Origin of the sequence: Bradyrhizobium sp. B039 (assembly GCF_038965675.1) — a bacterium.
Classification (GTDB): domain Bacteria; phylum Pseudomonadota; class Alphaproteobacteria; order Rhizobiales; family Xanthobacteraceae; genus Bradyrhizobium; species Bradyrhizobium diazoefficiens.
This window is the reverse complement of the sequence record NZ_CP152416.1, coordinates 3009159-3064469: the sequence shown is the minus strand read 5'-3', so window position 1 is coordinate 3064469 and position 55311 is coordinate 3009159. Positions and strand designations below refer to the sequence as shown.

General features: G+C 65.1%; 56 protein-coding genes and 1 pseudogene (2 of these 57 running past the window's edge). 29 read left to right on the top strand and 28 right to left on the bottom strand.

All coding sequences use genetic code 11. The features are described 5' to 3' along the window. From AAFG50_RS14350 to AAFG50_RS14330, 5 genes are all read left to right on the top strand, one after another. Positions 1 to 34: the 3' portion of a calcium-binding protein gene (locus AAFG50_RS14350; protein WP_028172249.1), read on the top strand. 2720 nt of this gene lie to the left of the window's left edge; 34 of the gene's 2754 nt are visible here — the last part of the coding sequence; its start codon lies beyond the left edge, outside the window; its stop codon occupies positions 32 to 34. Between the two features lie 234 nt (positions 35 to 268). After that, the gene (locus AAFG50_RS14345) at positions 269 to 664 is read left to right on the top strand and encodes a hypothetical protein (protein WP_028172250.1); all 396 of its coding nucleotides are present in this window, start codon (positions 269 to 271) and stop codon (positions 662 to 664) included. A gap of 178 nt (positions 665 to 842) precedes the next feature. Continuing rightward, positions 843 to 2477, top strand: a complete 1635-nt coding sequence (locus AAFG50_RS14340) for a thiamine pyrophosphate-requiring protein (RefSeq protein WP_028172251.1) — start codon at positions 843 to 845, stop codon at positions 2475 to 2477. A gap of 106 nt (positions 2478 to 2583) precedes the next feature. Continuing rightward, a complete protein-coding gene (locus AAFG50_RS14335) occupies positions 2584 to 5622 on the top strand; it encodes a GAF domain-containing protein (protein WP_039184107.1) in 3039 nt (1012 codons plus the stop codon). Between the two features lie 79 nt (positions 5623 to 5701). Then, positions 5702 to 7345, top strand: a complete 1644-nt coding sequence (locus AAFG50_RS14330; protein WP_074077125.1) for an alpha/beta-hydrolase family protein — start codon at positions 5702 to 5704, stop codon at positions 7343 to 7345. 3 nt (positions 7346 to 7348) lie between these two features. Here the strand turns inward: AAFG50_RS14330 and AAFG50_RS14325 are convergent, their stop codons facing one another. Continuing rightward, positions 7349 to 8935, bottom strand: coding sequence for an MDR family MFS transporter (locus tag AAFG50_RS14325; RefSeq protein ID WP_271555857.1), 1587 nt, complete (start codon positions 8933 to 8935; stop codon positions 7349 to 7351). Between the two features lie 151 nt (positions 8936 to 9086). Then, positions 9087 to 9602, bottom strand: a complete 516-nt coding sequence (locus AAFG50_RS14320; RefSeq protein ID WP_011085887.1) for a YcgN family cysteine cluster protein — start codon at positions 9600 to 9602, stop codon at positions 9087 to 9089. A 294-nt stretch (positions 9603 to 9896) separates the two neighbouring features. On the opposite strand from AAFG50_RS14320, the gene AAFG50_RS14315 reads away from it, so the two are divergent. The 3 genes from AAFG50_RS14315 to AAFG50_RS14305 are packed head-to-tail and all read left to right on the top strand — an operon-like array spanning position 9897 to position 13351. Continuing rightward, the gene (locus AAFG50_RS14315) at positions 9897 to 12182 is read left to right on the top strand and encodes a PBP1A family penicillin-binding protein (RefSeq protein ID WP_028172255.1); all 2286 of its coding nucleotides are present in this window, start codon (positions 9897 to 9899) and stop codon (positions 12180 to 12182) included. Between the two features lie 9 nt (positions 12183 to 12191). Further along, positions 12192 to 12770, top strand: a complete 579-nt coding sequence (locus AAFG50_RS14310) for a DUF1214 domain-containing protein (protein WP_011085885.1) — start codon at positions 12192 to 12194, stop codon at positions 12768 to 12770. Beyond that, entirely contained in the window at positions 12767 to 13351 is a 585-nt protein-coding gene (locus AAFG50_RS14305; RefSeq protein ID WP_028172256.1) for a DUF1254 domain-containing protein, read from the top strand. Before AAFG50_RS14310 ends, AAFG50_RS14305 begins: the two co-directional genes overlap by 4 nt. Before the next feature lie 326 nt (positions 13352 to 13677). Here AAFG50_RS14305 and AAFG50_RS14300 read toward each other — a convergent pair whose 3' ends face one another. The 5 genes from AAFG50_RS14300 to AAFG50_RS14280 all read right to left on the bottom strand — a co-directional run bounded on the left by AAFG50_RS14300 (position 13678) and on the right by AAFG50_RS14280 (position 18114). Then, a complete protein-coding gene (locus tag AAFG50_RS14300; protein ID WP_028172257.1) occupies positions 13678 to 14448 on the bottom strand; it encodes an amino acid ABC transporter ATP-binding protein in 771 nt (256 codons plus the stop codon). 20 nt (positions 14449 to 14468) lie between these two features. Beyond that, the gene (locus AAFG50_RS14295) at positions 14469 to 15164 is read right to left on the bottom strand and encodes an amino acid ABC transporter permease (protein ID WP_028172258.1); all 696 of its coding nucleotides are present in this window, start codon (positions 15162 to 15164) and stop codon (positions 14469 to 14471) included. Then, entirely contained in the window at positions 15161 to 15955 is a 795-nt protein-coding gene (locus AAFG50_RS14290; protein ID WP_011085881.1) for an amino acid ABC transporter permease, read from the bottom strand. Before AAFG50_RS14290 ends, AAFG50_RS14295 begins: the two co-directional genes overlap by 4 nt. A gap of 70 nt (positions 15956 to 16025) precedes the next feature. Then, positions 16026 to 16928 (bottom strand): amino acid ABC transporter substrate-binding protein, encoded by a 903-nt coding sequence (locus AAFG50_RS14285; protein ID WP_028172259.1) that lies wholly within the window; start codon positions 16926 to 16928, stop codon positions 16026 to 16028. A 25-nt stretch (positions 16929 to 16953) separates the two neighbouring features. Then, positions 16954 to 18114, bottom strand: coding sequence for an aminotransferase class V-fold PLP-dependent enzyme (locus AAFG50_RS14280; RefSeq protein WP_028172260.1), 1161 nt, complete (start codon positions 18112 to 18114; stop codon positions 16954 to 16956). A gap of 181 nt (positions 18115 to 18295) precedes the next feature. Between AAFG50_RS14280 and AAFG50_RS14275 the strand changes: the two genes are divergently transcribed. Further along, complete coding sequence (locus AAFG50_RS14275; RefSeq protein WP_028172261.1) at positions 18296 to 19096, top strand: IclR family transcriptional regulator; 801 nt, start codon at positions 18296 to 18298, stop codon at positions 19094 to 19096. Here AAFG50_RS14275 and AAFG50_RS14270 read toward each other — a convergent pair. From AAFG50_RS14270 to AAFG50_RS14255, 4 genes are all read right to left on the bottom strand, one after another. Continuing rightward, entirely contained in the window at positions 19082 to 20290 is a 1209-nt protein-coding gene (locus AAFG50_RS14270; RefSeq protein WP_038965724.1) for an MFS transporter, read from the bottom strand. The two genes, AAFG50_RS14275 and AAFG50_RS14270, sit on opposite strands and share 15 nt — an antisense overlap. A gap of 124 nt (positions 20291 to 20414) precedes the next feature. Continuing rightward, positions 20415 to 21785: an NAD(P)-binding domain-containing protein gene (locus tag AAFG50_RS14265; protein ID WP_028172263.1), complete on the bottom strand. Its 1371-nt coding sequence runs from the start codon at positions 21783 to 21785 to the stop codon at positions 20415 to 20417. Positions 21786 to 21833: 48 nt separating this feature from the next. Beyond that, positions 21834 to 22151, bottom strand: coding sequence for a helix-turn-helix domain-containing protein (locus tag AAFG50_RS14260; protein WP_028172264.1), 318 nt, complete (start codon positions 22149 to 22151; stop codon positions 21834 to 21836). 90 nt (positions 22152 to 22241) lie between these two features. Next, a complete protein-coding gene (locus tag AAFG50_RS14255; protein WP_074077126.1) occupies positions 22242 to 22442 on the bottom strand; it encodes a GDCCVxC domain-containing (seleno)protein in 201 nt (66 codons plus the stop codon). Between the two features lie 156 nt (positions 22443 to 22598). On the opposite strand from AAFG50_RS14255, the gene AAFG50_RS14250 reads away from it, so the two are divergent. The 7 genes from AAFG50_RS14250 to arsC all read left to right on the top strand — a co-directional run bounded on the left by AAFG50_RS14250 (position 22599) and on the right by arsC (position 27281). Further along, positions 22599 to 22925, top strand: coding sequence for a helix-turn-helix domain-containing protein (locus tag AAFG50_RS14250; protein ID WP_028172265.1), 327 nt, complete (start codon positions 22599 to 22601; stop codon positions 22923 to 22925). Between the two features lie 4 nt (positions 22926 to 22929). Further along, entirely contained in the window at positions 22930 to 24204 is a 1275-nt protein-coding gene (locus AAFG50_RS14245) for an MFS transporter (protein WP_039184099.1), read from the top strand. Then, positions 24201 to 24743: a hypothetical protein gene (locus AAFG50_RS14240; RefSeq protein ID WP_028172267.1), complete on the top strand. Its 543-nt coding sequence runs from the start codon at positions 24201 to 24203 to the stop codon at positions 24741 to 24743. Before AAFG50_RS14245 ends, AAFG50_RS14240 begins: the two co-directional genes overlap by 4 nt. 121 nt (positions 24744 to 24864) lie before the next feature. Beyond that, complete coding sequence (locus tag AAFG50_RS14235) at positions 24865 to 25227, top strand: metalloregulator ArsR/SmtB family transcription factor (protein WP_028172268.1); 363 nt, start codon at positions 24865 to 24867, stop codon at positions 25225 to 25227. Then, positions 25220 to 25747: an arsenate reductase ArsC gene (locus AAFG50_RS14230; protein ID WP_342714187.1), complete on the top strand. Its 528-nt coding sequence runs from the start codon at positions 25220 to 25222 to the stop codon at positions 25745 to 25747. Before AAFG50_RS14235 ends, AAFG50_RS14230 begins: the two co-directional genes overlap by 8 nt. Continuing rightward, entirely contained in the window at positions 25747 to 26802 is a 1056-nt protein-coding gene (gene arsB / locus AAFG50_RS14225; protein WP_011085869.1) for an ACR3 family arsenite efflux transporter, read from the top strand. The genes AAFG50_RS14230 and arsB overlap by 1 nt, the downstream gene beginning before the upstream one ends. A 77-nt stretch (positions 26803 to 26879) precedes the next feature. Further along, positions 26880 to 27281 (top strand): arsenate reductase (glutaredoxin), encoded by a 402-nt coding sequence (gene arsC / locus AAFG50_RS14220; RefSeq protein ID WP_028172270.1) that lies wholly within the window; start codon positions 26880 to 26882, stop codon positions 27279 to 27281. A 61-nt stretch (positions 27282 to 27342) separates the two neighbouring features. On the opposite strand, the gene AAFG50_RS14215 is transcribed toward arsC, so the two are convergent. From AAFG50_RS14215 to AAFG50_RS14205, 3 genes are read right to left on the bottom strand one after another with little or no spacing between them, the layout of a single operon-like run. Continuing rightward, positions 27343 to 28230: a DUF1259 domain-containing protein gene (locus AAFG50_RS14215; protein ID WP_028172271.1), complete on the bottom strand. Its 888-nt coding sequence runs from the start codon at positions 28228 to 28230 to the stop codon at positions 27343 to 27345. A gap of 37 nt (positions 28231 to 28267) precedes the next feature. Then, complete coding sequence (locus tag AAFG50_RS14210; RefSeq protein ID WP_028172272.1) at positions 28268 to 28501, bottom strand: hypothetical protein; 234 nt, start codon at positions 28499 to 28501, stop codon at positions 28268 to 28270. Between the two features lie 14 nt (positions 28502 to 28515). Then, on the bottom strand, positions 28516 to 28749 hold the full coding sequence (locus AAFG50_RS14205) for a hypothetical protein (RefSeq protein ID WP_028172273.1): 234 nt from the start codon (positions 28747 to 28749) through the stop codon (positions 28516 to 28518). Positions 28750 to 28982: 233 nt separating this feature from the next. Between AAFG50_RS14205 and AAFG50_RS14200 the strand changes: the two genes are divergently transcribed. Next, positions 28983 to 30062 carry a Cj0069 family protein gene (locus AAFG50_RS14200; RefSeq protein ID WP_028172274.1) on the top strand — a complete coding sequence of 360 codons (1080 nt, stop codon included), beginning with the start codon at positions 28983 to 28985 and terminating at the stop codon, positions 30060 to 30062. Positions 30063 to 30116: 54 nt separating this feature from the next. On the opposite strand, the gene AAFG50_RS14195 is transcribed toward AAFG50_RS14200, so the two are convergent. The 3 genes from AAFG50_RS14195 to AAFG50_RS14185 form a co-directional block, all read right to left on the bottom strand. Next, complete coding sequence (locus AAFG50_RS14195) at positions 30117 to 31097, bottom strand: tripartite tricarboxylate transporter substrate binding protein (protein ID WP_028172275.1); 981 nt, start codon at positions 31095 to 31097, stop codon at positions 30117 to 30119. Between the two features lie 170 nt (positions 31098 to 31267). Beyond that, positions 31268 to 32260 carry a zinc-dependent alcohol dehydrogenase family protein gene (locus tag AAFG50_RS14190; RefSeq protein ID WP_028172276.1) on the bottom strand — a complete coding sequence of 331 codons (993 nt, stop codon included), beginning with the start codon at positions 32258 to 32260 and terminating at the stop codon, positions 31268 to 31270. Between the two features lie 324 nt (positions 32261 to 32584). Then, positions 32585 to 33412 (bottom strand): MBL fold metallo-hydrolase, encoded by an 828-nt coding sequence (locus AAFG50_RS14185; protein ID WP_028172277.1) that lies wholly within the window; start codon positions 33410 to 33412, stop codon positions 32585 to 32587. A 93-nt stretch (positions 33413 to 33505) separates the two neighbouring features. Here AAFG50_RS14185 and AAFG50_RS14180 point away from each other — a divergent pair, with 93 nt between their 5' ends. Next, on the top strand, positions 33506 to 34378 hold the full coding sequence (locus AAFG50_RS14180; RefSeq protein ID WP_028172278.1) for a LysR family transcriptional regulator: 873 nt from the start codon (positions 33506 to 33508) through the stop codon (positions 34376 to 34378). Here AAFG50_RS14180 and AAFG50_RS14175 read toward each other — a convergent pair. Both AAFG50_RS14175 and AAFG50_RS14170 read right to left on the bottom strand, forming a co-directional pair. Then, entirely contained in the window at positions 34362 to 35123 is a 762-nt protein-coding gene (locus AAFG50_RS14175; RefSeq protein WP_028172279.1) for a hypothetical protein, read from the bottom strand. The genes AAFG50_RS14180 and AAFG50_RS14175 overlap by 17 nt on opposite strands. A 14-nt stretch (positions 35124 to 35137) precedes the next feature. Then, a complete protein-coding gene (locus AAFG50_RS14170) occupies positions 35138 to 35326 on the bottom strand; it encodes a hypothetical protein (protein WP_028172280.1) in 189 nt (62 codons plus the stop codon). Between the two features lie 256 nt (positions 35327 to 35582). Here AAFG50_RS14170 and AAFG50_RS14165 point away from each other — a divergent pair, with 256 nt between their 5' ends. Then, positions 35583 to 36560 carry a DUF2336 domain-containing protein gene (locus AAFG50_RS14165; protein ID WP_028172281.1) on the top strand — a complete coding sequence of 326 codons (978 nt, stop codon included), beginning with the start codon at positions 35583 to 35585 and terminating at the stop codon, positions 36558 to 36560. Here the strand turns inward: AAFG50_RS14165 and AAFG50_RS14160 are convergent, their stop codons facing one another. From AAFG50_RS14160 to AAFG50_RS14145, 4 genes are all read right to left on the bottom strand, one after another. Continuing rightward, complete coding sequence (locus tag AAFG50_RS14160; RefSeq protein ID WP_028172282.1) at positions 36561 to 36905, bottom strand: DUF1491 family protein; 345 nt, start codon at positions 36903 to 36905, stop codon at positions 36561 to 36563. It lies immediately after the preceding gene. Between the two features lie 53 nt (positions 36906 to 36958). Next, complete coding sequence (locus AAFG50_RS14155; RefSeq protein ID WP_028172283.1) at positions 36959 to 37168, bottom strand: hypothetical protein; 210 nt, start codon at positions 37166 to 37168, stop codon at positions 36959 to 36961. A 155-nt stretch (positions 37169 to 37323) separates the two neighbouring features. Beyond that, complete coding sequence (locus tag AAFG50_RS14150) at positions 37324 to 38070, bottom strand: peptidoglycan-binding domain-containing protein (RefSeq protein ID WP_028172284.1); 747 nt, start codon at positions 38068 to 38070, stop codon at positions 37324 to 37326. Continuing rightward, a complete protein-coding gene (locus AAFG50_RS14145; protein WP_074077131.1) occupies positions 38063 to 39967 on the bottom strand; it encodes an ATP-binding protein in 1905 nt (634 codons plus the stop codon). The genes AAFG50_RS14150 and AAFG50_RS14145 overlap by 8 nt, the downstream gene beginning before the upstream one ends. Before the next feature lie 389 nt (positions 39968 to 40356). On the opposite strand from AAFG50_RS14145, the gene AAFG50_RS14140 reads away from it, so the two are divergent. Then, positions 40357 to 40791 (top strand): DUF5330 domain-containing protein, encoded by a 435-nt coding sequence (locus tag AAFG50_RS14140; protein WP_028172286.1) that lies wholly within the window; start codon positions 40357 to 40359, stop codon positions 40789 to 40791. A 68-nt stretch (positions 40792 to 40859) separates the two neighbouring features. Continuing rightward, entirely contained in the window at positions 40860 to 41288 is a 429-nt protein-coding gene (locus AAFG50_RS14135) for a SufE family protein (RefSeq protein ID WP_011085853.1), read from the top strand. 134 nt (positions 41289 to 41422) lie between these two features. Here AAFG50_RS14135 and AAFG50_RS14130 read toward each other — a convergent pair whose 3' ends face one another. Together AAFG50_RS14130 and AAFG50_RS14125 are read right to left on the bottom strand one after the other, a co-directional pair. Next, entirely contained in the window at positions 41423 to 41839 is a 417-nt protein-coding gene (locus AAFG50_RS14130) for a MucR family transcriptional regulator (protein ID WP_028172287.1), read from the bottom strand. A 157-nt stretch (positions 41840 to 41996) separates the two neighbouring features. Further along, a complete protein-coding gene (locus tag AAFG50_RS14125) occupies positions 41997 to 42860 on the bottom strand; it encodes a hypothetical protein (RefSeq protein ID WP_028172288.1) in 864 nt (287 codons plus the stop codon). A gap of 307 nt (positions 42861 to 43167) precedes the next feature. Between AAFG50_RS14125 and AAFG50_RS14120 the strand changes: the two genes are divergently transcribed. Both AAFG50_RS14120 and AAFG50_RS14115 read left to right on the top strand, forming a co-directional pair. Beyond that, positions 43168 to 44817: a glycosyltransferase family 39 protein gene (locus AAFG50_RS14120; RefSeq protein WP_011085850.1), complete on the top strand. Its 1650-nt coding sequence runs from the start codon at positions 43168 to 43170 to the stop codon at positions 44815 to 44817. 183 nt (positions 44818 to 45000) lie between these two features. After that, entirely contained in the window at positions 45001 to 45780 is a 780-nt protein-coding gene (locus AAFG50_RS14115) for a class II aldolase/adducin family protein (RefSeq protein ID WP_011085849.1), read from the top strand. A gap of 302 nt (positions 45781 to 46082) precedes the next feature. Here the strand turns inward: AAFG50_RS14115 and AAFG50_RS14110 are convergent. The 3 genes and pseudogenes from AAFG50_RS14110 to AAFG50_RS14100 all read right to left on the bottom strand — a co-directional run bounded on the left by AAFG50_RS14110 (position 46083) and on the right by AAFG50_RS14100 (position 50613). Further along, a pseudogene (locus AAFG50_RS14110) lies at positions 46083 to 47478 on the bottom strand (M20/M25/M40 family metallo-hydrolase). Positions 47479 to 47532: 54 nt separating this feature from the next. Then, positions 47533 to 48861, bottom strand: coding sequence for a glycosyltransferase family 87 protein (locus AAFG50_RS14105; RefSeq protein WP_028172289.1), 1329 nt, complete (start codon positions 48859 to 48861; stop codon positions 47533 to 47535). A 132-nt stretch (positions 48862 to 48993) separates the two neighbouring features. Beyond that, entirely contained in the window at positions 48994 to 50613 is a 1620-nt protein-coding gene (locus AAFG50_RS14100) for a helicase HerA-like domain-containing protein (protein ID WP_060911172.1), read from the bottom strand. A gap of 347 nt (positions 50614 to 50960) precedes the next feature. Between AAFG50_RS14100 and AAFG50_RS14095 the strand changes: the two genes are divergently transcribed. The 6 genes from AAFG50_RS14095 to AAFG50_RS14070 all read left to right on the top strand — a co-directional run. Beyond that, the gene (locus tag AAFG50_RS14095; protein WP_011085845.1) at positions 50961 to 51326 is read left to right on the top strand and encodes a hypothetical protein; all 366 of its coding nucleotides are present in this window, start codon (positions 50961 to 50963) and stop codon (positions 51324 to 51326) included. A 24-nt stretch (positions 51327 to 51350) separates the two neighbouring features. Next, positions 51351 to 51758, top strand: a complete 408-nt coding sequence (locus AAFG50_RS14090; RefSeq protein ID WP_011085844.1) for a DUF4332 domain-containing protein — start codon at positions 51351 to 51353, stop codon at positions 51756 to 51758. A 275-nt stretch (positions 51759 to 52033) separates the two neighbouring features. Next, entirely contained in the window at positions 52034 to 52894 is an 861-nt protein-coding gene (gene folP / locus AAFG50_RS14085; protein ID WP_028172291.1) for a dihydropteroate synthase, read from the top strand. Then, positions 52891 to 53259: a dihydroneopterin aldolase gene (gene folB / locus AAFG50_RS14080; protein ID WP_027544155.1), complete on the top strand. Its 369-nt coding sequence runs from the start codon at positions 52891 to 52893 to the stop codon at positions 53257 to 53259. The genes folP and folB overlap by 4 nt, the downstream gene beginning before the upstream one ends. Position 53260: 1 nt before the next feature. Further along, positions 53261 to 53752 carry a 2-amino-4-hydroxy-6-hydroxymethyldihydropteridine diphosphokinase gene (gene folK / locus AAFG50_RS14075; RefSeq protein ID WP_028172292.1) on the top strand — a complete coding sequence of 164 codons (492 nt, stop codon included), beginning with the start codon at positions 53261 to 53263 and terminating at the stop codon, positions 53750 to 53752. A gap of 81 nt (positions 53753 to 53833) precedes the next feature. Further along, a protein-coding gene (locus AAFG50_RS14070) for a methylmalonyl-CoA mutase family protein (protein ID WP_028172293.1) crosses the window boundary here: on the top strand, positions 53834 to 55311 show its 5' portion. The gene runs 394 nt beyond the window's last position; only the first 1478 of its 1872 coding nucleotides appear in the window; the start codon lies at positions 53834 to 53836; its stop codon lies beyond the right edge, outside the window.

The window sequence follows — 55311 nt, the reverse complement described above, 5'->3', positions numbered from 1 at the left end:
CCATGCGAGCATCCACTCGGGGACGCTGATCTGAGGCCGACGATCGCGGTCGCCCGGCGATCGTGTGTTTTGCCTGTCGGGCGCAGCCCGGATGGCGCGGAAGGCAATCGCGGGCCCGCGAATCGATGCGGTCGTGTCCCGGATTGGGCCGCTCACCATCTGGGCTACGGCGCTTTGACGGCCATGTGAGTCCTGATACTCTGCACGCCGTCGTGGCTCGGCGGGCCATGCCATCGATCGTTGAACCAGAGCTGCCGAGAGGATGCGGATGAGAAGCGTGACGCTCTTGGCTCTCGGCCTCATGCTTGTCGGCGCATGGTCGTACGACAGCGCGAGAGGCCAGACTTCGCTCGCGCCGCCGGTTTCGCTTGCTCCACCCAAGGAATCGCCGCCGCGGGCGAGCGCCAAGAATTCCCCGGCAGCGTCCGACAGGGTGTCGTCGACACCAGCGACTGGCGGCCTTCCACAATCGCCGAATCCTGCCGCTGACTATGACGGCTTTAGCGCCGTCGACGACAATGACACTCCGGAGCAGGCGACGCGCCCCATGACGTCGCGCGCAGCAAAGGGCTCCAAGCCCAATCCGGATACGGCGCAGCAATCGATCGATCAAGAAGATGAGGCGTTAAAACGTAAGCTGACGATCTGCAAAAGCTGCAAGTAGAGGCCACGGCACCGAAGCGCTGATGCAATGGCCTTGCGGGTCCGTGCGGCTGGACGCCGGCGCTGCATACCTGACCTACCGCCTCCTTCGCAGTCCCGCGCTTTACCCTTCCCCAAATTCCTGATCCTCTCTCCCTCAATCGGCCGGAGCAACCGGCCTCGCCAGGGAGAGAGACGCCATGAAGCTCGGCACCGCCATTGCGGAAATCATGAGGCGCGAGGGCATCGAGATCCTCTGCGGCTATCCGGTCAACCACCTGATCGAGCATGCGGCGAAGGCCGAGATCCGTCCCGTGATGGTGCGGCAGGAGCGCGTCGGGATCCACATGGCGGACGCGATCTCGCGGGTGACGTCGGGACGCACGATCGGCGCGTTCTGCATGCAGCATGGGCCGGGCGCGGAAAATGCAATGGGCGGAGTCGCGCAGTGCTTTGGCGAATCCGTGCCCGTGCTGGTGCTGCCGATGGGCTATCCGCGCCGGCTGGCGCACGTCGAGCCGAACTTCAATTCGAGCGAGGCGATGAAGCCGTTCGCGAAGTCCTCGGAGCCGATCATCCTCGCGGCGGAAGTCGCCAACATCTTCCGCCGCGCCTTCACGAAGCTCAAGAACGGCCGCGGCGGGCCCGTCATCGTCGAAATCCCCTCCGACATGTGGAACGAGGAGGTCCCGGAGCCGCTGAACTACACGCCGGTGCTGCGCACCCGCTACGGCGCCGATCCCGTGCATGTGAAGGGAGCGGCCGCCCTGCTCGTCAACGCCAAACGGCCGGTGATCTATGCCGGCCAGGGCGTGCACTATGCGCAGGCGTGGCCGCAACTGAAACAGCTCGCCGAGCGGCTCGCCATTCCCGTAACCACCAGCTTGGGAGGCAAGTCGTCGTTTCCGGAGACACATCCGCTCTCGCTCGGCTCCGGCGGTCTTGCGGTGCCGCGCGCGGTTCCGAAGTTCCTCAGCGAGGCCGACGTCATCTTCGGCATCGGCTGCTCCTTCACCGAGACCAGTTTTGGCGTCGCGATGCCGAAGGGCAAGACCATCATCCATTCCACGCTCGATCCGAACCATCTCAACAAGGATGTCGAGGCGAAGATCGGCCTCGTCGGCGATGCCGGCCTCGTGCTCGATGCGCTGCTGGAGGAGATCGGCAAGACCGTCACGAAGGATCGCGATGCCTCGGCCGTCGCGGCGGAGATCGCCGCCTCTCACAGGGAGTGGTTGGCAAAGTGGATGCCGAAACTCACCAGCAACGACGCGCCGCTGAGCCCCTATCGCGTGCTGTGGGACCTTCAGCACACCGTCGACATCAGCAACACCATCATCACGCATGATGCCGGCAGCCCGCGCGACCAGCTCTCGCCGTTCTGGAAGGCCGTGGAGCCCCTCTCCTATCTCGGCTGGGGCAAGACGACGCAGCTCGGCTACGGCCTTGGCCTCGCGATGGGCGCCAAGCTCGCAAAGCCCGACAAGCTCTGCATCAATGTCTGGGGCGATGCCGCGATCGGTTTCACCGGCATGGATTTCGAGACCGCTGTGCGCGAGCGCATCCCGATCATGTCGATCCTGCTCAACAATTTCTCCATGGCGATCGAGTTGAAGGTGATGCCGGTCTCGACCGAGAAATATCGCTCGACCGACATTTCCGGCGACTATGCCGCGATGGCGCGCGCCTTCGGCGGCTATGGCGAGCGCGTGACCAGACCAGAGGACATCATCCCGGCGATCCAGCGCGGCATCCAGAAGACAAAGGAAGGCGTGCCGGTGCTGCTGGAGTTCATCACCAGCAAGGAGACCGAGGTGTCGCGGCCGGGCACGTGAGGCAGCCCGGTCTCAGCGGCAGGGCCGCGGGCGCTGGCTCCGGCCGCAGGAGATGTGATAATCCGGCCGGGTGCGGCGCCCGTCGCGGCACCAGGCCGGATTGCGAATGACCACCCCTTCCAACGATGTCGCCAGGATCGACGAGCTCAAACGGCAATTGCAGTCGGCCGCGGCCGAGAATGCGCGGTTGCGCGATCGGGAAAGCGCCAGCGCCGAGATCTTGCGTACCATTGCGGCATCTCCCTCGGATGCCCGGCCGGTGTTCGCCGCGATCGCGTCCAGCTCGAAGCGCCTGCTCGGCGGTTTTTCGGCGACCGTGCTCCAGTTTATCGGCGACGAGCTGCATCTCGTGGCGTTCACGCCGACCAGCCCGGACGCGGACGAAGGGTTGAAGGCATCGTTCCCGCGCCGGATCGAGGATTTTCCGACCTTTGCCCTCGTTCGCGGCGGCGAGACGATCCAGTTTCCCGACAGCGAGGCCGAGCACGTCCCGGAGCTGAACCGCAATCTGGCGCGGCTGCGCGGCTTCCGCAGCGTGCTCTTCATGCCGCTGATGAACCGGGGCGCGGCGGTCGGCATGATCAGTGTCACACGCGCTGAGCCCGGCGCGTTCGCGCCCGATCTCGTACAGCTACTCCAGACCTTCGCCGACCAGGCCGTGATCGCGATCGAGAATGCGCGGCTGTTCAACGAGACGAAGGAAACGCTGGAGCGCCAGACCGCGACCGCCGACATCTTGAAGGTGATGGCCGGCTCGCCCTCGGACGTGCAGCCGGTGTTCGACGCCATCGCCGCCAACGCCAACCGGCTGATCGGCGGCTTCTCCACGGCGGTGCTGCGCTATCTCGACGGCGCCGCGCACCTTGCGGCGTTCACGCCGACCGATCCGGCCGGCGATCTCGTGCTCCAATCCTCGTTCCCGGTGCCGTTCGCACGGTTTCCGCCCTACCCGCTTGTGGCCAATGGTGCGGCGGCGCAATTGCCCGACACCGAGCTCGAGCCGGCCGCACGCGACATCGCGCGCGCCCGCGGCTACCGCAGCATGCTGTTCGCACCCCTGATGAGCGAGGGCGAGGCGATCGGCGTCATCATCGCCACGCGCCGGGAGACCGGCGCGTTCGGCGAGCACCATGTCAGGCTGCTCCAGACCTTCGCCGACCAGGCCGTGATCGCGATCGATAACGCGCGGCTGTTCAACGAGGTGCAGCAGCGCACGAATGAGCTCACCGAAGCGCTCGAGCAACAGACAGCGACGGCCGAAGTCCTGAGCGTCATCTCCAGCTCGGGCGGTGACCTCGTTCCGGTCTTCGATGCGATGCTCGCCAAGGCGATGCAGCTTTGCGGCGCCAATTTCGGCGTGCTCAACACTTTTGACGGCAAGTCGTTCCACAGCGCTGCGACCTACGGCTTGCCGCCCGCCTACGACGAATACCGGCGCATGCAGCCGCTCGAGTACGGTCCGGGCACGGCGCCGGCTCGCCTGCTGCTGGGCGAGCCGTATGTCGAGATCGACAATCTCGACGATACGGCGGCCTATCGAAGCGGCGACGCCAATCGCCGGGCATTGGTCGATCTCGGCGGCGCGCGCTGCCTGCTGACCGTGCCTCTGATCAAGGACGACCGCGTCGTCGGCAATGTGATGATCTTCAGGCAGGAGCAGCGCCGATTCACCGACAAGCAGATCAGGCTGCTCCAGCAGTTCGCCGCGCAGGCCGTGATCGCCATCGAGAATACCCGGTTGCTCCGCGAATTGCGCGGGAGCACCGAGGAATTGACCGAGGCGCTGAGACACCAGACCGGCAGCGCCAACATCCTGAAGGTGATCGCGTCCTCGCCGACCGATGTCGGACCGGCTCTGAAAGCGATCGTCGAGAGCGCCTGCGAGCTCTGCGATGCCTATGACGCCGCCGTAGCGCTGAAGGACGGCGACAGCTTGCGCTTCAGCGCCCACCATGGGCCGATTCCGATCAACCTCGAGAAATGGCCGATCAATCGCAACTGGACCGCGGGCCGTGCCTTCGTCGACCGGCTCCCCGTGCATGTCGCCGATCTCAGCGAGAGCGATGAGTTCCCGGAAGGACGCGCACACGCGCTGCGCATGGGCCACCGCAGCATTCTGAGCGTGCCTCTGTTGCAGGAGAACGAGAGCATCGGCGCGATCGTGCTCCGCCGCAACGAGGTGCATCCGTTCACCGACAAGCAGGTCGCTCTGCTGCAGACCTTTGCCGACCAGGCCGTGATCGCGATCGGCAATGTGCGGCTGTTCGAGCAAGTGCAGGCCCGCACCCGGGAGCTTGCAAAATCGCTCGACGACCTGCGCGCCGCGCAGGATCGCCTGGTGCAGACCGAGAAGCTTGCTTCGCTGGGCCAGCTCACGGCCGGCATCGCGCACGAGATCAAGAACCCGCTGAACTTCGTCAACAATTTCGCGGCAGTTTCCGCGGAGCTGATGGACGAGCTGAACCGGTCGCTTGCGGACACAAAGCTCACCGACACGACCCGCGAGGAGGTCGACGAACTGTCCGGAATGCTCAAGGGCAACCTGCAGAAGATCGTGCAGCACGGAAGGCGCGCCGATTCCATCGTCAAGAACATGCTGCTGCATTCGCGCGAGGGCGGCGGCGAGCATCGGCTGAGCGACATCAACGCGCTGGTCGAGGAGAGCCTCAACCTCGCCTATCACGGCGCGCGTGCCGAGAAGCCGCTCTTCGACGTGACGCTGAAGAGCGAGCTCGACCCGGCGGCAGGTTCGGCAGAGGTGTTTCCGCAGGAGATTTCCCGGGTGCTTTTGAACCTGATCTCGAACGGCTTCTATGCGGTGACCAAGCGCCAGATGGGCAGCGGCGCCGCCGGTTACGAGCCGGTGGTGATCGCCACGACGCGCGATCGCGGCGATAGCATCGAGATCCGCATCCGCGACAACGGCACCGGCATCGCGGACGAGGTGAAGGAGAAGATGTTCAATCCGTTCTTCACGACCAAGCCGGCCGGCGAAGGTACCGGTCTCGGGCTGTCGATGAGCCACGACATCATCGTGAAGCAGCACGGCGGCACGATCGACGTCACGACAGAGCCCGGCAAGTTCACGGAATTCACGATCCTGCTGCCGCGCAAGAGCAGCTTTGCGGAGAACAACAAGGAATAGCATCACCCCGGAGGATGTCTTGAAGAGTCTCGCGTGGTTCATTCGGCGACAACTCCTCTCGCTATCAGGTATCGGCCTCATGCTGGGCGCGCTGTTCTTCGCGGCCGCGCTGACGCCGACGCTGATCCCGCGCAGCTATCTCACGCAAGGTGCCCTCGCCGGTGGCTGCTTTGCGATCGGCTATTTCGCTGGAATCCTGTGGCGCCGGCTGTGGCATTATCTCGAACTGCCCGAGCCTTCGGCGCGGGCGCGATCGATCGCGAATGCGCTGGCCGCAGCAATCTGCCTGCTCATCGTCATCGTCTTCCTGTGGCGCGCCGCCGAATGGCAGAACTCGATCCGCACTGTGATGAAGATGGCGCCGGTGGAGACCGCCCATCCGCTCAAGGTCTGCGTCATCGCCCTGATCACGTTCGCAGTGCTGCTGGTGCTGGGGCGGCTGTTCGCGGTTGTCGTCCGCTTCCTCGCTGCGCGCGCGAGGCTCGTGATTCCGCGGAAGGTCGCCAACGTCCTCGGCGTGCTGGTCGCAGGCCTGCTGTTCTGGTCGATCGCCAGCAATGTCCTGATCCGCACGGCGTTCAACGCGCTCGACTCCTCCTTCCGCGAGCTCGACGCCTTGCAAGAGCCCGAGCGGCCGCAACCGGCCGCCCCGGATCAAACAGGAAGTTCTGCGTCGCTGGTGAGGTGGACGGAGCTCGGGCGCATGGGGCGCAGATTCATTGCCTCGGGTCCGACCGCAGCGGAGATCAGCGCCGTTACGGGAGGGCCTGCGCATGAACCCGTGCGCGTCTATGTGGGCCTCGCTAGCCGCGACACGGCGCAGGCGCGCGCCAAGCTTGCGCTCGAGGAGCTCAAGCGCCAACACGGCTTCGAGCGAAAGATTCTGATCGTCATTACACCGACCGGCACCGGCTGGATCGATCCGTCCGCGATGGACACGGTCGAATATCTCCACCATGGCGACGTCGCGAGCGTCGCGATGCAATATTCCTATCTCAACAGCCCGCTGTCATTGATGTTTCAGCCCGAGTACGGCGCGGAGGCGGCCCGCGCCCTGTTCGCGGAGATCTACGGCTACTGGACGAGCTTGCCGAAGGACAAGCGGCCAAGACTGTATCTGCACGGGCTCAGCCTCGGCGCCATGAACTCGGAAAGATCCGCGGAACTGTTCGAGACGATCGGCGATCCCATTGCCGGCGCGCTGTGGAGCGGGGCGCCGTTCGAGAGCCGCATCTGGCGCTCGGTCACCACGAACCGCAATCCGGGTACGCCGGCCTGGCTACCTGAGTTCCGCGACAGCCGCTTCGTCCGCTTCATGAACCAGAACGGACCTACGGTGCCAGCAGATGCGCCCTGGGGTCCGATGCGCGTCGTCTATCTGCAATATGCCAGCGACGCGATCACCTTCTTCGACTACCGCGATGCCTATCAGGCTCCAGCCTGGATGAGCGCACCGCGTGGACCCGACGTGTCGCCCGAGCTGCGATGGTATCCGATCGTGACGATGCTGCAGCTCGCGCTCGACATGGCGGTCGCGACCAATACGCCGATGGGCTTCGGCCATGTCTACGCGCCCGAGCACTACGTCGATGCCTGGGTGGCGGTCACCGATGTCCGTGATTGGTCTGCCGACGCGCTGGCGCAGCTCAGGGAGCAGCTTGCTGCGAAAGCGCGGAAGACCGGCGCAGGCAATGCCGACGATGATCCCGATCGCGGCGGCTAGCCGCTACTCCGCCATCTCCACCTGCTGCGTGACGGTCGGGCCGGCCAGCGGCCGCTCCTCCATCATGATCAGGCAGAGCGAGGCGGTGGTCATCAGCGCGGTCGCGGCGCCGAAGACGTAGCGGAACGCGTGCCGCATGTCGTCGGCGGGGATCGCGGGGATGCCGCCGGCCGCGTGATGCTCGCCCGCGAGCGGAATGTCGGTGCCGAGCGCGATCAGCAGGATGGCGGCGAAGGCCGCGACCGTGAACGAGGACATCAGCGAGCGGAAGAAGTTCATCGCGCCGGTGATGGTGCCGACCTGCGGACGCGCGACCGAATTCTGCAGCGAGACCACGCAGACCGGGAAGGTCGTGCCGAGCCCGAGCGCGAACGCGGCCATCAGCGTCAGCAGGCCCCAGAGCGGCAAGGTGGTGAGCGTCAGGCCCAGCGCGCAAATCGCGGCCCAGGACGTGCCGACAATGGCGACGCGCTTGTAGTGCTTGGCGCGCGCCATGGTGCGGCCGGCGATTGCTGCGCCGCAGGTCGAGACCGCCGCGAGCGGAATCAGCGCAAGCCCCGCCTCGCTGGCGCTGAGATGGTAGACCGACTCGTAATAGAGCGGGAGCTGCACGGTGAGGCCCGTGATCGCGCCGAGACCGCAGCCGCCGGCCGTCAGCGCAAACGGCGCCACCGATCCCGTCAGCAGCTTCAGCGGCAGGAACGGCTCTTCGGCGCGGCGCGCGTGCCAGACGAAGGTGACCGCGAGCGCGACAGCGCCGCCCACCATCGCAAGCACGGTCGGCGAGAGCCACGGATAGCGCGTGCCGCCCCAGGTCAGCACCAGCATGAAGACGACCGCGGAGGCCATCAGCAGAACGCCGCCGAGCCAGTCGACCTTGCGCTTGCGATGGAACACCGGAATCTTCTTCATCTTCGGCAGCAGCATCGCGATCGCCGCGGCGGCGAGCGGCAGATTGATCCAGAAGATCATCGACCAGTGCAGATGCTCGGCGAACACGCCTCCGATGACCGGGCCGAGGATGCCGCCCACCATCCAGACGCTGGAGAAATAGGCCTGGTACTGGCCGCGCTCGCGCGGGCTCACGACGTCGGAAATCACCGTCTGCACGACAGGCATGATGCCGCCGCCACCCAGTCCCTGGAGACCGCGCGCCAGGATCAGCATCGGCATGTTCGGCGCGATCGCGCACAGCACCGAGCCGGCGACGAACAGGCTGAGCGAGATGATGATCATGACGCGGCGGCCGTAGATGTCGCTCAGCGTGCCGAACACCGGTGCGACCGCGGTCGAGGCGAGCAGATAGGCCGTGATGACCCAGGACAGATTGGAGACGTCGTTGAACTGGCGTCCGATGGTCGGCAACGCGGTCGCAACGATGGTCTGGTCGAGGGCTGCCAGGAACATCGTCAGCATCAGGCTGATCACGATGGTGCGGACCTCGTCGGAGGTCAGCGGCACCGGCGGCGCGATGGACGGCGCGTCATCGACGCTGATGACCTCGCTCGGAAGGCGGGACAGCTCTTCGGCAATGTCGTCGGGCAACGCCTGGATGTCGGCAGAACTGCTCTGCCGGTCGAACTTGTTCATCTCGATCGGAAGCCGTGAGGCGGCGCAACGCCGCGAAGGATTCGTTCTATGCAGTCCAATGTAGACAGCAAAGTTCTTCCCAGGCAGGCACCGCGGCGCATGGGTGCATCCCGCCGCCGGGTCATCCCGAACACGTGATCCGTGCGGCGGATCAGTCCTTCGGACGTCGCTTCAGGCGTGCCCGTTTCGGCAGCAGGGCCGGCCATTGCACGATGTGGTCCTCGAGGTCCGCGTCCGGGATCTCCTCCTCGCTGCCCTCGACCCGGCCGCGCACGGAGACGCCCGCCTCATGCACGGTGTTGGGATCACCCGATACCAGCGGATGCCACCAATAGAGGTCGCGGCCCTCGGCGACGAGCTTGTAGCCGCAGCTCGGCGGCAGCCAGTTCAGGGTGCGGACATTAGCCGGGGTCAGGCGGACACAGTCCGGAACCTTGTCGGAACGATTCGGGTAGTCCTTGCAGCCGCAGGTCCCGGCATCGAGCAGCTTGCAGCCGACATGGGTGAAATAGATGTCGCCGGTGTCCTCATCCTCGAGCTTGTTCAGGCAGCAGCGGCCGCAGCCGTCGCACAGGCTCTCCCATTCAGCCCCCGACATCTCTTCCAACGTCTTGGTTTTCCAGAAGAATCCTTCCTGGCCTGAAGGTCGTTTGGGAGCTGCGGTCATGCGCCTCAACAAGAGTTCGAAAGAGCTACGGTTAACCCATCTAGGCCGTGTGCCTGCGATGCTGCAAGCAACGCCCCCGGGAGGCCCGTAATGACCCGGGGTCAATTAGGCCTGTTGTTCAAAATCGCGAGCCTGACCATTGGTTTATAGGCCCTGCTCGGCTAGAAGGAACAGCAAGTCCCCGAAGGACGCGAACCGGGCGCCTTGGGTTTGCCGCAACATTCCCTCAAGACGTCCCGATGCCGCCCCGGCCGGGTGCTTGAACGGTTTCGAACCGAGCCTCAAGGGTTCTAGGTGCGCCAGATCATACCACCGCATTGGAAGCAGAAGGTCCGGAATTTCTTCCTGGATCTCGATGCGCGCATCGACTCCTCGCTGTTCTCCTCGGCCAAGGGCATCCGCGAGCTCTACGAGCGCTACTCGACCTTCATGGACCGCTTCTATGTCGGGCGGTGGAAGCGCTGGGTGTTCATCGAGCCGCTGTCGGAAGCCGCGACCCTCGGGCTCGGCGGCCTCGTCGTGATGCTCACGCTCGCCATCCCCGCCTTCCGCGAGACCGCGGACGAGGACTGGCTGAAGAAATCCGATCTCGCGGTGACCTTCCTCGACCGCTACGGCAACCCGATCGGCAGCCGCGGCATCAAGCACAACGACTCGATCCCGCTGGAAGATTTTCCTGACGTGCTGATCAAGGCGACGCTGGCGACCGAGGACCGCCGCTTCTACGAGCATTTCGGCATCGACATCGCCGGCACCGCGCGCGCGCTCGTCACCAACGCCCAGGCCGGCGGCGTCCGCCAGGGCGGCTCCTCGATCACCCAGCAGCTCGCCAAGAACCTGTTCCTGAGCAACGAGCGCACCATCGAGCGCAAGGTCAACGAAGCCTTCCTCGCGGTCTGGCTGGAATGGCGCCTGACCAAGAACGAGATCCTCAAGCTCTATCTCGACCGCGCCTATATGGGCGGCGGCACGTTCGGCGTCGACGGCGCGGCGCATTTCTACTTCAACAAATCCGCGCGCGACGTGACGCTGGCGGAGGCTGCGATGCTCGCCGGCCTGTTCAAGGCGCCGACCAAATACGCCCCCCACATCAACCTGCCTGCCGCGCGCGCCCGCGCCAACGTCGTGCTCGACAACCTCGTCGATGCCGGCTTCATGACCGAGGGCCAGGTGTTCGGCGCCCGCCGCAACCCCGCCTTCGCGGTCGACCGCCGCGACGAGGCTTCGCCGAACTACTATCTCGACTACGCCTTCGACGAGATGCGCAAGCTGGTCGACACCTTCCCGAAGTCCTACACCGAGCGCGTCTTCGTGGTGCGCCTCGCCATCGACGCCAACGTGCAGAAGGCCGCGGAAGACGCGATCGAGAACCAGCTGCGCCAGTTCGGCCGCGACTATCACGCGACCCAGGCCGCGACCGTGGTGTCCGATCTCGACGGCGGCATCCGCGCCATGGTCGGCGGCCGTGACTACGGCGCCAGCCAGTTCAACCGCGCCACCGACGCCTATCGCCAGCCCGGCTCCTCGTTCAAGCCCTACGTCTACACCACCGCGCTTCTGAACGGCTTCACGCCGAACTCGATCGTTGTCGACGGCCCGGTCTGCATCGGCAATTGGTGTCCGCAGAACTATGGCCATTCCTATTCCGGCGCGGTGACGCTGACGCAGGCGATCACGCGCTCGATCAACGTGGTGCCGGTCAAGCTCTCGATCGCGATCGGGCAGAAGGAGCAGCCGAAGGCGCCGAACCCGGCCAAGATCGGTCGCGCCAAGATCGTCGAGGTCGCCCGCCGCTTCGGCCTCAAGGCGCCGCTGCCCGACACGCCCTCGCTGCCGATCGGCTCGGACGAAGTCACCGTGCTCGAGCACGCGGTTGCCTACGCGACCTTCCCCAATCGCGGCAAGTCGGTGACGCCGCATTCGGTGCTGGAGGTGCGCACCGGCGCCGGTGATCTCGTCTGGCGCTGGGACCGCGACGGCCCGAAGCCGAAGCAGGCCATTCCGCCGAACATCGCCGCCGACATGGCCGGGATGATGAGCCACGTCGTCAGCGAAGGCACGGCGCGCCGCGCCGCGCTCGACGGCATTCCGACCGCGGGCAAAACCGGCACGACCAATGCGTATCGCGATGCCTGGTTCGTCGGCTACACCGGCAATTTCACCTGCGCGGTCTGGTACGGCAACGACGACTATTCGCCGACCAACCGCATGACCGGCGGCTCGCTGCCGGCGCAGACCTGGCACGACATCATGGTCGCGGCGCATCAAGGCGTCGAGGTCCGGGAAATCCCCGGCATCGGCATGGGCCAGAAGCTGCCGCCGCAGCCGATGGCCGCGCAAGCCAATGCAGCGCCAAAAGTGCTGGAGACCAAGCCCGGTCCGCCGCCCGTGCTGACCAAGCGCGGCGCCGACATCCTGGTGCGCGTCGAGAAGCTGCTGGATGACGCGGCCAAGACCGCGAACAAGTCGGCCGCGAGCGACGGCAAGCCCGCCAGGCCGGCCTCATCGACAAGCGCGCTCGCCTTCCCGCAGAACTATGCGGAAGAGAATGCGAACGCATCCGCCCCGCGTAAGAACTGATCGAAACCCGTGCGGCTGATCCTGACCACATTGACTGCCCTCCTGCTCGCGACCGTGGTGGGCGTCGGCGCGACCTGGATGACGACGACGCGCGGCACCGAGATCGGCGCGCTGACCATCGGCCCCTGGACCGCGCGCCCGCGCACCGGCACCGCCGACGTCGACCCCTATTCGCGCGCCACCATCGTGCGCAACGGCGAGCTGCCGATCGGCACCGGCGACGGGGTCGCCTTCACCGCCACCGCCGACGACAAGAAGAAGGCGCTCGACGGCCGCTGCGATGTGATCGTCTCCGGCGTGACGCCGCCGGCGCGGTTCTGGACGCTGACGCTGTACGACCGCAAGGGGCATCTCGTCGCCAATTCGCTGCAGCGCTACGGCTTCACCAGCCAGGAGATCGTGCGGCAGTCCGACGGCACATTCGAGATCCGCATCGCCTCGCGCTCGCGCTCCGGCAACTGGCTGCCGACCGGCGGCATCGAGCGCTACGCCCTGATGCTGCGCCTCTACGACACCCCGGTCGGCGTTGCGACGCGCACCCAGCGCGATGCGCCGATGCCGACGATCTCTACGGTGGGCTGCTCATGATCCGGCTCGCCTTCACCATCGTCGCCGGCGTGGTGCTCGGCCTCGTCGTCCATCTCGTCAGCGTGCTGGCGCTGCCGCGCATCGCGACGCAGGACGCCTATTCGCGGCTGACGCCGATGACCAAGCTCAACGGCGTCACCCAGCTTCCGCTTGCCGATCCCAACACCTCGCCGATGCCGTTCATGGACCCGGCCTTTGCGCTGGCGATCTGCCGCTACGACCTGTCGGGCGGGCCGATCAAGCTCACCGTCCCCGTCAGCCAGGCCTACACCTCGGTGTCGTTCTACACCCGCAACGAGATCGCCTATTACGCCATCAACGACCGCTCCGCGGGCAAGAAGGTGATCGAGCTCGATCTGATGACCGAAGCGCAGCACAACGAGCTGCCCGAGGACGAGGAGATCACCGCGGCCGACCGCCTGATCATCGATTCCCCTGCTACCACCGGCCTGATCGTGATGAAGGCCCTGGCCGCCGAGCCCGGCCTGATGCCGCAGGCGCAAGCGACGCTTGCGGCCGCGACCTGCGCGCCGCAGACCGAGGTGCCGGTCAAGGCTGAGACGCCGCGCGGACGGCGCTGAGCACGATTGCTAAGGCACGCTCAAAACAAAAACTGAAAAAACAACCCCATGCACAGTAGCGGGGGCATTGAAACTGTTAGCTAATTTAAGCGACCCATCAGCAGCCGCGCGACCTCAGCCACGCGACCATTTTTGCCGCCTTTGACTTGTCGGGCAAAACACTGGCAGAATGGCAAGATCGAAAGTTCGTAACACCCGCGCGGAGCAATCCGCCGCGGGTTTTTTCATGTCACAGCCTGGAATTGGATTTGGATGCCAGGCTCCCGCAAGCATACGAATTCGCAGTCGCGTGCCGCCATCTTCCTGAAACCTGACGTCGCTCCCGATCAATGAATGATCTGGCCGAGGAACGCCTTCGCGCGCTCCGTGCTCGGCGCATTGAAGAAGGTTTCGGGATCCGCCTCCTCGACGATGGCGCCGCGATCCATGAAGACCACCCTGTCGGCGACTTCGCGGGCAAAGCCCATCTCGTGCGTGACGCACACCATGGTCATTCCGTCGCGCGCGAGCTCCACCATGGTGTCGAGCACCTCCTTGACCATCTCCGGATCGAGTGCGGAGGTTGGCTCGTCGAACAGCATGATCTTCGGCTGCATGCAGAGGGCGCGGGCAATGGCAACGCGCTGCTGCTGGCCGCCGGAGAGCTGTCCCGGATATTTGCTCGCCTGGTCGTGGATGCGTACCTTGCGCAAGACACCGATCGCACGCTCATGCGCCTCCGCGCGCGACAGACCGCGCACCTTGATCGGGGCCAGCATGCAGTTCTCGACGACTGAGAGATGCGGAAACAGGTTAAAGCTCTGGAACACCATGCCGACCTCGCGGCGGACGTCGTTGATGTCGCTCATCCGGTCCGACAGCTCGATGCCGTCGACGACGATGCGGCCGCCGTCATGCTTCTCGATGTGGTTGATGCAACGGATCAGCGTCGACTTGCCCGAGCCCGAAGGTCCGCAAAGCACGATCTTCTCGCCTGCCCTCACGCTGAGATTGACGTCACTCAGGGCCGTGAAGCCGCCGAACCGCTTCACCACGTTTTCCACGGTGACGATGGCCGCGGATCGGCCCGTCTCGTTCGCGGCAATCTCCCGAGCCATCTTCGTCTCCCTAAGGTTTCTCATCGGCGTACTCCGGCGATGGCATAGCGCTTGCGCAGCAATGCGACGCCTTGCGATGCCGCCGAACTGATGGCGAGGTAGACCACGACGACCACGAGATACATCTCGACGAGACGACCGTTGAGCTGCGCGAGCTTCGAGGCCGCGCCGAGCAGGTCGGTGAGCGAGAGCACGTAGACCAGCGAGGTATCCTGGAACAGGATGATGGTCTGGCTCAGGATGATCGGGCTCGCCACGCGGAGCACCTGCGGCAGGATCACGCTGCGATAGGTCTCGAAGGTGGACAGTGCGAGCGCCTGGCACGCCTCGAACTGTCCGCGGTTCACGGCGCGCAATCCGACGCGGATGATTTCCGAATAATAGGCCGCCTCGAACAGGCCGAAGGTGATGAAGGCGGTCCAGGTGGCGCCGATCGGAATCGGGCGACCGTTGCCGGCGAGATGGCCGAGCACGATCGGCACCAGGAAGAAGAACCAGAACAGGACGAGGATCAGGGGGATCGAGCGGATCAGGGCGATGTAGCCGCGCACGACCTTCCCGATCACCGGCACCTCGAAGTGCTGCAACAGCGCAAGGCAGGTGCCCAGGATCATGCCGACCACGAAGGCCACCGCGGTCAGCGCCAGCGAAAACAGCAATCCGGACCAGAGATAGGGCCACGCCTGCAGAACAATCGAGAAATCGAGGCTGTTCATTTCACGACCTCCATCCCTGAGGGCAACGAGCCGGCCTGCCCGACGTCGTCGGCCAGGCTCGGCTCGATCGCATCCTCCGCACGCCCTGTGCCCGGAATGCGCACGGCCCTGTCGATCAGCGCCATCCCCTGATAGGCGATCAGCGCCAGCGCGAGATAGATCAGGGTCGCGGCGCCGAAAGCCGTGAAGGTCTGGAACGTCGCCTCGCTGATCTGGCGCGCCTGAGCCGTGAGCTCCATCAGCCCGATCGTCAGTGCGACCGAGGTGTTCTTGTAGATGCCCATCACCTCGCTGGTGAGGCTTGGCACGATCAAACGCAGCGCCTGCGGCACGATGATATGGCGGTAGGTCAGATAGGCGGTGAGTCCGAGTGCGCTTGCCGCCTCGGTCTGCCCTCTCGGCAGGGCCTCGATCCCGGCCCGAACCTGCTCGGCGATCCGGGCCGCGGTGTAGAGGCCGAGGCACAGAAGTGCGGGGACGAATGATCCCCAGGGCGGCGGAATCTGCTTGATGGCATTTCCGAGCGTGACGGGAAGAATCTCCGGCAGGACGAAGTACCAGAGAAACATCTGCGCCAGGACGGGGATGTTGCGGAAAATCTCCACATACAGGCGCGCAAGCGCAGCGATGGCCCGGTTCTGCACGGTGCGGCCGATCCCGACGACGATCCCGATCGCAAAGGCAATCCACCAGCCGAAGAACGCCAGGGCCAGGGTCCAGCCGAGGCCCGACAGAAGCCAGTCGATGTAGCGCTGGCCATCCGCCGTCTGTTCAAAGAGCACCGCGAACATGGCGAACCTCGAAGCTCCGGATACAAGAGAGGATCAGCGTGCGGAAAGATTCCGCGATATGGTTCTCCGACTAATCGACGGCATCGCTGGGATGCGCGATCCGTTCCTTCAGTTCGTCGGTCAGCGGAAAGGCAAGATTCTCGCCCTTTGGCGGAATCCCCCGCGTGAACCACTTCGCGTAGGTCTTTTCGAACTGCCCCGACGCCATCTGCTTCGACAAGACGTCGTCGACGAGCGCCTTGAAGCCGGCATCGCCCTTCGTGAACATCAGACCATAATAGATCTTGGCATAGCCCTCGGGGAGGAAGATCAGCGCATCCGGTTTCGGCGCTGCGGCCTTAAGGCCGGCAAGAAGGATATCGTCCTCCATGAAGGCGGCCGCGCGGCCGGTGTTGAGCATCAGGAAGGATTCCGCATGGTCTTTCGCCTGGACGATGTTGAATCCGAGCTGCTCCTTTGCATTCACGCCTTGCGCGAAGCCGACGGCATTGGAGCCCTGGGTCACGACGATCGTCTTGCCCTTGAGATCGCCGGCCGTCTTCAGGCCGCTGTCCGCCTTGACCAGCCAGCGCGGCTGGCTGACGAAGGTGGCGACCGAAAACGAGACCTGCTCCTGCCGCTTCCTGTCGTTCGCCGTGCCGCCACACTCGATGTCGACGGTGCCGCTTTGGATGAGCGGGATCCGGTTGGACGAGTTCACCGGCGTGTAGTTGACGGCGAGATTGGGCAGGCTGAGCTCCGCCTTGATGCGCTCGACGATGCCGGCGCAGAGGTCCAGCGAAAAGCCGATCGGCTTTTGATCGGGACCGAGATACGAGAACGGAATGGAGGCCTCGCGGTGACCGATGGTGATGGCACCGCTCGACTTGATCTTGGCGAGCGTGGGACTGTCGGCTGCGATCGACGGCCCAGCGAGGGTGCCGACGGCCGCAAGGCCGATTAGGCCGCCCCATACACGCGCAAAACTCGTCATGTGCATCTCCCCTCTGAAGAACAGCCTAGGCGGCCCTGAACGACGGCTTCACGCCGCGCCGCTTGATGATGTCGATCAGGCGATCGACATCGGCGAAAGTGTTGAACATCCCGAACGACACGCGAATGCCATCGCGCTCCGGCGACACGCGCACACCGTTCTGCTCGAAATGGCCGAGCCATTCGGCGGCGCGAAGCGCGATGACGTAGATGTGCGGCGCGCGGTGCTGCCGATCGCGGGGACCGACGAGACGAACGTCCAGCGCGTCGAGCCCCGCGATGAGATGATCGCCGAGATCGAAACAGTGGTTCTGGATGTTCTGCACGCCCAGGGCCTCGATCATGTCGAGCGAGGCGCCGAGCGCGTGGATCGCCGGAAGATTGAAATTGCCGAGCTCGAAGCGGCGCGCGCTCGTGGCGAGGTCGAGCTGGTCGGGCCGGGCGATGAGATCGGCCGGGACCTCCGCAAGGCTGGCGGCGGCGAGATAGGCGGGCTCGAGCTCAATCCTCGATTTGTCCCAATACAGCAGCCCAAGCCCTTGCGGCACGAGCAGCCCCTTGTGACTGCCCGACCCGATGAAGGTCGCCCGCATGGCTTTCGCATCGATCGGCACGACGCCGATCGCCTGCATGACGTCGACGACGAAATAGAGCCCCTTCTCGTCACAGAGGGCGCCGACGCTTTCGACGTCAAAACGATGACCGGCGTGGAAGGTCACCTGCGACATCGAGATCGCCCGCGTGCTCGCGTCGATGTGCGGACGAAGGCTGTCGGCGTTCACGATCTCCGTCATCGGCACGAACTCGACTGTCACGCCCTTGCGCCGCAGATTGAGGAACGCATAGGCGTTGTTGGGATGATCGCCATGGATCATCAGCACCTTGTCGCCGGCGCGCAGGGGCAGCGCGTTGGCGGCAATGTTCATGCTTTCCGAGGTGTTCTTGGTGAAGGCGATCTCGTCGGCCGCTACGCCGAGAAACCGCGCCAGCTTCTCGCGGGTCAGCTCGACGCGATCGAGCCACACGCTTTTGGGGCCGGCCGTCTCAAGGCCCTCGCGGAGGAAGAGATCGATCGCCGCCTTGACCGGGCGCGCGAGCGGCGTCTGGAAGCCGGCGTCGAGATAGGTGATGCGCTCGACAGCCGGAAATTCCTTCCGCACGGCACCGACGTCGTAATGGCGAGACATCCCACTCTCCTGATGAGCGCGCCCGGCAGGGCTCTGGCTGCGCTGCACAAATCCTGATCACCTTTCGGCGGCGCCAACGATATGAGCAATCCGTCGGTACGGCCAATAGTAATTTTCATATTTCAATAGTATTTATTCCGAAAAATGATAATTATATGGGATGTCACGCAAGGATGAGTAGATGCCGCAAACCAATTCCGACGGACCGCTCGACCGGGCCTTCGCCATCGTTGGCCATGTTGCCGGTCAAGTCAGAGCTGTCTCGGTTGCGGAAATCGCCAACGCGCTAGCTCTCCCGCTGCCGACGGCGCATCGCCTCATCGGCAATCTGGAGCAGCGCGGGCTGCTTCAGAAAGCGCTGGGAACGAAGCGCTACGTGGTCGGCAACCAGCTGGTCACGCTGTCGGCCAAGGTCATCGGCGCAGCTTTCCGCACCGCGCGCCGGCACGCCGTGCTCCGCGCAGTCGCGGCCGAAATCGGCGAGCAATGCGAGATCGGTGTCGTGCGGGACAATGTCGTCGCCTACGTCGACAGCGTCCGCGTGTCGCAACCGCAGGGGCTCCAGTTCAATCCGGGCGAAGCGGCACCGCTCCACTGCACGTCGACCGGCAAGATCTACATGAGCCGATTGCCGGCGCGAGCGCGCGAGAAGCTGTGCCGCGCACTCACGCTCACCAAATACACCGAGACGACGATCGTCGACGTCGAAAGCCTGATGAAAGTCCTCGACGAGACGCGCAAACGCGGCTGGGCCAAGACCAACGAAGAGTACGTGCGAGGGGTCGTCGGCTGCGCCGTTCCCATCCTGTCTCCGGATCGCGAACTGATCGCGTGCCTCGGCGTCTCCGTTCCCGTGGCCCGCGTGAGCTTCGCCGAGCTGGATCGGTTCATCGCTCCGCTGCAGAAAGCCGCTGCGCTGCTGTCGGAGACCATCCTCCAGGCCGACGATGACGGCGCGAGCGAGGCATCAGAGACGTTCTAGTCCTGCCCGTTTGATTGTCCGCTTCCGGCCCCCGTCGGCGCCGCTCCGCGCCCACAGCAGCGCGAGCGGCCCCAGCGCGATGCCGGCGGCGAGGACGATGAACGCCAGCAGCCAGCCGGTCGCGCTCTGCGGGCCGCCGGCCGCGTCGAGCGCAGCGCCGGTCCCCCACGCGCCAACCGCTGACAGGCCGAAACCAACCGTCGAGTGCAAGGCGAGCGTCGCGCCGCGATGTTCGGATGCGGCGGCGGCCGACATGCCCGCGGTCAACGCGCCGGAATCGGCCGGCACGGTCAGGCCATAGAGGAGCAGCAGCAGTGCGAGCAGCCATGCCGGGGCCGTCGCATTGAGGCCAATGACCAGCGCGACGCAAGCCGACGCAATCATCACGATCGTGATCGCGCGATGGCGGCCGAATTTCAGCGCCGCCTCGTTGCCAAGGATGCTAGCGGGCATCGAGATCACCGCGAAGCAGAAGCTCAGCACAACGGGGCTCAACCACGCCGGCGCGCCCTGATGGGCAACGACGAACGTCCAGAACCCCACCAGCCAGGTGCGGATGCCATAGAGCTCGAAGCAGTGCGCACCATAGCCGAGGATGTATCCGAGCGCCTCGCGGTTGGCGAAGACGGGAGCAAAGTTCAGCAGACGCCCGGCTTTCGGCACGGGTCGCCGCGGGTCGATCAGGAGGCACGCGCCGACCATTGCGACCGGACCGAAGCCGGTCACGAGGAAAGCCGTCCGCCAACCCCACCTGTCGGCGATCAGTTGCGCCACCAGGAACGAGAGGCCGACACCCACCGAGAAGCTCGACGTGTACAGCGTGACGGCCCGCGAGGTGTCGCCCGCGGGAAGCCGGTCCGTCAGGGCTTTCAGGCCGGGCATGTAGGCGCCCGCAAATCCGAGCCCTGCAAGCGACCAGATCGCCGTGCCCGACCAGAACCCCTGCGCGAACATGCCGAACGCCGCGGTGGCGAGCCCGCTGACGATCGAGCCCCAGAGCAGGACCAGCCGCGCATCGATCCGGTCGGTCAGCGTCGTCAGCACCGGCACTGCGAGCATGTAGCCGAACGCATAGCCGCTTGCCATCAGGCCGCCTTCGGCCGCGGAAAGTCCCCACGCCGGCATCAGGTGCTGCGCCAGGTTCGCGGACAGCGTCACATGCGGCAGCAGGTTGCCGACCTGGCCGATGCACATCACCGCAATCAGAGACCGGCCGCTCAAGCTTCGAATTTTGCCCTCCATTGCGGGGAAGACAGCGCCGGGGTTGGCAGGGTGCCGAGCGCCGGTCCTTCGGCGAGCGGGTGCGGAGCGGAGTGCCTCATGAACAGCCACACCCCGAAGCGCCCGACGTCTTCGCGGTTTCGTCGGCGGCGCAGCAGGCCGACGAAACGTCCTTCGCCGGCCCGCCGCAGCATCCCGACGCGGCGGCAGCGGTCTCAAGGCCGCCGCGCGTACAGACGCCGGTCTCGGGCAGCACAAGCTCGACTCTCGCCGCGGCGCGCTTGTCGCCGGCGATATCGGCCACGATCGAGCGGACCTGCTCATAGCCCGTCATCATGAGGAAGGTCGGGGCCCTGCCATATGACTTCATGCCGGCCAGGTAGAAACCCGGCTCGTCATGCGCGAGCTCGCGGGCGCCGTGCGGGCGCACCGTGCCGCAGCTATGCTCGTTGGGATCGATCAGCGGCGCCAGCGCGACCGGTGCCTCGATGGCGGGATCGAGCCGCAGGCGCAGCTCGGACAGGAACGAAAAGTCGGGACGGAAACCGGTCGACACGATCAATTCGTCCGCGATCACGTGTCGCGCACCGCTCAAGGCGCCGGCGGCGATCTTGAGCCGGCCTTCGGAGTCCGAAAGGTGCGTGACGCCGAATTCGGTTTCGATCCTGATCTTCCCGGCGGCAACGAGCGCGGCGAAGGCGCTGCCGAGCTCGCCGCGCGCGGCCAGCTTGTCGTTGCGGCCGCCGCCGAAAGCCTTGGCGGGATCGGCGCCGCGCAAGAGCCAGACCGGTTGCGTACCCGGCACCTCGCCCGCGAGATGCACGAGATCGATCAGCGTACCCACGGCGGAATGGCCGGCGCCCAGGACGGCAACGGTCTTCCCGGCATATCTGGAACGAGCGGCGCCTCGCACATCCGGCATGCCGTAGGCGACGCGGCCGGCGCACTCGGGCTCGCCCATCGCCGGCAAACCGTTGCTCCCGGCCGGATTGGGGGAGAACCATGTGCCTGACGTATCGATCACGGCATCCGCGCGCAGCACCTCGGGGCCGCGGCCGTTCCGGTAGCGGATCTCGAACGGCGCCTGCTCGCGTCCCCTGGTCCTGGCCTTGTCGAAGCCGACACGGCTGATCGCCGAGACGCGGCTGGAGGTCCGGATCGCCTCACGCAGCGGCGTTCGCGTCGCAAGCGGCGTGAGATATCGATCGAGCAGCTCGCCGCCGGTCGGATAGGACTGAGGGTCCGGCGAATTCCATCCCGTCGGCGCGAGCAGACGCGCGGCGGCCTTGTCGATGTTGTACTCCCACGGTGAGAACAGCTGCACGTGCTGCCACTGGCGGATCGCATGTCCAGCCTCCGGCCCGGCCTCCAGCACGACGGGCGACATGCCCCGTGCGAGCACATGCGCGGCCGCAGCGAGGCCGACGGGCCCTGCCCCGACGATAGCTACCATCTTCCCATCACGCATCTTGTCATCCTATAATTCTAGAAATTTCGAATAACCGAGCCGAAAAAATCAGGCCGCCGTCCGGGCGCCCTTGCATCCGACTTCGTCCGCACAGCACTCCGCCGCGAGGAAATCGACCAGGCCCCGCATCAAGTCATAGTTCGCGTGACAGACCAGGGTCGTCGATTCGCGGACCTGGCTGATGAGTCCGACCGCGACCAGAGACTTGATGTGATGCGACAGCGTCGAGGCCGGGATCTTCAGCTTGTCCTGCAAGCGGCCGACGGGCATGCCCGACCGTCCGGCCCGGACCAGGGCCCGATAGATCTGAAGCCGTGTCCGGTTACCCAGGGCTTCCAGGCGCGCTGCTGCGTCGTCGATCTTCATGACGAGACAATGCACCGAGCCGCCGGCGCAGTCAACTATATTTCTAGAATATTGGAAATACAGTTGAGACCGCTCCGGCGGAGGCTGGCATCAACAGCACTTTCCGTTCTGCTGGATCGGCGGACAAGGGACCGATCCGTACGAACAAAAGACGCAGCAATCGCCGCTCTTGGGCTTGAGCCGGGCCCCGCACCCCTTGCAATCGTAGAAGAACTGGCAGGCGTCAGTCGGCATGGTCTCGGCTGACGCGTGATGACAGACCGGACACGTAATAACCGATTGCGTTTGCATTGCCGGCTTTCCTCGATCGCAAGACAAGACCCATTCTAGTCGTTTGGCACCAACGCGCCAACAAAGGTCGTGTTACTTTCGGAGCCCGACCTCCATCAGACCATAAAACTAGCATTATAGTTGTAATTCCCTAGGGCTTGCGGTATCGTAGAACCCATGAACCGGAAAATCGCTGCGCGCTGTCTGGCGGAACTAGGCAATTTGACGCGCCTGGACATATATCGGCTGCTGGTTCGAGCCGGGCCGCCCGGCCTTAGCATCACCGATATCCAGACCCGCCTCGACGTACCGGCCTCGACGCTCGCCTTTCATCTCCGCGGGCTGGTCACCGCTGGCCTCGTCGCACAGGAAAAAAACGGGCGCACGGTGATCTGCCGCGCTCGATACGATCGCATGGACGGAGTCATCGCGTTCTTGCGCGAGCATTGCTGCGAGGGATTTGCGAGTGACGCGCCGGCGGCGGCGACACGCCGGGCGAGTTGATCAGATGCGGATGGTGAGCCCCCGAACGTCGGCTCTCCATTATGGCTGGATCGTACTGGGCGCGGGCACATTCGGCTCGTTCATGACGCTGCCCGGCCAAACGGCAGGCGTTTCCGTTTTCTTCGACCCCATCACCGCCGATCTCGGAATCGCTCGCACATCAGCCTCAATCGCTTATGCAGTGGGGACGCTTGCGGGAATCCTGCCGGCACCCGTGATCGGTCGCTGGATCGACCGGCGCGGACCGCGCCTAACGGCGACCATCATCGCCGGTGGCCTCGCCCTGGCCTGCACGCTCATGGCGGCTGTTCAAACAGCAATGATGTTGCTCATCGGCTTCGCGCTGTTGCGCGGCGCTGCGATCGGCGGCCTCAGCCTCGTCAGTCAGCAGGTCGTCAATCTATGGTTCGTACGTCGGCGCGGGATTGCCGCTGCAGCAGCCAGTCTCGGACTCGCGGCCGGTTCCATGACCTTCCCGAAGCTGATCGATAGCCTGATCTCGCTCTACGGCTGGCGAGGCGCCTATCTCGCCCTCGCCGGACTTGTTGCACTCACCATTGTGCCGGTTGCGGCTGCCCTGTTTCGCGATCGGCCGGAGAAATACGGCCTCAGCACGGACGCCGGGCTGCCGCCGACTACGCAAGATCTACGGGAGGAGCCTTCGTTTACGCGCAAGCAGGCGCTCCGTACCGGCGTATTCTGGCTGCTGTGCGCGGCAGGCTTTCTCACCAATGCCATCGGCACCGCGCTCTTGCTCAATCACTTCTCAATCATGCGGACGGCCGGGATCGCACACAGCGATGCGCTGCTACTGCTGTCGCTTCTTGCCGGCGTTCAAGCCGTTGCGACCCTCGGAACAGGATTTCTGGTGGATCGCCATGAACCCCGGCACCTGGTTCCGCTCGCGATGTTCATGCTTGCGCTGGCGACGGCTCTTCCGGCGTTTAGCAGCGGCGTCGCCATCAGTGTGCTGTACGCGCTGAGTCTGGGAGGGGCGTACGGGTCGCAGCAAGCCATCAACGCCGCCGGCTATGCGCAGTATTTCGGCCGCGACCATCTCGGCGCAATCAGGGGGGCGTCGTTCGTCTTCGGCATTGCCGGCGCAGCGTTCGGCCCGCTACCTTTCGCGGCAAGCGTCGATTGGGCCGGAAGCTATGCGGCCGTCCTGATCGGCTGCTGCATGCTTTGCATTATCTGCGGCGCCGGAGCATTCGCCGTCAAACGACCGTTCTCGTCGGCGGAGTCGATGATGAACTGCAAGATGGGAGCAACGCCATGACAGGCGGAGAAACGACCATCGTGGCTGGCATCGAAATTCCTTCGACCGACGCCTTCTTTCTGGCGGTGGTCCTGGGGCTGCATATTCCCCTGGGCCTTGCGTGCGTTGCGATCGGCGCAATCGCGATGTTGAGTGAGAAGCGTCGCGGGCGTCATTCGAGACTTGGGACGACCTATTTCTGGTCACTGCTGGCGCTCGTCGCGTCCGCGACGTTACTGTCACTTATGCGCTGGGCCGAAAACCATCACTTGTTCGTACTCGGTGTGTTGTCATTCACTTGCGCCTGGATCGGGCGCACCGCGCTCCGGCGCCGCTGGTGGTATTGGGTCAGGCTGCATATAGCTGGGATGGGCCTGTCGTACATACTGGTGCTGGTTGCTTTCTACGTAGACAATGGAAGGCAGCTTCCGCTTTGGAAGGACCTGCCCCATTTCATGTACTGGCTGATACCGCTGGCCGTTGGTATTCCGCTTATCGTTCGCGCGCTTCTTTGGCCGCCGTTGGCACCCGCCCGCCATGATTTCCACTTGATGCGGTAATTTGCGATGCGCGCCAATCGATGCCCTCAAGCCAATGCGGCCGAATAGCTCCTTCCGACGCTTGACGGGCCCTCCGGATTTCGGATTGACGAGCATCTAATAATTCCATAAATCTGGATATATGGAAGCTGAAGAAGCCGTTCTCGCCCTCGCGGCGCTGTCCCAATCGACCCGTCTGGAGGCCTTCCGGACGTTGGTCAAACATGAGCCCGATGGCCTTGCGGCAGGCGACCTCGCGCGCCAGCTGGAAGTGCCGCCCAACACGCTTTCGGCCCATCTGTCGATCTTGACGCGCGCGCGCCTCGTGACCTCCGAGCGGCGCAGCCGTTCGATCGTCTATCGCGCCAACCTCGCCGAGTTTCGCGACGTCGCGGTTTTCCTGCTTCGGGATTGCTGCGGCGGGCGACCGGAAGTTTGCGAGCCGGTCGTCGACAGCCTCCAAGCCTGCTGCTCTCCAAAGCGAAAGGGGCGTATCCGTGCCTGATCAAATCTACAATGTCCTGTTCATGTGTACCGGCAATTCAGCACGCTCGATCCTCGCCGAGTCGATCCTCCGCAAGGACGGAGCTAACCGCTTTCAATCCTTCTCCGCCGGCAGCACGCCGAAAGGTGCAGTTCACCCGCTGGCACTGCGCACGCTCGAGAGCATGGACTATCCTGCCGACGGGATGCGATCGAAAAGCTGGCTGGAGTTCGCTGCGCCCGACGCGCCGGTGATGGATTTCGTGTTCACCGTTTGTGACAATGCCGCCGGCGAGTCCTGCTCGATCTGGCCGGGACAGCCGATGACCGCGCACTGGGGTATCGAGGATCCGGCCGCGGCAGACGGCACGGAGTTGCAGAGGCAGGCGGCGTTCGTCACCGCGTTCCGCTATCTCAAGAACCGGATCGACACCTTCGTGAATCTTCCACTGAGGAGCATCGACAAGCTCTCGCTCGGCACCAGGCTGCGCGAGATCGGCCGCGCCGATGGTGCGAGCCATTCAACGCCGAAGGCAGGCTGATGGGACTGTTCGAACGATACCTGACCCTCTGGGTCGCGCTCTGCATCGTTGCCGGCGTGGCGCTGGGACATATCATGCCCAGCTTCTTCGGTGCGGTCGCGACCGCCGAGATTGCCAAGGTCAATTTGCCGGTCGCGGTGCTGATCTGGCTGATGATCGTGCCGATGTTGCTGAAGATCGACTTCGGCTCGCTGGGCCAGGTCCGTGAGCATTGGCGCGGCGTCGGCGTCACCCTTTTCATCAACTGGGCTGTCAAGCCATTCTCGATGGCGCTGCTCGGCTCGTTCTTCATCGGCCATGTGTTCGCACCCATGCTGCCGGCGGGCCAGATCCCGTCCTACATCGCGGGCCTGATCCTGCTGGCCGCCGCGCCCTGCACCGCGATGGTGTTCGTATGGTCCAATTTGTGCGAGGGGGAGCCGCACTATACGCTGAGCCAGGTCGCGCTCAACGACGTGATCATGGTTTTCCTGTTTGCACCGCTGGTCGGACTGCTGCTCGGGGTCGCCTCCATCAGCGTTCCCTGGGGCACGCTGCTGCTCTCGGTTTTGCTCTACATCGTGGTCCCCGTGATCGTCGCGCAAGCGTGGCGAAGGGTGCTGCTGCAAAAGGGCGGCGATGCCTTCGCCCGCAGCCTGCGGACGCTGCAGCCTCTTTCGCTCGCCGCGCTTCTGGCGACATTGGTTTTGCTGTTCGGCTTTCAGGGAGAACAGATCGTCAGGCAGCCCGGCGTCATCGCGATCCTCGCCGTCCCGATCCTCGTTCAGGTCTATTTCAATGCGGGCCTGGCCTATTGGCTCAGCCGGCGGTTCGGCGTGGCCTGGTGCGTTGCCGCTCCAGCCGCCCTCATCGGCGCGAGCAATTTCTTCGAACTGGCGGTCGCTGCCGCGATCAGCCTGTTCGGCCTCGACTCCGGCGCGGCGCTTGCGACCGTCGTCGGCGTCCTTGTCGAGGTCCCGGTGATGCTGTCCGTCGTCCGCATCGTGAAGGCGACCAGAGGCTGGTACGAAGCCGGTGCCGGCAAGGTCTCCACGCCGGCGGAGGCCCGCCAGTGACGTCGCCATAAGCCGCCAACCGCGCGCAACACAACGATCACGAGCCAGACCCCGGTCCCAATCGCGGAGACATTCCGATGAGCGTCACGATCTATCACAACCCGGATTGCGGAACCTCGCGCAACACGCTCGCGATGATCCGGCAGAGCGGTGCCGAGCCCACCGTTATTGAATACCTCAAGACCCCACCATCGCGCGAAACGCTCAAGCAACTTATCGCAGCGATGGGAATATCGGTCCGCGCATTGCTGCGCGAGAAGGGGACGCCGTACAAGGAGCTCGGCCTTTCCGACCCCAAATGGACGGACGATGAACTGCTCGACGCGATGATGGCACATCCCATTCTGATCAATCGTCCGATCGTGGTGACGGCGAAGGGCACGCGACTGTGCCGGCCCTCCGAAGCCGTCGTCGACCTCCTGGACAATCCCCTCGGCCGGTTTGTGAAGGAGGACGGCGAGGTGATCGAAGCCAGGTAGGCACGAACGAAGAACGCATTTTGCCCCGACGGCCCGATCAGAGACCGATACAGATCGGACATCAGTTCTTCGTACTCGCCGTCTTGTCGAGCGCGGCACGCACGCCATTGGCGAGCTTGATCGCGTCGTCGTTCGCCCAGAAGTGCATGAAGAAAAGACGCGGCTGCTCGTCCAGCATGTGGCTATGAAGCGCCGTTACGGAGATGCCATGGGACCGGAGCGCCATGATCACGGGATTCACCTCGTCGCCGATCAGCACGAAGTCGCCGGTGATGGCCGCCCTGCCGCCGCCGGTCGGCTGGAAGTTGACACCGGTCGCAACGCCCATGGGCCCGACGGGACTTAGCTGCATTCCGTGCTCGGTGATCGGATCGCGGCGGGGAACGTTGAACTGATAGACGCCGCCGTTGGCCTGCCCCTTGACGCCGATGATCTGATCGAGCTTAGCCGTGTCGAGATCAATGGCAGGCGGCGGGACCGCCGGAGCCGGCGCCGACATAGGCGTCTTGCTCTCGGCAAGCGCGGTCCTGATGGCGGTCGCGATCTTGAGCGGATCACCGTGCCCGGCCACATGCATGTAGAATGTCGCCGGGACCGCGCCGAGCAGATGGTTGTGAACAGCCGTAATCTCCAACCCGCTCTCGATCATCTTCTGCATGACCGGGTTGATTTCCGATTCGAGCAGCACCAGATCGCCCATTGCCATGACGGCGCCATGCGCGGGCTTGAACGCGACCCAGCCGCCCAGCGCCAGCGAAGGCTTGATGGTGACGCCGTCGAGCGTCACCGTGAGGTCGGTGCGGGGAAAGCCATAACGATGCACGTCGCCGGCGACGGCCGGCTTTCGGCCCAGCGCATCATCGACCTTCTGCCAGTCGACATCCTGCGCGTGAGCGGTCGCGATGAAGCATGCGCCGATGCCCATCAGCGGCAGAATTGCACTTCGCATTGATCTGCTCCCTCGAGCGAAATCCGGTTTCCGGAGTTCAGTTCTGCTCTTTGATCTGGCCGGCACCGTCGATAAGGAGCCGCACCGGCTTGCCGTTCTTGACCGCCTTGGCGGTCGTCCCCTCCGCCGTCGACTTGATCTCGCTGACCTGCGTGTAGCCAGCCGCCTGGATCCTGGCGATCAACTCGTCTTGAGTCAGCGCGCGTGCGGTCGGCACGCCAGCCGCGATTGCAAGAAACAGGAAGGCGAGAAGGATTGTCCATGTTCGCATGGTCGTTCTCCCGGTCATGTCCCGCCCCAGGTGAAGTCCGCTTTTGCGACGCTGCCCTTCCAAATGGCGCAGATCGAGAGGTCACGCCCCTGACGCAGGTCCGCCGGGACGCCCTTGTCGGTATGCGCGCCGACAGGCTCCGGCGCGCCGCGCTGGAGCGATGAGCCGAAACGATCTGTCGGATGAATTCGGAGTGTGGGGTGACATGCTGCGCCCTTGGTGACGATCAGGACGCGATTCTTGGGCATGACGCCTCACGGGGAGATCGCACATCCCCGTTGCCTGAAATAGAAAACCCGGAACGCCGAGCTGTCAACCTGCGCGTCGCGCGAAAGCACCGGGTAGGCCCCGGGTGGAACCGCGCGACCGTCTTGAAAGCCGAGGCCGATCTCACGTAAGGTCGTCCGCATGGGGGCAATGCAGACCCCCCATGAGACTTCGGTCCAAGCTCTGCGCAGCACGCACTTCGTGGAGCTTGCGCATGGATACCGAACAACACTTTCCTCTCCGATCCACCGTTGCCATCCTCTCACGCGGCGATGCCGCCGCGCGGGCGGATGCCACACCGCAGAACAGCCGCTTCGTCCGCGTCTTCGAGGCACTCGCCGCCGCCGGCATCGAAGCCCGGCCCGTCATCTACGACGAAACCTTTGCCGACGCCGTCCGCGATCAATTGCTTGCGGTCGACGGCGTGCTCGTCTGGGTCGACCCGATCCATCAAGGCAAGACACGCGCTGACCTCGATCCCCTGCTCCGCGACGTCGCGGCGCGAGGGCCATGGGTGAGCGCGCACCCGGACGTCATCCTGAAGATGGGCGTCAAGGAGGTCCTCTACAGAACACGCCACCTGGGCTGGGGCGCCGACACGCATCGCTACGACACGGCCGCAAGCTTCCGCGCGGAGTTTCCGTCGCGCCTTCAGACCGACGGACCGCGCGTGCTGAAACAAAACCGCGGCAATGGAGGCCAGGGCGTCTGGAAAGTGGAGGCCATTGCAGAGGCGAGCGCCATGGTTCGCGTGCTCCATGCAACGCGCGGCAGCCTGCCTGAGGACATGTCGCTCGATGCCTTCATTGCCCGGTGCGACTCCTATTTCGGCTGGGGCGGCTGCATCATCGATCAGGCATTTCAACCGCGCCTGCCCGACGGGATGATCCGCTGCTACATGAGCGGCTCCAAGGTCGCGGGCTTTGGCCAGCAACGGATCAAGGCCTTGATCCCGCCGCCGCCGGAAGGCCCCGATGCAGCGGAGGCGCAACCCGGCCCGCGCATCATGCACGGACCCGATGCTCCACCGTTCCAGGCGCTGCGAAGATCGATGGAGAACGAATGGACGCCGCAGATGATGGACACGCTCGGCATCGATGAATCCTCGCTGCCGGTGATCTGGGACGCGGACTTTCTCTACGGACCTCGCAACGCGGCAGGCGCCGACACATACGTCCTGTGCGAGATCAACGCGAGTTCCTGTTTTGCGATTCCCGACGAGGCACCTGCGGCGATTGCGCGGACGGTGAAGCACCGTCTGCTGACAACCCAGGAGGCCGGCTCCGGCAGATAGGAGAAGACGGCATCTGACGGAGGCCGCAGCAGCGGCGCTGCGGCCTCCCCTGGATCAGATCTTCGGGATCTTCGCCCGCTCGACCACGCCCGACCATTTGGTGATCTCGGTTTCGATCAGCGCCTTCATCTCCGCCGGCGAGCTGCCACGGACCTCGCCGCCGACGGCCGTCTCCAGACGTTGCCTGAGGTCTGGGTCCTTGAGCGCATCGAGCGTCGCTGCATTGAGCGCGGCGATGATGGCGGGCGGCGTTCCCTTCGGGGCCAGCAGGCCCGCCCAGGTGCGCACGTCGTATCCCTTGATGCCGGCCTCCTGAACCGTCGGGACATCAGGCAATAGCGCAGTCCGCGTCGGCGAGGTCACCGCAAGGCCGCGGATCGCGCCGCTCTGGATCTGCGGCGCGAGCAGGACCGGCGTGCCGACGATGACCGGAACCTCTCCGCCGAGAAGCGCGGTGACGGACTGCGAATCGCCGCGATACGGCACATGCACGATCTCGATGCCGGCCGTTGCGTTCAGCAGCTCGCCCGCAAGGTGATGCGTGCTGCCGAAACCGACCGAACCGAAGCTGAGCGAGCCGGGCTTCTCCTTCGCCATGGCGACGAGCTCGCCCAGCGACTTCGCCGGGTAGTCACTGCGCACAGCAATGACGAGCGCGTAATAGACCAGCGTCGAGATCATCTCGAAACTGTCCGCGGGCTGGTAGGCGAGGCTCTTGTAGGTCGCCGCGGAAATCGCGTGGGCGCCGGTGACGAGCCCGAGCGTGTAGCCGTCAGGCGCCGCCTTGGCGACGGCATCCGCCGCGAGGTTGCCGCCGGCGCCCGGTTTGGCCTCGACGATGATCGGCTGCCCGAGCCGCTTCGCGAGCCCGTCGGCGATGATGCGCGACAGCGTGTCGGCCGCGCCGCCTGCGGCAAATCCGTGCAGCAGGCGGATCGGGCGCGACGGATAATTGTCCGCAAGTGCCACTGTGCCGGCGGCGAGAAACCCGCCAAGCAGAAACGTTGCCGCAGCAAGCCGTCTCATCCATCGCATGGATGCGTTCTCCCTTTTTTGACCGTTCTATCGTTGGCCGCAGCGAAGGCGGCGTTCTCCGGGCCGGGCTGCCCAACGGGCGAACCCGGCGCATTCAGGCGATGGCGGCATGCTCCGAACGGGCGCACGGGCGAAGTTCGGCGTGTGATGTCATTGTGCCGTCCATCCCCTCATGGCGTCATGATGATCTTGCCGAGCGCCGAGCCCTGCTCGAGCAGCGCGTGGGCCTGCCTGACCTGGTCCAGCTTCAGGACCGCCGAGACGGCCGGCTTGATGGCATTGCGGCTCAGGGCCTCGATCACGCTGCGCATCAGGGCGCGGCGGCCGTCGCGATCGTGGTCGTAGATGTGGAAGGAGAAGCAGCGCACGGCGGGACAGATGTCGAGGTGATTGCGCATCGCCGCCATCAGGTTCTCTTCCGGAAGGCCCGCGAAGGCGTTGTAGGAGAGCAGCGTCCCCCATTTGCCGAGCGCGCCGAGATAGGCGGTGAACTCCGGCCCGCAGACGTGATCGAGCACGAGGCCGACGCCCTCGCCGTTGGTCAGCTCGCGGGTTCGCACCACGACATCCTCGCGGCGGTAGAAGATAATGTGATCGGCACCGTTCGCCTTCGCGAACTCCGCCTTCTCTTCGGTCGAGACCGTGCCGATCACGGTCATCTGCGCGAGCTTGGCGAGCTGCACCAGCGCGGTGCCGACGCCGCCGGCCGCGCCGATCACCAGCACGCTTGTCGGCGCGCGTGGGTGGCGGCATTCGTGCAGGAGTGCGTAGGCGACCTGATAGTTCGACAGGCACACTGCGGCTTGCAGATCGACATTGTCGGGCAATGCGTGAACAGCGTCCGCGGGGGCAACCACGTAGTCGGCGTAGCAGCCGCCACGTTGCGACAGGTCGCGCGCGCTCAGCAGCACCTTCTGGCCGACGGCAAGCCCCTCCACGCCGGGCCCGAGCGCGGAAATGCGGCCCGCGACGTCATTGCCGGGATTGGCCGGCAGCGGCGGCATCCATTTGTAGACGCCGCGCCGGATCAGCGCGTCGGGCTGCCCGACCCCGAACGCCTCGGCCCGGATCTGCACCTGCCCGGCGCCCGGCACGGGCACCGGGAGCTCGACCAATTCGAGTGCATCCGGCCCACCCGGCTGACGCACCAGCACCGCCCTCATGATTTCGCCCCGCCTCCCCAAACTGTATTTTCGAAAATAATACTGTTTACGAAAATTATTGCAAGGCGGTCGTCGCGCGAAGATCTCTCCTGAAGCGGAATTGGCCGGCTACCATTGGAAGGACGAAGATAGGAAATCGCCGTGATCCCGACGCGCGGCGGCTGGCGTCCCGGTCATTTTCGAAAATAACACGCCAGCCGGAAAAAGCCGGCGCGCCGTTCGGGCTTGCGAGGGCGGCCGGCGGCCGCCTCTCGCGCGCGCATCAGGGGGACCTAAGACGTCCGACATCTGCGCGCATGAAGCGTTGACGGGTCCGGCGCGCACTCAGTGCGTCCCGCACCGGCAGTTCTCGTAATCGACGGGATCGTGGCTGTTGACGATCCTCACGCGGCCGCCGTGGGAGAGCTTCAGCGCGCGCAGCCGCGCCTGGTTGGCGATCCGCTGCGTGCGGTCCATGTCGGCGCGGCGCTGGAAATAGCCGAGCACCAGCGGCATGCGCGGGGATGCCGCGAGCTGGCCGTGATGGAAATAGCTGTCGCCGGCATGCAGCAGCCATGTGTCGCCTGATCGGACCGCGATGCCGCAATGGCCGAGCGTATGGCCGGCGAGCGGGATCATCAGGATGTCCGCCTCCTTGTCGCCGAGCGCGCGCACGCCCTTGAAGCCGAACCAGTCTTCGCCGGCCTCGCCATAGAATGTCCAGCTCGGACCATGGCTCCACTGCCCGGTGACATAGCGCCCTTCCGGCGGCGCCGGCCTGCTCTGCACCGCCATGTCGTATTCGGCGCGATGGACGTGGATCGCGGCATGGGGAAAGTCGGGCACGCCGCCGGCGTGATCGCGATCGAGATGCGTCAGCAGCACGTGGCGCACGTCTTTGGGCGAATAGCCGAGCGCCTTCACCTGCTCGAGCGCCGTCTCGGACGGATCGAGCCTTGGCGCGGTCTGGCGCAGCCATCGCCGTCCGAGCCGGTCAGGGGCTGCGATATCGCCAAGCCCGATGCCGGTATCGACCAGGGCAAGCCCGTCACCCGTTTCGACCAGCAGGCAGTGGCAGACCATGCGGGCACGCTGGAACAGGCCGCCGGTGCCGTTCACCAGGCGGCGGCCCATCGGGCACATCGTCCCGGTGTTGAGATGGTGGATTTTCATGGAGGACCTCGCCCGTTGTGAACAGGGCGTTCTTGTCATCGTCCGATCCATAGGTAAAATATTGAATATTGATCATATCTCTAGGCAGATCCTATGGAAATCCGCGAGCTTCGCTACTTCGCCGCCGTCTATCGCGCGCGCAACCTGACCGCCGCGGCGCGGGCCTGCTTCGTGTCGCAGCCGTCGATCTCGACCGCGATCACCAATCTAGAAGCCGAGCTCGGCACCACGCTTTTCATCCGGCACAAGAAGGGCGTCGCGCCCACCGCCTCGGCCGAGCAGTTTCACGCACTGGCCCGCCGCATCATCGACGAGGCGGACGCCGCGCGCGGCCTGTTCAGGAAGCCGGCGACCAGGACGACGGTCACGCTCGGCCTGATGCGCACGCTCGACGTGCCCCGAACGATCGCGCTGCTGAAGCCGCTGACGGCGCGCAGCGACATCGCGCTGCGCCTCGTCGGCAGCGACGAGCGCGCCGATGCGCGGATCATCTCGAAGACCATGCTGCGCGCTGACGAGCATTTCGTCGCGCTGTGGAGCGAGCGCTATGTCGCCGCGCTGCCGCCGTCGCATCCGCTGACGCTGAAGGAGAAGCTCCGTGCCGCCGATCTCGCCGGCGCTGCCATGATCGACCGCTGCCATTGCGAGCAAAGCCAGTTCTTCGGCCGCGCCGCGCAGCGGCGCCAGACCGCGGCGATCGCGCAATCGGAAGACTGGGCCATGGCGCTGGTCGCCGCCGGCGTCGGCATCGCCATCGTTCCCGAGGGCGTGGCGCGCTGCAATCCAGACGTCGCGGTGCGCGAGATCGAGGTCAAGGTCAAGCGCGAAGTCGGCCTCGCCTACCGCGCATCAGTGCCGCTGGCGGATGCGCTGAGGGATCTTGTCGGGAAGCTTCAGAAGCAACGCAAGCCCGATCGGACTGCGCGCCAGCGCAGTGCGCGCAAAACGCTCAGCCCTTCGAGATGACCGCGCGGCCGTAGGGCGGCTGCGCTTGGACCGGCGGGTTGGCGGTCTGGGCCGCGAGCTCGCCGATCAGGCGGTCGGCGTCGGCGGCCATGCCGTCGGGCGCCTGGATCACCAGGCGCTCCAACGCCCAGCGATAGGAGGAGACGCGCTGCTCCAGGCACTGCTGCACCCACTGGATGATCAGCGAGTTCTCCTGCATGCGCGCGACCGCGTCGTCTCTCTCCCTCGGAGAGAGGCCGGAGACGCGCGCCATGCTGGCATCGCGCTTCCTGTCGAGGTCGATGACCTTGATCGCGGAGGCGAAGAACGGCTCGAAGCGGGTGGTGTCGTTGCGCACGTCCTCGATCAGCTGCGCATAGCGCGAGGAGTGCGAGCGGTGCGGCTCGTCGATCAGCGTGCGCCCGTACATGGTGCGGTCGAACACGACCTTCTGCCGCCACGGTGACGGCAAGGCCTTGTAGTCGCCGAACACGCTCTTCCATGCGGGGCGCGACAGCGGCGGCTCGATCAGGGGATAGGCGAGGTCGCGAAGCTGGCGCTCCTCGTCGGTGAGCTGGAATTGCGACGGTCTCAACCCGACGCTGCCGGTGGCCTCGGTGCCGAGCCAGCGATGCATGTCGTCGCTGCGCATATCGGCGCGGGTGCGGCCGAAATCGCCGCCGCTACAGGCCCCGAGCGTGGCGCCGAGCAGCGCGAGCAGGACGGCCGATACGAAGGGCCGGATCTTGTGGATGGTGTCCGGCATTGCAAAAGCCGGATCTAGCGGCGACGACGACGGCGCCCCGGCGCTGTGCCCGCTTCCGGCCCACGATCGCCGCTGGTTTCGTCCGCCTCGCGCTCGATGCGGATCACGGGAAGGATCAGAATCGTCCCCATGTCCGCGCGCGGTGCGACGTCCCCCGACGAGCCTACCCGGCGACCGGCCGGAAATTCGATGATGGTCCCCATGTCAGCTCTCTTCAATTGCCGCGCGACCGAATGCGCCCCTGCAACATGCGGATCATTAAGATCAGCTCATGGTTAACGGGGTGTAAAGATGTGCTCTGGACCGTAACCGCACGGAACCCGCCGCGCCGTCCCGTTGCGGCACGACAATGCCTTGAATTGCGGGGGCGGCTTCACGCCTCGTTTTCCTTAACGAGGCTTTAAAAGAACCTGCGCTAGGCTCACTCGCAAGTCTCTTTTCCGAGTTGCGTACGCCTCCATGACCAAGTCGCTGTTTCCCGGATTCGACGGGCTGATGACCCTCTCCCGTCGCGAAGGCGTCGATGTTCGCCCGACGCTGCTGCGCGTGCTGACCGACCTCTATGTCCAGACGCGCGTCCACAGCGAGGACGAACAGCGGCAATTCGTCGAACTCGCCACGCGACTGATCGACCAGGTCGACGATGCGACGCGCGCCGCCGTCAAGGCGCGGCTTGCGGTCTATCCGCAGACGCCCGTCCCTATCCTGCAGAAGCTCGGGCTGGTCGCCGCCCAGGAAGGCCGCAGGGTTCCGCTCGCGCGCGAAATCGCGGCGCCCCCGCCCGCGCCCTCCCCGGTCCGCGCGCCGACCGAGGCCGAGCAGCGTATGGCCTCGAACATGGCGATGCAGCCGACGGACGCCGCCGAAATCCACGACATGTTCTTTCACGCCGATGCGTCCCAGCGCGCGCTGATCCTGCACAATCTGGAGCAGACGCCGCTGAAGGCCGCGCCGCGGATTCCGACCGTGCGCGCCAAGCGCGCGATCCAGATCCTGGAGATGGCGGCGATCGCGGGCGACGTCGAGAATTTCACCTACGAGCTCGGCGACAGCCTGATCCTGCCCTCGCGCGTCGCGGCCCAGATCGTCGACGATCCCGGCGGCGAAGCGCTCGCGGTCGCCGCGCGCGCGCTCGACATGCCGAGCCCGAACTTCCAGCGCATCCTCTTGTTCTTCAAGCCGGAGATCGGCAACTCCGTGAACAACGTGTACCGGCTGTCGCGGCTCTACGATCGCCTCGGCGAGCGCTCCGCGCTGGTGATGCTGGCCGCCTGGCGCGGCTCCGCGCTCGCGGTGACGCGGGCAAAGTATCAGTCGTCGCTGCACGATGGCGAACGCCAGCGTGCGCGTGCGGGCGCAAGCCAGACGCGGCCCGGCGTGCAGCCCGGCTCCAGCCCAACGGTGCGGACCGGCACCGGCGGGTCGTCGGATCACTAGTCAGGTCTTCGCCAATTCCAGGAAGTGCCGCCCGGCGCGGTCTTCGGTCTCGACGATCCAGGCATCCGAATCGAAGCGGATTTCCCTGGTCAGCCGTTCCTCGACGGCGGGCTCCGGCAGCGGCTGCGGTGCAACCGGCACGAAGAAGCGGTCGACGGGCCGGCCGTCGTCATAGACGGTCTGCGGCGCCGGCACGTAGAGCATCGCATTGCCGTCGAGCAGCGACACCTTCACGAACACCGCGCCCGCCTCCTCGGCGCCGCGACGGCGCACCGCCCCGAACACGCCCTCGCTCTGGCACCGGCGCAAATAGGCCGCGACCCATATGTTGGATTTCAAACGCATGAATCGGACGATAGGCCAGTACGATGCGTCCCGCCAGTCTCGGCGCGCGCTCGCTACGCCTTGCCTGCACCCTGTCCGCCGCCGATCTGGCGTGCGACGAGATATGACAGCGGCATCGCAAGCGCAAACCCGATGGCCGCGGCATAGGGGATGTTCTTGATCGCCTCCGCGGCAAGGCTCGGCACCATCAGCACCACGATCAGGCTGACGCCCGCCAGCACGGTACCCAGCATGATCCAGACGAGAATCGAGACCTTGAACATGATGACCTCTCTTCCTTGATGAGGATGAGCGATCATCTTCCCTGACGCCGCCGACAGTCATTGATCCCGGACAAATCACGCCGGCGCAGGGCTGGCATCCCCTTGCGGATCACGCGCGGCCAATTGATCCGCGTCAATGACGACGACAAATGTCGCTATTCGACGGGATGGCCGATCGCGGCGGCGAGCTCGCGCAGCAGGCGATCGGACACCTGGCCGGTGACCTGCATCTTGTGCTCGCGCTCGAATTTCTGGATCGCGGACTGGGTCTCGCCGCTCATCGCGCCCGTGACCTTCAAATTGCCGTAGCCGTATTCGGACAGCGCGCGCTGCACGCCGGCGATACGCCGTACGGCCGGGCTCTGCTGCGCCGGGATCGGGGCCGGCGGACGCGCGACAGCAATGGACGGCGACGTCGAGGTCGTCGCCTTGACCAGATTTGTCATGGGATCGCTGGCCGAGCGCGGCGTCGATGCGGTCGCCTCGACCGGCTTCTCCGGCGCCCTCTCGGCAACTCTCTCGACAGGCTTGGGCTCGACAGGCCGGGGCTCTACGGACTTGGGCTCGGCGCGGAACTCCGTCGCTCTCGGCTCGAGCGGCGAAGTATCGGCGCCGACGGGGCGCGGACGCGGCAAGGGGTTCGACAGCGGCACGGACGACGGCGCGGGAAGGTTGATCACGGTGCCGAACATCGGTGCCGGATGCCTTCCGGTCTGGAGGAACAGCGCATTGGCAACGATCGCGCTGATGGCGGCAACGGCGACGAGGCCGGCCAGCGTATCCTTGGGACTGTGCAGCAGCACGCGCATCACGAGGTTGCGCTCGGTCTCGATGTCGACAGCCGCAGCCTTGGCGCCACGACGGCGCGGTGCAGCTTCGCCCTTTGCAGACTTCTTAGGCACTTTTCTTCACCAGAGCAGGTTGGTCCTGAAGTTGGTCGTGATGTTGGTCGTGATGTTCCTGGCGCGGCACCGGCGTCAAAGTCGCGATCTTGCTCTCGGCCGGCATTCTATCGGCAGGTTTGGCTTGCGGCGACGTGTAAACCAGCGGCAGCTTGACGGTGACGGCGGTGCCCTCGCCGAGCCTGCTTTGTACCGTCAAATCGCCGAGATGCAACGCCACAAGACTCTTCACGATCGAAAGTCCGAGTCCGGTGCCTTCGTGACGGCGCTGATAGGTCTTGCCGGCCTGGAAGAACGGCGCACCGATACGCTTGAGGTCGTCGGGCGCGATGCCAACGCCGGTATCGCTGATACGCAGCGTGAGGTGCGACCCCGACACCGCGGCTGATACGGAGACCTGGCCGCCGCGCTCGGTGAACTTGATGGCGTTGGCGACGAGGTTGAGCACGATCTGCTTGAAGGCTCTGGGATCGCCGGTCATGACAGGCAGGTCCTGCGGCGCGTCGGTGATGAGGTCGATGCCGTTCTCCCGCGCCTTCAGCGCCAGCAGATTGCAGCAATGCATCAGCGAGGCGCGCGGCGCGAACGGCTCCGACGCAATCTCGAAATTGCCCGATTCCATCTTGGACATGTCGAGGATGCCGTTGACGACCGACAGCAAATGCTGGCCGGAATCGTTGATCAGTTGGGCATATTCCTTGCGCTGGGCCGCACCCAGCATCAGGGCCTGCTCCTGCGCGATCATGTCGGAGAAGCCGATGATGGCGTTGAGCGGCGTGCGCAGCTCGTGGCTCATGGTGGCGAGGAAGCGCGTCTTGGCGGCGTCGGCCGCTTCGGCGGCGCTGCGGGCCTGATCGAGCGCCTGCTCGGAGAGCTTGCGATCGGTGATGTCGCGCATCACGGCGACGACTTCCGTCTCGCGTGCGACATCACGGTCAATATCCTGGCGGCCGAGATCCTGGTCGAGCGGCCGGCAGCGCATCTCGACCCAGATGAAGTCAACCTGGCCGCGCTCCGAGCCGGTCGGCTCCCGCCGCAGCCGGAACTCGACGCTGCGCACATTACCGCGCGCGGCATCGGACAAAGCGGTGAGATAGGCCGGCCGGTCGGCGACATGGACGCGATCGAACAGACCGTGGCCGTGCAGCTGCGCGACGGGCATTCCGAGCATGGCCTCGGCGGCCGGCGAGATGAACTGCACCGCGCCGTTGCGCCGATGCCGCGAGATGACGTCGCTCATGTTGCGCGCAAGCAGGCGATAACGCTCCTCCTCACGCGACAGCAGCGCAACGCCGGTGCGTGCGAGCGACTCCGCGCCGAAAGCGAGGCCTGCAGCATAGAGGGTGGCCGAGGCGACGCCGAACGCCATCAGCAGGCTACGCTCCGCGGCACCCGGCGCGTCCAGCGGCAGCCAGCCGAGCTGGCCGACGAAAATCAGTATCCCCGCGCAGGAGAGCGCGAGCAGCGAGGCAAAGGCGGCGACGCGGCGCGAGGCCGACAGCGCAGCCTCGAGGGGAACGACGATCAGCCACACCGCGGCGAATGATTCGATGCCGCCGGTCGTGATTGCGACCGCCATGATCAGGCCGGCGAGCGCCAGCGACGACAGCACATGCGCGCCTTCGTAGCGGCCGGTGCGCGACAGGAACCAGGACAACATGATCGGCGCGATCAGCCAGGCAAAGGCCGCGACCTCGACCGCGCTCGGCGCGCCACGCATGGCGAGATAGATCGGGAATGCGGCAAATGCTGCCAGGCTGCCGAGCAGGCGCGGCGCCATGAAGGCACGATGGCGCGCTCGCGTCAGCGCGTCGTAACGCGCGGAGGGATGCAGCAGCGCATCGAGACAATCGCGGATGATACTCAAAACTGTCACGGGTCTCGCGCTTCGGCTCATTCGTCGGAGAGACGCGCCGGAACGCCTCCTTGTCGTTGAGCCACCGTGTCAGAGCGACCTTAAACGAGTGCTAAGGCGGCACGGCCCGGCGCCGGACAGCGTGTCATCGCGGAGCTTTTTAGACGATTTGACGACGTCTTCGGCGAGGATGGTGAACACAGGGTTTCACCCCGGCCGGCATGGTTTCGAATTAGTAGATGCGGAAGACCGCAAGATCACGGGGGCTCGGCATCAATGGAAAATTTACGAGGCCGCCATTTTCGAAGTTTTTTGCGTAAAAATTCCGCGAATTAAGCTCAAGGCAATCACTTGCGATTTATCGAGAGTTGCTAGGTCCGACGCGCTCTGCGGAAATCGCCGCGGCGGGATCTAACATACAGGTCGATAAGATGCGCTTTCTGCTCCGCATCACATTCTGGCTCGGGCTGGTGCTGGTGCTCCTGCCGCGAGACAAGACGCCCGAATCGGAGAAGCTGCCGCAGATCGGCGCCGCCGACGCGGTGCAGGCTGCGACCGCGGCCGTCTCCGACATGACCCAGTTCTGCAAGCGCCAGCCGGCGGCCTGCGAGGTCGGCGGACAGGCCGCGTCGATCATTGGCCAGCGCGCCCAGGACGGCGCGAAGAAGATCTATCAGATCATCAACGACAAGAAAGAGCAGATCACCAACGAGAAGAACGAGAAGAGCGACAAGAAGGCGCCCGACCACACCGGCTCGATCACGCTGGCCGGCGAAGGCGACACCGCTGCGAGCGAGGCGCCGCGCGACACCCTGACCCAGGACGACCTCGCGCTGGAATGGCGCGGACCGGGGCTCGCGAATTAGCCCCCAAACCCTATCGATTTCACGGCTTCGCGTCCTTATATTGGGCTGAACGGGAACGATAGGCCAGCATGACGACGATCGACGAAATCAGGGACAATTTCGAGATTCTGGACGAGTGGGACGACCGCTACCGGTACGTCATCGAGCTTGGCCGCACCCTGGAACCGATGCCCGAGGCCGAGCATTCGGCCGCCAACAAGGTGAATGGCTGCGTCAGCCAGGTCTGGCTCCAGAAGCTGGTCGAGCGCGATGGCGGCGCGCCGATCCTGAAATATCGCGGCGACAGTGACGCTCATATCGTGCGCGGCCTGGTCGCGATCGTGCTCGCGCTCTATTCGGGCCGCACGCCGCAGCAGATCCTCGCGACCGACGCGATCGCGGTGTTCGACGAGTTCGGCTTTCGCGATCACCTGACGCCGCAGCGCTCCAACGGCCTGCGCTCGATGGTCGAGCGCATCAAGACCGACGCGAAAGAGGCGCTGGCGGAAGCCACCTGAAGATCCTCATGGTGGGAAGCGCTGCGTAGGGTGGGCAAAGGCGCACTTGCGCCGTGCCCACCATCTATCAACAATTGTGAGCCGGATGGTGGGCACGCTTCGCTTTGCCCACCCTACGAGATTCGAGGCCGGCTCTACTTCCGCTTCCGCTGCTGCTGTCCCAAACCCATCTGCTTTGCCAGTTGCGAGCGCGCCACCGCGTAGTTCGGCGCGACCATGGGATAGTCGGCCGGCAGGCCCCATTTCTCGCGGTACTGATCGGGCGTCATGTTGTACTGGGTGCGCAGATGGCGCTTCAGCGACTTGAAGCGCTTGCCGTCTTCCAGGCAGACCAGATAGTCCGGCGCGATCGACTTCTTCAGCGACACCGCCGGCTTGGCCGGCTCGAGCGGCGCCGCCTCGACGCGGCCCGACGAGACCCGCACCAGCGCGCCGTGCACCTGGCTGATCAGGTTCGGGATCTCCGCGGCCGGCGTCGGGTTGTTGCCGAGATAGGCCGAGACGATGCTCGCTGTCAGCTCAATGAAATTCTTAGCCCCGGCATCCGACATGGGCCCGACCTTTCTCCACCTTGCGTCTCACGGGAGAGACGACTTCGAAGTATTCCGTGTCAACAATACGTTCGGCCAAAATACAGGACTGACGACTATGGGCTGATGACTGGCGAAGTGACAAGAAAGCTGGCGCTTTACTTGGCCCCGGCAGTCCTCAGGAGCGCTGGTCAAGATGCGCGCGCAACTCGTCGATCGAGGCAAAGCGCATCATGCCTTCCGGCATCTGCGCTTCGATCGAGCCGTCGGAATAGAGCGAATAGGCCATGCCGTCGACGACACCGGATTTGAGCACGGTCACGGGCGCCTGCTCGACCGCCGGCTCCGACTCCGGCTCGGGTGCAGGCGGCGGGGTAGCCTCGACAAAGGTCGAGGGCGAGCGCGGTGGCGGGCGGCGCGAGGCGGCCGGCGGTTCCGGCGGGCGCATACGATCCGGCTTCGGCCAGGCGTCGTCGAAGCTTGCAGGCGGCGTGTCCGGGCCGGCAGGCGCCGCGGGCTCGGCATGCGGCGGCGGGCCCTCGGTGGCCTTGGCCTCCGCACGCTCGCGTTCCTTTCGCGAGGTCGAGGCGAACAGCAGGTTGCGCCGGCGCGGCACTTCCGGAGCTGCGGGCGGCGCCGGAGGTTCCGGCTCCGGTGGCGGCTCGACGCGCGGCCGCTCGCGCATCGGTGCCTCGCCTTGCCATGGCGGCGGCGCGGCCGGCGATGGCGGGGCCGTCGGCTCGGCGCGCATCGCCGGAGCAGGCTCGGGCGCAGGCGCGCCGGGCAGCGCGAGACCCGGCAGCACGGGCCTGACGCGCACTTCGGACGGTGCGGCGGCACCGGCCAGCCGGCGGGCAATGCCCTTCAGTTCCAGCACCACCAAATGGAGGCCCGCCAGTAACATTCCGGAGCAGACGCCGATCGTGCCCGAGATTATGAGGGTACTGCCGAGGCTGAACTCCCTGACGGTGAAGCCAAACAGGATCGCAAGGAGGCCCGCCAGGACGGCGACAATCCCCGCGATCAATAATGCCAACGTCATCGAACTCACCCCCGGCCGCGCATCCATACGCGACACACGCCACGATACCGTCTTCCTGTGTTGCTCGCCAACGACGAATTGCGATCAGCGTTCCTAAAGGGAAGGAAATCAGGGACTTATTCACATTCCCTTCAGCTACGGATCGCTACTGCTAGAGTGCTCTTGAGTTTCTGGATTTGCTGCGTCGCATCAGGAATTTAGCCATAATGCCCAATTACTTGGTAATGGAACTGCGCTATACGGAGTCCGGGGAGCAGGCCCGCGCGCACCAGCAGGGCCGAGAGGGGATTCCGGGTCACCAATAGCCATGACATCCATCACGACTTCGGCGATCGACACGCCTCTGCGGCGCTCGGTCGAACGGACTTGCGACGATCTCGCCATGCTGGTGCTGGCCGCGGTCGCCGTCATCGCAGGCCTGACCTTCCGCGATTACGGGCTCGGCTGGGACGACTACACCCACGCTGAATATGCCGATCTGTTGCTGCGCATGTTCGGTTCCGGCTTCAAGGACACCGCGGCGCTCTCCTTCGCCAACCTCTATATGTATGGCGGCGGCTTCGACATGGTCGCGGCCCTCCTGCACAAGGTCATTCCGCTCGAACTGTTCGAGACGCGCCGCCTGGTCGGCGCGATCGTCGGCGTGATCGGGCTTGCCGTGACGTGGCGGCTCGGCCGCCGCATCGGCGGGCCGCTCGCAGGCCTCGCTGCGCTGCTTCTGCTCGCGCTCTGCCCGATCTTCTACGGCCACATGTTCATGAACCCGAAGGACGCGCCCTTCGCGGTCGCCATGATCATCCTGATGCTGGGCCTCGTCCGGCTCGCGGAGGAATATCCGCAGCCTTCGCCGCGCACGATCCTGATCGTCGGCTTAGGTGCCGGCCTGTCGATCGGCTGCCGCATCCTCGGCGGGCTTGCGCTGGTCTACGCCCTGATCGGCTTCATCCCGCTGTTCCTGGAGGAACTGCGCACCGAAGGCGTTCGCGAAGCGGCCCGCCGCTTCGCCCATGTCGTCTACCTGCTGCTGCCCGGCCTGGTGTTCGGCTATCTCGTGATGGGCCTGATCTGGCCGTGGTCGATCATGGAGCCCGGCAATCCCTTCGAGGCGCTGACCTACTTCTCGCACTTCTTCGAGAAGCCCTGGAAGGAGATGTTCGACGGCGCGATCGTGTCGGTCCCCGACATGCCCTGGTCCTATCTGCCGACGCTGTTCGCGCTTCAGTTGCCCGAGGTGATGCTGGTGCTGATGACCGGCGCCGTGGTCAGCACCTTCGCGCTGCTGCCGCGCGGCGAGGTTCCGGCCCGCCGCAAGACCATCCTGCTGATGCTGACGCTCGCCGCGACCCTGCCGCTCGCGATCGCGATGGTGAAGCGGCCCGCGCTGTACAACGGCATCCGCCATTTCGTCTTCGTGATCCCGCCGATGGCAGTGCTCGGCGGCGTCGCCTTCGCCTGGACCATGGAGCGCCTGCGCGCCAACCACCGCACCTGGCAGCCGGTCGTGCTCGCCACCTTCTGCTTTGGCCTCGCGCTCCCGCTCGCCGAGATGATCCGGCTGCATCCCTATCAATACACCCACTTCAACCACATCGCCGGCACGGTGCGCGCCGCCGACGACCGCTTCATGCTGGACTATTGGGGCCTCGCGCTGAAGCAGGCCTCCGACGAGCTGCGCGAGCAGCTGGTCGAGCGCCAGGAAGTGCCGCCGCGCAACCGCAAATGGAAGGTCGCGGTGTGCGGTCCGCAGCGTCCGGCGCAGGTCGCGCTCGGGCCCGACTTCACCATCGGCTGGGACTCCAATGCCGCCGATTTCGCCATGACGCTCGGCGAGTTCTACTGCAAGGGCCTGACCGCGCCTGTCATGGTCGAGATCAAGCGCGACGACGTGGTGTTCGCCCGCGTCTACGACATCCGCGGCAGCAGCATTTCCAGCCTGCTCTCGATCCCGGCACCGTAAGATCATTGTCCGATCGGACGGCCGCGTAGACGAAACGTCGCGTCGGACGGTTCTGAAATCCGGAACCTCAAACGCGCACTCCATGCGGGCGACGCTGAACTGCCGCGCTTTGAGCGCCTTGCTGCCGACCTCACCCGAGACTAGGCTCTCGCTCCGCAACAACGAGGTTCGGAGAGATTTGCCATGTCACCAGCGGAAGCGCGCCTGAAGGAAGTGCCGTCGAACATGACGGAGGCCGAGTGGCAGCAACGGGTCAACCTCGCCGCCTGCTATCGCCTCGTCTCGCTGTACGGCTGGGACGATCTGGTCGACACCCACATCTCCGCCCGCGTGCCCGGCCCCGAGCATCACTTCCTCATCAACCCCTACGGGCTGATGTTCGACGAGATCACGGCCTCGAGCCTCGTCAAGGTCGACCTGCACGGCAACCAGCTCTCCGAGAGCGAGTACAGCATCAACCCGGCCGGCTTCACCATCCATTCGGCGATCCACGAGGTGCGCGAGGACGCGATCTGCGTGCTGCATCTCCACACCCTCGACGGCACCGCGGTGTCGAGCAGCGCCGAAGGGCTGCTGCCGCTGAACCAGACCGCCCAGCTCGTCACCCACGACCTTGCCTATCACGACTATGAAGGCATCGCGCTCGACCACGACGAGCGGCCGCGGCTGCAGAAGGACCTCGGCGACCACAACCACATGCTCCTGCGCAACCACGGTACGCTGACGGTCGGCCGCTCGGTCGCCTCGGCCTTCGAGCGCATGTATCACCTCGAGCGCGCCTGCTCGATGCAGGTGCGCACGCGCGCGCTCGGCACGCCGGTCTATCCGGTCGAGGAGATTGCGATCGAGAAGAACACCGAGCTGCTCGCCAACCGCGACCGCGCCGAGCTGCGTGCGACCAACCTCGTCTGGCCGCCCCTGCTGCGCAAGCTCGACCGCGAGCTGCCGGGCTATCGGTCTTGAGATTTTCGGGATTTCGTGTAAGGTAGCTCTCAACTACCTCTGCACGTTCTGGAATGAAACGCCGCCCAATTCCGGGCGGCGTTTTTATTTGGCCCCGCTGTCATTGCGAGGAGCTCTTGCGACGAAGCAATCCAGACTGTTTCCGCGGCGGGATTCTGGATTGCTTCGCTCGCAATGACGAAGATAGAGATTTCGTAGGGTGGGCAAAGCGAAGCGTGCCCACCCCTTCGATCGCAATCGCGGAGAGATGGTGGGCGCGGCGCGCGAAGAGCGCGCCTTTGCCCACCCTACGGCACCGTGTGCTACTTCACCTCGGCCAGCGCGGCGAGGATGCGGGCCCAGGAGCGGATGCCCTTCTGGAAGCTGCGGAGGTCGTACTTCTCGTTCGGCGAGTGGATGTTGTCGTCATCCAAGCCGAAGCCGACCAGCAGCGAGTCCAGTCCCAGCGTGCGCTTGAAGTCGGCGACGATCGGGATCGAGGCGCCCGAGCCCATCAGCACGGTCTCCTTGCCCCATTCCTCGGTCAGCGCCTTGCTGGCGGCGGCGAGCGGCTTCATGTTCCAGTCGAGCGCGACCGCGGGCGCGGCGGAATGGTCGCCGAACTCGAACCTTGCAGTCGCCCGGAAGCCGTGCCGTCACGTAGTCGCGGAAGGCCTTACGGATCTTTGCGGGGTCCTGTCCCTCGACCAGACGGAACGAGACCTTGGCGGACGCATGCGACGGGATCACCGTCTTGGAGCCTTCGCCGATATAGCCGCCCCAGATGCCGTTGACGTCGCAGGTCGGACGCGAGGAGGCCTGCTCGATCAGCAGCCGGCCCTTCTCGCCGGCCGGGATCGACAGGCCGATCGGCTTCAGGAACATCTCCGGCGTCAGGTTGAGCTTCTTCCACTGCTCCAGGATATCGGGCGGCAGGTCCTTCACCCCGTCATAAAAGCCGGGGATGGTGATGCGGTTATCGTCGTCGAACAGCCCACCGAGAATTTTCGTGAGCACCCGGATCGGGTTCATCGCGCTGCCGCCGAACACGCCGGAATGCAAATCGCGATTGGCGGCGGTGATCTTCAGCTCTTCATAGAGCAGGCCGCGCAGCGACGTCGTGATCGCCGGCGTGTTGCGGTCCCACATGCCGGTGTCGCAGACCAGCACGTAATCGGCTTTGAACTCGTCCTTGTTGGCCTCGATGAAAGGCACGAAATTCTTCGAGCCGACCTCCTCCTCGCCTTCGATCAGGAAGGTGACGTCGATCGGCAGCGAGCCCGTCACCTTCTTCCAGGCGCGGCAGGCCTCGACGAAGGTCATTACCTGGCCCTTGTCGTCCTCGGCGCCGCGGGCGACGATGATCTTGCGGCCATCGGCATGATCGGTGACGGCAGGCTCGAACGGCGGACGGTGCCAGAGGTCCAGCGGATCGACCGGCTGCACGTCGTAATGGCCATAGAAGATCACATGCGGCCGCCCGCCCGCTCCGGTCTTGCCGACGATGGCGGGATGGCCGGCGGTCGGCCTCACTTCGGTGGCGACACCCAGGCTCGCGATATCCTTGGCGAGATGCTCGGCCGCGGCCTTGCAGTCGTTGGCAAAGGCCGGATCCGCCGAGATCGACTTGATCCGCAACAGCGAGAACAGGCGCTCAAGGCTGTTGTCGAAATCCTTGTCGATGTGGTCGAGCACGGATTGAAGCTGGGCATTGGCCATGGTCGGATTCCTGACTTTCGAGTCTCAAGATGGCTTCTCAAGAGGTCTTGGGTTTCAAGAGGTCTTGGGTTTTAGCGCTGCCGCGGCGCCGGAGCCAGCCGCAACCGGCGGATGCCGGATGTGCCATGCGAGGCTCCCCGCGAGGATGGCGGTGGCGAGGAGGTTGTTGCCCCAGGCCTGGAAGGCATTGGGAAACCACGGCAGTGCCAGCAGCATGAGACACCCGCCCGCGCCGAGGGCAAGCCAGGTTCCCAGCCGCACATTCGCCCGCTCGTCGAAGGCGGCGCGATGCATCAGCACCGTCATCGGGAAGAACAGCCACATGAAGTAGTATTGCCGCGCCAGGGGCGATGCCACCGTCATCAGGCAGAACAGAATGCCGAGCTCCTCGGCATCCGAGCGCGCCGTTCGAAGCCGTTGCGGCGGCATGACCGCGACGAAGCCGAGCCCGAGCAACGCCGACAGCGCGAGCACGATCCAGTTCGCCGTCCTGTAATCGACGTCGATGATATTCATCGTGCGCGGCGGCTTGCTGGTATCCTCCTGATTGTAGTTGATCGGACGAACCAGGCGGTGCGTGACGGCAATGATGGATTGGTTGACCCACGACCAGTTCTGCTCGTCGCGCTGGCCAAAGCCCTTTTCCGAGCTCGCCCCGACCATGCCCTGATACCAGATCGCAAGCTCGGCCGCGTTGCGCTCGAAGCCGCGAATGGGCGCCGGCACAACATAGAGAAGGATGCCGGTGAAGGCGACCGTAGCGACGGCAGCCGCCCACTTCCGCCGCCAGACCAGATAGGGCAGCACCGCAATCGGAAACACCTTGATGGCGGTGGCGAGCGCGAACATCAAGCCCGCGAGCCAGACGCGCTGATGCTGCAAGCACCAAAAACCGTAGAGCATCATCGCCAGCAGGACGAGGTTCGGCTGGCCGAGGTCGAACATGTCGAACACGAAGGTCACGGTGACGAAGGCGGGCAGTGCCTCCAACCAGGGGCCGGGCTTGCGGCCCGAGCCGGTCATGACATTGGAGAGTGTCCCGGTGTACCACCACGCCAGCGCATTCAGGACCGACAGCACGATGTAGAGCGGGATCTTGCCGAACCAGCTCGGGATCGCCAGCAGGATCGCCGGCAGGGGTGGATAGATGAATTCGAACGGATAACGGAAGTCGCTCGGATAGAGCGAGCCACCATGCAGCACCTGCTGCCCGGCCCAATACCAAAGCGCATAGTCCTTGGTCTTGCCGTGGCCGAAAATCTCCGGGCCGAGGACGTCCGCGATCAGGATGAAGCAGCAAAAGAGGAAGAGCAGGTCCAGCGGCGCGCGCAGCGACAGGCGTCTCGGCGCATCAGGTTTGGCTAGCGGGTCGGTTGAGGTCACAATAGGGTCCAGTCCAGCGTCGACATAGCACGTAGCAGACCGACGAACGGTTGGAGAGCACCTCACCTGAAATTGTACCCGTGACGAGGCGGCCGCGCCAGCGCGCGGATTGCCTCCAATCGGGCTTTCTGCCTACCGACGCAGCAAGCCGCCGAGCGCGCCGCGGACCAAGGTGCGGCCGATCGAGCCGCCGAGCTGGCCGCCGACCGACTTGCCGAGATTGGCGGCCATCCCTCCGATCACCTGGTTGGTCACCGATCGCGTCACGTCGCGCGCAATGACCTGGCCGGCCGACAGGCGGCCGCGCTTGACATTGGTGCCGAAGATGGTGCCGACGATCGAGCCGATCTGGCCGAGGATGCTGCCGCCTCCGCCCGCCGGAGCATCCGCCGTCGCCGCGGTGCCGGCGATGCGCTTCTGGATCATCTCGTAGGCGGACTCTTCGTCAACGGCGGTGTCGTATTTGCCCTTCACCGGGCTCGCATCCATGATCGCCTTGCGCTCTTCCGGCGTGATCGATCCGATCCGGGCCGACGGCGGCCGGATCATCACCCGCTCGACCATCGCCGGCGTGCCGTTGCCTTCGAGGAAGGACACCAGCGCTTCGCCCTTGCCGAGCTCCATGATCACCTTGGCGGTGTCGAGCTTCGGGTTGGGCCGGAAGGTCTGGGCCGCGGCAGCGACCGCCTTCTGGTCGCGCGGGGTGAAGGCGCGCAGCGCGTGCTGCACCCGGTTACCGAGCTGACCGAGCACGCGGTCGGGCACGTCGATCGGGTTCTGCGTCACGAAGTAGACGCCGACGCCCTTGGAGCGGATCAGGCGGACCACCTGCTCGATCTTGTCCATCAGCGCCTTGGGCGCGTCGTTGAACAGCAGATGCGCCTCGTCGAAGAAGAACACCAGCTTCGGCTTCGGCAGGTCGCCGGCCTCGGGCAGCTCCTCGAACAGCTCCGACAGCATCCACAACAGGAATGTCGCGTAAAGCCGCGGGCTCTGGAGCAGCTTGTCGGCGACGAGGATGTTGACCATGCCGCGGCCGTCGCGGTCGGTCCTCATGAAGTCCTTCAGCGTCAGCGCCGGCTCTCCGAAGAACTTGGTGGCGCCCTGGTTCTCCAGCACCAGGAGCTGGCGCTGGATGGTGCCGACGGTGGCCTTGGTGACGTTGCCAAATCCCTGGGCGGCCTTGCGGATGTCGGCAAGCGGATCGTCGGCGGCGTCCGGCCCCTTCTTGCTGCTGTCGGGCACGATGGCATCGAGCAACGCCCGCAGATCCTTCATGTCGATCAGGACAAGGCCGTTGTCGTCGGCGACACGGAAGGCGACGTTGAGCACGCCCTCCTGCACGTCGTTGAGGTCGAGCATGCGCGCGAGCAGAAGCGGCCCCATCTCGGTGACGGTCGCCCGCACCGGGTGGCCCTGCTCACCGAACACATCCCAGAACACCGTCGAGAACTGGTCGGGCTGGAACGTCAGCCCCATCTCGGTGGCGCGCTTGACGATGAAGTCCGCGGGCACGCCGACCTCGGAGATGCCGGAGAGGTCGCCCTTGATGTCGGCCGCGAACACCGGAACACCGGCGCGCGCAAATCCCTCTGCCATGACTTGCAGCGATACCGTCTTGCCGGTTCCGGTTGCACCTGTGACGAGGCCGTGGCGATTGGCGAGCGCCAGCGTCAGCCATGCCTGCTCGTCTCCCTTGCCGACGAAGATCTTGTCGTCGGTGTCGCCGAGCTTGCTGTTCTGTGCGGTCATTATTCTCTCTGATCCGTCTGCCGTATTTCGCGTATTGAAACTCAAATGCCAGTTCCGTAGTTTAATGCATGTCGCGCGCCGATTGAAACCGTTCAACGCGACCTGATCATGCGACATTGTCGGAAAACAAGTGCACGACATCCGCCGAAAGTAGGAACTGCGCGTTCGCACCGCGGTAATTTACTGCTGATTTCGTCTCCGCTCTTGCATCGCTGCAACACTTTTCGCGCGTTCTAAGCTGAATCGCATGTTCGCCTCCGTTCATAGCTTGTATTTCACACCACACCGGCTCAAGATCATTTTGAAAACAATACTCCGGCATGTGAACCGGCTGAGGGGCAGGCCATATGGACGAGCTGATCGGGCGGCTGGCGACGAACGCCAGCATAGATAGTGCTGTCGCTGAAAAGACGGTCGGCATTATCCTGGGCTTCCTTCGCAACGAAGGCCCTTCCGAGAACGTCGAAGCCCTGATCAATCATATTCCCGGCGCGGAAGCGGCGATCGAGGCGTCCAAAAGCGGTGGCGGACTGTCGCGGCTGATGGGCGGCGGCCTGATGGCGGTTGGCACGCGCCTGATGGGCTTGGGACTTGGCATGTCCGAGATTCAGACTATTGCCCGTGAACTTTTTCGCTTCGGCCGAGACAAAATCGGAGCGGATCAGATGGGCAAGATCATCGCAGGGACGCCGGGCCTCAGCCAATTTGCCTGAGCTACGCTTTTCATATCGAGCATCATGACATATCCGATTTCCGAGATTGAGGGCCTGCCGGCCTTTGCCGCCAACAAGTTGAAGGCGCAAGGAATCCGCACGACGGACGCGCTGCTCGAGGCGGCCTCAACCGTGAAGGGCCGCAAGGCGCTGTCCGCCAAGACCGGCATCAGCGAGCAGCAGCTTCTGGAATGGGCCAACGTCTCCGACTACATGCGCATTCCCGGGATGGGCCGTGCCAAGGTCGGCCTGGTCCGTGCCGCCGGCGTCACCACCGTGCGCGAGCTCGCCTATCGGAATCCGGCAAGACTCGCCCAGAGCATGCGCGAAGCCAACGAGAAGAAGAAGCTCCTCCGCATCCTGCCCTCGGAGAAATCGGTCGGCGACATCATCGCCAAGGCCAAGAAGCTGCCGCCGAAGATCACGTATTAGGCCTGTTGCTCACCGAATACGAGCGCTGACGCCACACCTTCGCCGGGACGACACCGGGGGTAAGAGTGGACGGCTGTCTCAACAACGTCATTGCGAGCGCAGCGAAGCAATCCAGACTGCCGCCGCGGAAAGATTCTGGATTGCTTCGCTGCGCTCGCAATGACGGAGCGCGGGCAAGAGCATCGTTCCCTCACTGGCCCGGAACGGATCGGAGCGACCGGATCGCCCCCAATCCCGTCTTGACTCCCCCTCCCCGACCGCGCACATCCACGCGCATGAATGCCTTGCCATCCCCTTCCGTCCCGCCGGCCGGCTCGGCCGGGCGTGACGTGCTGCGGACACTGCTGGAACGGCCACTCCCGGCGGTGATGGGCGTGCTCAACGTCACCCCGGATTCCTTCTCAGACGGCGGCGATTTCATCGCGCCCGACCTGGCGCTCGAACGGGCCCGGGCGATGATCGCCGATGGCGTCGACATCATCGACATCGGCGCGGAGTCCACCCGGCCCTACAAGGGCGCCAAGGCCGTCACGGCCGAGGACGAGCTTGCCCGGCTGAGGCCGGTGCTATCGGGCGTGGTTGCGCTCGGCGTGCCGGTCTCGATCGACAGCATGAAGGCGGAGGTGGTGGCCTTCGCGCTCGACCAGGGCGCGGCGATCGCCAACGACGTCTGGGGCCTGCAACGCGATGCCGGCATGGCGCCGCTGGTGGCCGCCAGAGGCGTCCCCGTCATCGTCATGCACAACCGCGAGAGCGTTGATTCCGCCATCGACATCATCGCGGACATGAAGGCGTTCTTCCTGCGCTCGCTGGATATCGCCGCCAAGGCCGGCATCGCACGCGACAAGATCGTGCTCGATCCCGGCATCGGCTTCGGCAAGACCGCCGAGCAGAGCATGACCGCGCTGGCGCGGCTGCGCGAATTCGACATGTTCGGCCTGCCGATCCTGGTCGGCGCCTCGCGCAAGCGCTTCATCGCCTCGGTGTCGCCGTCGGAACCGAAAGAGCGGCTCGCCGGCTCGATCGCGGCGCATCTCATCGCCGCGCAGCGCGGCGCCAGGATCATCCGGACCCATGACGTCGCCGAGACCTTGCAGGCCCTGCGGGTCGCGAACGCAATCGAGAGCAAGCAATGACCGATACGATCTTCGTGACCGGCCTGTCGATCCACGCTCGCCACGGCGTCATGGATCACGAAACCGAAGTCGGCCAGCGTTTCGTGATTGATCTCGAGCTCTATACCGACCTGTCGGAGCCTTCGCGCACCGACCGGCTCGCCGATACGGTGTCCTACGCCGAAGTCGTGGCGACCACGACGGCGGCGTTCAAGAACACCAATTACAAGCTCTTGGAACGCGCCGCCGGCGCGGTGGCCGACGCCATCCTGTCGCACTTCCCGCGCATCCGCGCCGTGAAGATCACCGTGCACAAGCCGCATGCGCCGATCGCTGCGATCTTCGACGATGTCGGCATCATGCTGACGCGCTCGCGGCACCCTTGATATGGCGAGCGTGCTGATCGCACTGGGCGGCAATGTCGGCGATGTCCGCGCGACGTTCGGCAAGGCGATCGCGCACATCTGCGGCATGGCACAGGCCGCGCTGATCGCGCGCTCCTCGGACTATGCAACGCCGCCCTGGGGCGATGAGGAGCAGGATCCCTTCATCAATGCCTGCATCGAGATCGAGACCGGCCTCGATCCGCACGCGCTGCTGTTCGTCCTGCAGAAGGTCGAGCAGAAATTCGGCCGTACGCGGACCAAGGAGCGGCCCTGGGGGCCGCGCACGCTCGATCTCGACATGATCGCCTATGACGATGTCAGGCTGCAGAAGCCCGACCTGACCTTGCCGCATCCGCGCCTGTTCGAGCGCCCCTTCGTGCTAGTGCCGCTGGCCGAGATCGCGCCCGACCGCGTGATCTCGGGCATTCGCGTACGTGACGGGCTTTCCAGCGTCTCGACGCAAGGCATTGAGCGGCTTCCGGATACCGGTTAACCAAAAACAACCGTTTGCAGGGACGGTCCGCCGTGGCAATTTCGCCTGCGAACAACAAGATTTTCGGGAGCCCCTCGCCGCATGACCTCCGTGACTGACGACCTGCCGCTGGCGGCGGATTTTCCCAAGGCTACGGTCGAAGACTGGCGCAAGCTGGTCGATGGCGTGCTCAAGGGCGCGCCGTTCGAGAAGCTGGTCGGCAAGACCTATGACGGCCTGAAGATCGATCCGCTCTATCCGCGCGCCAGGGGCGTTGCGCCCGTGGTCGGGCGGGCTGCTGCCGCGCCGTGGCAGATCATGCAGCGGATCGACCATCCCGACGCGGCGGCCGCGAACGCGCAGGCCTTGCAGGATCTGGAGAATGGCGCGACCGGGCTCGCGCTGGTGTTCGCCGGTGGCAATGACGCCCACGGTTTCGGCCTGGAACCGACAGCCGACGCGATCGCAAAGGTCTTGAAGGACATTCATCTCGATGCCGGCATCGGCATCGAGCTTCAAATCGGTCCGCAATCGCGGATGGCCGCGATCCATGTCGCGGAATATGTAAAGAGCAAGGGCCTCGATCCCGCGGCCTGCGACATCCGCTTCGGTCTCGATCCGCTCGCCGCCTGCGCGGTGTGGGGCCACAGCCCTTACACCTGGGAGGAGATCGCTCCTGCCCTCACCGGCGCGATCAAGGGTCTCGCCGCGCTCGGCTTCAAGGGGCCGTTTGCGTCCGCCGACGGACGCGTGATCCACGATGCCGGCGGCTCGGAAGTGCAGGAGCTCGCCTTCGTGCTCGCCTGTGGCGTCGCCTATCTTCGCGCGATCGAAGGCGCCGGCGTTCCGCTGGAAGCCGCGCAGGGCATGGTCTATGCGCGGCTCGCCGCGGACGCCGACCAGTTCCTGACCATGGCAAAATTCCGCGCGCTGCGGCTCTTGTGGGCGCGCATCGAGACGGCATGCGGACTGACGCCGAAGCCGTTGTTCATCGCCGCCGATACTGCCTGGCGCATGCTGACGCAGCGCGACCCCTATGTGAACATGCTGCGCGCCACCATGGCGACGTTCGCGGCGGGGCTTGCCGGCGCCAACGCGATCACGGTGCTGCCGCACACGCTGGCGCTCGGACTACCCGATCCGTTCGCGCGGCGCGTGGCGCGCAACACGCAACTGCTGCTGCTGGAGGAGAGCAACCTCGCCAAGGTCAGCGATCCCGGGGCGGGCGCAGGCGGCATCGAGACGCTCACGGCGCAGCTTTGCGAGGCGGCCTGGGCGCTGTTCCAGGAGAGCGAGAAGGCCGGCGGCGCCTTTGCCGCGCTTCAGCAGGGCCTGTTTCAGAGCAAGGTCGCGGCCGCCCGCAAAGCGCGCGATGCCAACATTGCAAAACGCCGCGACGTCCTGACCGGCGCGAGCGAGTTTCCGAACCTGCATGAGCGCGAGACGGCGGTGCTGAAGGCGACGCCGGTCGCGCTCGCACCCTACGGCGAACAGAAATACAAGTTCGACGCGCTGCCGCCGATCCGGCTGTCGGAACCGTTCGAAGCGCTGCGCGACAAATCCGACGCGGCGTTGAAGGC

Coding starts and splice junctions, on each gene's coding strand:
- AAFG50_RS14135 (WP_011085853.1), top strand. CDS start 40,860: ATGACGACGATCGACGAAATCAGGGACAATTTCGAGATTCTGGACGAG.
- AAFG50_RS14145 (WP_074077131.1), bottom strand. CDS start 39,967: ATGAGCCGAAGCGCGAGACCCGTGACAGTTTTGAGTATCATCCGCGAT.
- AAFG50_RS14195 (WP_028172275.1), bottom strand. CDS start 31,097: ATGCGATGGATGAGACGGCTTGCTGCGGCAACGTTTCTGCTTGGCGGG.
- AAFG50_RS14215 (WP_028172271.1), bottom strand. CDS start 28,230: ATGCGAAGTGCAATTCTGCCGCTGATGGGCATCGGCGCATGCTTCATC.
- AAFG50_RS14280 (WP_028172260.1), bottom strand. CDS start 18,114: ATGTCTCGCCATTACGACGTCGGTGCCGTGCGGAAGGAATTTCCGGCT.
- folB (WP_027544155.1), top strand. CDS start 52,891: ATGACCGATACGATCTTCGTGACCGGCCTGTCGATCCACGCTCGCCAC.
- AAFG50_RS14345 (WP_028172250.1), top strand. CDS start 269: ATGAGAAGCGTGACGCTCTTGGCTCTCGGCCTCATGCTTGTCGGCGCA.
- AAFG50_RS14240 (WP_028172267.1), top strand. CDS start 24,201: ATGACAGGCGGAGAAACGACCATCGTGGCTGGCATCGAAATTCCTTCG.
- AAFG50_RS14245 (WP_039184099.1), top strand. CDS start 22,930: ATGCGGATGGTGAGCCCCCGAACGTCGGCTCTCCATTATGGCTGGATC.
- AAFG50_RS14165 (WP_028172281.1), top strand. CDS start 35,583: ATGACCAAGTCGCTGTTTCCCGGATTCGACGGGCTGATGACCCTCTCC.
- AAFG50_RS14120 (WP_011085850.1), top strand. CDS start 43,168: ATGACATCCATCACGACTTCGGCGATCGACACGCCTCTGCGGCGCTCG.
- AAFG50_RS14170 (WP_028172280.1), bottom strand. CDS start 35,326: ATGGGGACCATCATCGAATTTCCGGCCGGTCGCCGGGTAGGCTCGTCG.
- AAFG50_RS14100 (WP_060911172.1), bottom strand. CDS start 50,613: ATGACCGCACAGAACAGCAAGCTCGGCGACACCGACGACAAGATCTTC.
- folK (WP_028172292.1), top strand. CDS start 53,261: ATGGCGAGCGTGCTGATCGCACTGGGCGGCAATGTCGGCGATGTCCGC.
- AAFG50_RS14325 (WP_271555857.1), bottom strand. CDS start 8,935: ATGAACAAGTTCGACCGGCAGAGCAGTTCTGCCGACATCCAGGCGTTG.
- AAFG50_RS14180 (WP_028172278.1), top strand. CDS start 33,506: ATGGAAATCCGCGAGCTTCGCTACTTCGCCGCCGTCTATCGCGCGCGC.
- AAFG50_RS14090 (WP_011085844.1), top strand. CDS start 51,351: ATGACATATCCGATTTCCGAGATTGAGGGCCTGCCGGCCTTTGCCGCC.
- AAFG50_RS14125 (WP_028172288.1), bottom strand. CDS start 42,860: ATGACGTTGGCATTATTGATCGCGGGGATTGTCGCCGTCCTGGCGGGC.
- AAFG50_RS14305 (WP_028172256.1), top strand. CDS start 12,767: ATGATCCGGCTCGCCTTCACCATCGTCGCCGGCGTGGTGCTCGGCCTC.
- folP (WP_028172291.1), top strand. CDS start 52,034: ATGAATGCCTTGCCATCCCCTTCCGTCCCGCCGGCCGGCTCGGCCGGG.
- AAFG50_RS14340 (WP_028172251.1), top strand. CDS start 843: ATGAAGCTCGGCACCGCCATTGCGGAAATCATGAGGCGCGAGGGCATC.
- AAFG50_RS14335 (WP_039184107.1), top strand. CDS start 2,584: ATGACCACCCCTTCCAACGATGTCGCCAGGATCGACGAGCTCAAACGG.
- AAFG50_RS14200 (WP_028172274.1), top strand. CDS start 28,983: ATGGATACCGAACAACACTTTCCTCTCCGATCCACCGTTGCCATCCTC.
- AAFG50_RS14160 (WP_028172282.1), bottom strand. CDS start 36,905: ATGCGTTTGAAATCCAACATATGGGTCGCGGCCTATTTGCGCCGGTGC.
- AAFG50_RS14285 (WP_028172259.1), bottom strand. CDS start 16,928: ATGACGAGTTTTGCGCGTGTATGGGGCGGCCTAATCGGCCTTGCGGCC.
- AAFG50_RS14260 (WP_028172264.1), bottom strand. CDS start 22,151: ATGAAGATCGACGACGCAGCAGCGCGCCTGGAAGCCCTGGGTAACCGG.
- AAFG50_RS14250 (WP_028172265.1), top strand. CDS start 22,599: ATGAACCGGAAAATCGCTGCGCGCTGTCTGGCGGAACTAGGCAATTTG.
- AAFG50_RS14130 (WP_028172287.1), bottom strand. CDS start 41,839: ATGTCGGATGCCGGGGCTAAGAATTTCATTGAGCTGACAGCGAGCATC.
- AAFG50_RS14270 (WP_038965724.1), bottom strand. CDS start 20,290: ATGTGCATCGGCCAGGTCGGCAACCTGCTGCCGCATGTGACGCTGTCC.
- AAFG50_RS14295 (WP_028172258.1), bottom strand. CDS start 15,164: ATGAACAGCCTCGATTTCTCGATTGTTCTGCAGGCGTGGCCCTATCTC.
- arsC (WP_028172270.1), top strand. CDS start 26,880: ATGAGCGTCACGATCTATCACAACCCGGATTGCGGAACCTCGCGCAAC.
- AAFG50_RS14265 (WP_028172263.1), bottom strand. CDS start 21,785: ATGCGTGATGGGAAGATGGTAGCTATCGTCGGGGCAGGGCCCGTCGGC.
- AAFG50_RS14185 (WP_028172277.1), bottom strand. CDS start 33,412: ATGAAAATCCACCATCTCAACACCGGGACGATGTGCCCGATGGGCCGC.
- AAFG50_RS14330 (WP_074077125.1), top strand. CDS start 5,702: ATGCTGGGCGCGCTGTTCTTCGCGGCCGCGCTGACGCCGACGCTGATC.
- AAFG50_RS14140 (WP_028172286.1), top strand. CDS start 40,357: ATGCGCTTTCTGCTCCGCATCACATTCTGGCTCGGGCTGGTGCTGGTG.
- AAFG50_RS14235 (WP_028172268.1), top strand. CDS start 24,865: ATGGAAGCTGAAGAAGCCGTTCTCGCCCTCGCGGCGCTGTCCCAATCG.
- AAFG50_RS14155 (WP_028172283.1), bottom strand. CDS start 37,168: ATGTTCAAGGTCTCGATTCTCGTCTGGATCATGCTGGGTACCGTGCTG.
- arsB (WP_011085869.1), top strand. CDS start 25,747: ATGGGACTGTTCGAACGATACCTGACCCTCTGGGTCGCGCTCTGCATC.
- AAFG50_RS14210 (WP_028172272.1), bottom strand. CDS start 28,501: ATGCGAACATGGACAATCCTTCTCGCCTTCCTGTTTCTTGCAATCGCG.
- AAFG50_RS14320 (WP_011085887.1), bottom strand. CDS start 9,602: ATGACCGCAGCTCCCAAACGACCTTCAGGCCAGGAAGGATTCTTCTGG.
- AAFG50_RS14205 (WP_028172273.1), bottom strand. CDS start 28,749: ATGCCCAAGAATCGCGTCCTGATCGTCACCAAGGGCGCAGCATGTCAC.
- AAFG50_RS14190 (WP_028172276.1), bottom strand. CDS start 32,260: ATGAGGGCGGTGCTGGTGCGTCAGCCGGGTGGGCCGGATGCACTCGAA.
- AAFG50_RS14300 (WP_028172257.1), bottom strand. CDS start 14,448: ATGGCTCGGGAGATTGCCGCGAACGAGACGGGCCGATCCGCGGCCATC.
- AAFG50_RS14115 (WP_011085849.1), top strand. CDS start 45,001: ATGTCACCAGCGGAAGCGCGCCTGAAGGAAGTGCCGTCGAACATGACG.
- AAFG50_RS14290 (WP_011085881.1), bottom strand. CDS start 15,955: ATGTTCGCGGTGCTCTTTGAACAGACGGCGGATGGCCAGCGCTACATC.
- AAFG50_RS14275 (WP_028172261.1), top strand. CDS start 18,296: ATGCCGCAAACCAATTCCGACGGACCGCTCGACCGGGCCTTCGCCATC.
- AAFG50_RS14095 (WP_011085845.1), top strand. CDS start 50,961: ATGGACGAGCTGATCGGGCGGCTGGCGACGAACGCCAGCATAGATAGT.
- AAFG50_RS14175 (WP_028172279.1), bottom strand. CDS start 35,123: ATGCCGGACACCATCCACAAGATCCGGCCCTTCGTATCGGCCGTCCTG.
- AAFG50_RS14255 (WP_074077126.1), bottom strand. CDS start 22,442: ATGCAAACGCAATCGGTTATTACGTGTCCGGTCTGTCATCACGCGTCA.